General features: G+C 48.2%; 66 protein-coding genes, 10 tRNA genes and 1 other RNA gene (1 of these 77 running past the window's edge). 23 read left to right on the forward strand and 54 right to left on the reverse strand.

Annotated elements, in window-relative coordinates; translation table 11 throughout:
• Positions 1-59: 59 nt before the first annotated feature.
• From AAB417_01270 to AAB417_01290, 5 genes are all read right to left on the reverse strand, one after another.
• Positions 60-133, reverse strand: a tRNA-Gly gene (locus AAB417_01270).
• Positions 134-177: 44 nt separating this feature from the next.
• The gene (locus AAB417_01275; GenBank protein ID MEK7630647.1) at positions 178-552 is read right to left on the reverse strand and encodes a hypothetical protein; all 375 of its coding nucleotides are present in this window, start codon (positions 550-552) and stop codon (positions 178-180) included.
• Between the two features lie 146 nt (positions 553-698).
• A complete protein-coding gene (gene lepA / locus AAB417_01280) occupies positions 699-2,477 on the reverse strand; it encodes a translation elongation factor 4 (protein ID MEK7630648.1) in 1,779 nt (592 codons plus the stop codon).
• 12 nt (positions 2,478-2,489) lie between these two features.
• A complete protein-coding gene (locus tag AAB417_01285; GenBank protein MEK7630649.1) occupies positions 2,490-4,172 on the reverse strand; it encodes a lipid II flippase MurJ in 1,683 nt (560 codons plus the stop codon).
• Positions 4,173-4,176: 4 nt separating this feature from the next.
• Entirely contained in the window at positions 4,177-6,603 is a 2,427-nt protein-coding gene (locus AAB417_01290; GenBank protein ID MEK7630650.1) for a tetratricopeptide repeat protein, read from the reverse strand.
• Between the two features lie 100 nt (positions 6,604-6,703).
• Between AAB417_01290 and AAB417_01295 the strand changes: the two genes are divergently transcribed.
• Positions 6,704-6,925, forward strand: a complete 222-nt coding sequence (locus tag AAB417_01295; protein ID MEK7630651.1) for a MerR family DNA-binding transcriptional regulator — start codon at positions 6,704-6,706, stop codon at positions 6,923-6,925.
• 27 nt (positions 6,926-6,952) lie between these two features.
• On the opposite strand, the gene rnpB is transcribed toward AAB417_01295, so the two are convergent.
• From rnpB to AAB417_01315, 4 genes are all read right to left on the reverse strand, one after another.
• An RNA gene (rnpB, locus tag AAB417_01300) (RNase P RNA component class A) lies at positions 6,953-7,354 on the reverse strand.
• A gap of 36 nt (positions 7,355-7,390) precedes the next feature.
• Positions 7,391-7,912, reverse strand: coding sequence for a cob(I)yrinic acid a,c-diamide adenosyltransferase (locus AAB417_01305; protein ID MEK7630652.1), 522 nt, complete (start codon positions 7,910-7,912; stop codon positions 7,391-7,393).
• 6 nt (positions 7,913-7,918) lie between these two features.
• Positions 7,919-8,437, reverse strand: coding sequence for a hypothetical protein (locus AAB417_01310; GenBank protein MEK7630653.1), 519 nt, complete (start codon positions 8,435-8,437; stop codon positions 7,919-7,921).
• A 1-nt stretch (position 8,438) separates the two neighbouring features.
• Positions 8,439-9,350: a F510_1955 family glycosylhydrolase gene (locus AAB417_01315; GenBank protein ID MEK7630654.1), complete on the reverse strand. Its 912-nt coding sequence runs from the start codon at positions 9,348-9,350 to the stop codon at positions 8,439-8,441.
• A gap of 201 nt (positions 9,351-9,551) precedes the next feature.
• On the opposite strand from AAB417_01315, the gene pyrB reads away from it, so the two are divergent.
• Positions 9,552-10,475 (forward strand): aspartate carbamoyltransferase, encoded by a 924-nt coding sequence (pyrB, locus tag AAB417_01320; GenBank protein ID MEK7630655.1) that lies wholly within the window; start codon positions 9,552-9,554, stop codon positions 10,473-10,475.
• Between the two features lie 119 nt (positions 10,476-10,594).
• Here the strand turns inward: pyrB and AAB417_01325 are convergent, their stop codons facing one another.
• The 7 genes from AAB417_01325 to lepB form a co-directional block, all read right to left on the reverse strand.
• Entirely contained in the window at positions 10,595-13,345 is a 2,751-nt protein-coding gene (locus AAB417_01325) for a vitamin B12-dependent ribonucleotide reductase (protein MEK7630656.1), read from the reverse strand.
• Between the two features lie 187 nt (positions 13,346-13,532).
• Positions 13,533-14,645: a cell division protein FtsZ gene (ftsZ, locus tag AAB417_01330; GenBank protein ID MEK7630657.1), complete on the reverse strand. Its 1,113-nt coding sequence runs from the start codon at positions 14,643-14,645 to the stop codon at positions 13,533-13,535.
• Positions 14,646-14,744: 99 nt separating this feature from the next.
• Positions 14,745-15,971 carry a cell division protein FtsA gene (gene ftsA / locus AAB417_01335; GenBank protein MEK7630658.1) on the reverse strand — a complete coding sequence of 409 codons (1,227 nt, stop codon included), beginning with the start codon at positions 15,969-15,971 and terminating at the stop codon, positions 14,745-14,747.
• 9 nt (positions 15,972-15,980) lie between these two features.
• Complete coding sequence (locus AAB417_01340; protein MEK7630659.1) at positions 15,981-16,448, reverse strand: GatB/YqeY domain-containing protein; 468 nt, start codon at positions 16,446-16,448, stop codon at positions 15,981-15,983.
• Positions 16,449-16,453: 5 nt separating this feature from the next.
• Positions 16,454-16,669, reverse strand: a complete 216-nt coding sequence (locus AAB417_01345) for a hypothetical protein (protein ID MEK7630660.1) — start codon at positions 16,667-16,669, stop codon at positions 16,454-16,456.
• 21 nt (positions 16,670-16,690) lie between these two features.
• Positions 16,691-17,992, reverse strand: a complete 1,302-nt coding sequence (gene hisS, locus AAB417_01350) for a histidine--tRNA ligase (GenBank protein MEK7630661.1) — start codon at positions 17,990-17,992, stop codon at positions 16,691-16,693.
• 8 nt (positions 17,993-18,000) lie between these two features.
• Positions 18,001-18,549, reverse strand: a complete 549-nt coding sequence (gene lepB, locus AAB417_01355; GenBank protein MEK7630662.1) for a signal peptidase I — start codon at positions 18,547-18,549, stop codon at positions 18,001-18,003.
• Between the two features lie 79 nt (positions 18,550-18,628).
• Here lepB and pth point away from each other — a divergent pair, with 79 nt between their 5' ends.
• Genes pth through AAB417_01370 form a run of 3 tightly spaced genes read left to right on the forward strand, consistent with a single transcriptional unit; the run spans position 18,629 to position 21,350 of the window.
• Positions 18,629-19,165: an aminoacyl-tRNA hydrolase gene (gene pth / locus AAB417_01360; GenBank protein MEK7630663.1), complete on the forward strand. Its 537-nt coding sequence runs from the start codon at positions 18,629-18,631 to the stop codon at positions 19,163-19,165.
• 19 nt (positions 19,166-19,184) lie between these two features.
• Positions 19,185-21,128 (forward strand): DEAD/DEAH box helicase, encoded by a 1,944-nt coding sequence (locus tag AAB417_01365; GenBank protein ID MEK7630664.1) that lies wholly within the window; start codon positions 19,185-19,187, stop codon positions 21,126-21,128.
• Positions 21,129-21,146: 18 nt separating this feature from the next.
• On the forward strand, positions 21,147-21,350 hold the full coding sequence (locus AAB417_01370; GenBank protein ID MEK7630665.1) for a hypothetical protein: 204 nt from the start codon (positions 21,147-21,149) through the stop codon (positions 21,348-21,350).
• A gap of 41 nt (positions 21,351-21,391) precedes the next feature.
• Here the strand turns inward: AAB417_01370 and AAB417_01375 are convergent, their stop codons facing one another.
• Entirely contained in the window at positions 21,392-22,507 is a 1,116-nt protein-coding gene (locus AAB417_01375) for a S1 RNA-binding domain-containing protein (GenBank protein MEK7630666.1), read from the reverse strand.
• Between the two features lie 71 nt (positions 22,508-22,578).
• On the opposite strand from AAB417_01375, the gene AAB417_01380 reads away from it, so the two are divergent.
• The 11 genes from AAB417_01380 to AAB417_01430 are packed head-to-tail and all read left to right on the forward strand — an operon-like array spanning position 22,579 to position 31,092.
• Complete coding sequence (locus AAB417_01380; GenBank protein MEK7630667.1) at positions 22,579-23,157, forward strand: MBL fold metallo-hydrolase; 579 nt, start codon at positions 22,579-22,581, stop codon at positions 23,155-23,157.
• A gap of 1 nt (position 23,158) precedes the next feature.
• Complete coding sequence (locus AAB417_01385; GenBank protein ID MEK7630668.1) at positions 23,159-23,383, forward strand: hypothetical protein; 225 nt, start codon at positions 23,159-23,161, stop codon at positions 23,381-23,383.
• A 3-nt stretch (positions 23,384-23,386) separates the two neighbouring features.
• Complete coding sequence (gene gyrA / locus AAB417_01390) at positions 23,387-25,852, forward strand: DNA gyrase subunit A (GenBank protein ID MEK7630669.1); 2,466 nt, start codon at positions 23,387-23,389, stop codon at positions 25,850-25,852.
• Positions 25,853-25,856: 4 nt separating this feature from the next.
• Positions 25,857-26,396, forward strand: coding sequence for a methyltransferase domain-containing protein (locus AAB417_01395; protein ID MEK7630670.1), 540 nt, complete (start codon positions 25,857-25,859; stop codon positions 26,394-26,396).
• The gene (locus AAB417_01400; GenBank protein ID MEK7630671.1) at positions 26,393-27,685 is read left to right on the forward strand and encodes an extracellular solute-binding protein; all 1,293 of its coding nucleotides are present in this window, start codon (positions 26,393-26,395) and stop codon (positions 27,683-27,685) included. Before AAB417_01395 ends, AAB417_01400 begins: the two co-directional genes overlap by 4 nt.
• On the forward strand, positions 27,672-28,817 hold the full coding sequence (locus tag AAB417_01405; GenBank protein ID MEK7630672.1) for a transglycosylase SLT domain-containing protein: 1,146 nt from the start codon (positions 27,672-27,674) through the stop codon (positions 28,815-28,817). The genes AAB417_01400 and AAB417_01405 overlap by 14 nt, the downstream gene beginning before the upstream one ends.
• A gap of 4 nt (positions 28,818-28,821) precedes the next feature.
• On the forward strand, positions 28,822-29,727 hold the full coding sequence (locus tag AAB417_01410; GenBank protein MEK7630673.1) for a pilin: 906 nt from the start codon (positions 28,822-28,824) through the stop codon (positions 29,725-29,727).
• On the forward strand, positions 29,714-30,055 hold the full coding sequence (locus AAB417_01415; GenBank protein MEK7630674.1) for a pilin: 342 nt from the start codon (positions 29,714-29,716) through the stop codon (positions 30,053-30,055). Before AAB417_01410 ends, AAB417_01415 begins: the two co-directional genes overlap by 14 nt.
• Before the next feature lie 2 nt (positions 30,056-30,057).
• Positions 30,058-30,420, forward strand: a complete 363-nt coding sequence (locus tag AAB417_01420) for a TrbC/VirB2 family protein (protein MEK7630675.1) — start codon at positions 30,058-30,060, stop codon at positions 30,418-30,420.
• 59 nt (positions 30,421-30,479) lie between these two features.
• Positions 30,480-30,833 carry a hypothetical protein gene (locus tag AAB417_01425; GenBank protein ID MEK7630676.1) on the forward strand — a complete coding sequence of 118 codons (354 nt, stop codon included), beginning with the start codon at positions 30,480-30,482 and terminating at the stop codon, positions 30,831-30,833.
• A gap of 7 nt (positions 30,834-30,840) precedes the next feature.
• Positions 30,841-31,092 (forward strand): hypothetical protein, encoded by a 252-nt coding sequence (locus AAB417_01430; GenBank protein MEK7630677.1) that lies wholly within the window; start codon positions 30,841-30,843, stop codon positions 31,090-31,092.
• A 44-nt stretch (positions 31,093-31,136) separates the two neighbouring features.
• Here AAB417_01430 and AAB417_01435 read toward each other — a convergent pair whose 3' ends face one another.
• The 11 genes from AAB417_01435 to AAB417_01485 form a co-directional block, all read right to left on the reverse strand.
• Positions 31,137-32,384, reverse strand: coding sequence for a phospholipid carrier-dependent glycosyltransferase (locus AAB417_01435; GenBank protein MEK7630678.1), 1,248 nt, complete (start codon positions 32,382-32,384; stop codon positions 31,137-31,139).
• Between the two features lie 14 nt (positions 32,385-32,398).
• Positions 32,399-32,481 (reverse strand) — tRNA-Leu (locus tag AAB417_01440).
• Between the two features lie 10 nt (positions 32,482-32,491).
• Positions 32,492-32,563 (reverse strand) — tRNA-Gly (locus AAB417_01445).
• A 49-nt stretch (positions 32,564-32,612) separates the two neighbouring features.
• Positions 32,613-32,696 (reverse strand) — tRNA-Leu (locus AAB417_01450).
• A 10-nt stretch (positions 32,697-32,706) separates the two neighbouring features.
• Positions 32,707-32,781 (reverse strand) — tRNA-Cys (locus AAB417_01455).
• Between the two features lies 1 nt (position 32,782).
• Positions 32,783-33,067 carry a ribosome-binding factor A gene (locus AAB417_01460; protein MEK7630679.1) on the reverse strand — a complete coding sequence of 95 codons (285 nt, stop codon included), beginning with the start codon at positions 33,065-33,067 and terminating at the stop codon, positions 32,783-32,785.
• Positions 33,051-34,523 carry a translation initiation factor IF-2 gene (gene infB / locus AAB417_01465; protein ID MEK7630680.1) on the reverse strand — a complete coding sequence of 491 codons (1,473 nt, stop codon included), beginning with the start codon at positions 34,521-34,523 and terminating at the stop codon, positions 33,051-33,053. Before infB ends, AAB417_01460 begins: the two co-directional genes overlap by 17 nt.
• 30 nt (positions 34,524-34,553) lie before the next feature.
• Positions 34,554-35,000 carry a DUF4446 family protein gene (locus AAB417_01470; protein MEK7630681.1) on the reverse strand — a complete coding sequence of 149 codons (447 nt, stop codon included), beginning with the start codon at positions 34,998-35,000 and terminating at the stop codon, positions 34,554-34,556.
• Positions 35,001-35,007: 7 nt separating this feature from the next.
• Positions 35,008-35,715 carry a hypothetical protein gene (locus AAB417_01475; GenBank protein MEK7630682.1) on the reverse strand — a complete coding sequence of 236 codons (708 nt, stop codon included), beginning with the start codon at positions 35,713-35,715 and terminating at the stop codon, positions 35,008-35,010.
• 12 nt (positions 35,716-35,727) lie between these two features.
• Entirely contained in the window at positions 35,728-35,937 is a 210-nt protein-coding gene (locus AAB417_01480) for a PGPGW domain-containing protein (protein ID MEK7630683.1), read from the reverse strand.
• 42 nt (positions 35,938-35,979) lie between these two features.
• Positions 35,980-36,066, reverse strand: a tRNA-Ser gene (locus tag AAB417_01485).
• Between the two features lie 56 nt (positions 36,067-36,122).
• On the opposite strand from AAB417_01485, the gene AAB417_01490 reads away from it, so the two are divergent.
• Positions 36,123-36,677, forward strand: coding sequence for an rRNA adenine N-6-methyltransferase family protein (locus AAB417_01490; GenBank protein MEK7630684.1), 555 nt, complete (start codon positions 36,123-36,125; stop codon positions 36,675-36,677).
• 94 nt (positions 36,678-36,771) lie between these two features.
• Here AAB417_01490 and AAB417_01495 read toward each other — a convergent pair whose 3' ends face one another.
• The 9 genes from AAB417_01495 to AAB417_01535 all read right to left on the reverse strand — a co-directional run bounded on the left by AAB417_01495 (position 36,772) and on the right by AAB417_01535 (position 42,384).
• On the reverse strand, positions 36,772-37,137 hold the full coding sequence (locus tag AAB417_01495; protein ID MEK7630685.1) for a hypothetical protein: 366 nt from the start codon (positions 37,135-37,137) through the stop codon (positions 36,772-36,774).
• Positions 37,138-37,160: 23 nt separating this feature from the next.
• Positions 37,161-37,712: an RNA polymerase sigma factor gene (locus AAB417_01500; GenBank protein MEK7630686.1), complete on the reverse strand. Its 552-nt coding sequence runs from the start codon at positions 37,710-37,712 to the stop codon at positions 37,161-37,163.
• Between the two features lie 69 nt (positions 37,713-37,781).
• Positions 37,782-38,471, reverse strand: a complete 690-nt coding sequence (locus AAB417_01505; GenBank protein ID MEK7630687.1) for an ABC transporter ATP-binding protein — start codon at positions 38,469-38,471, stop codon at positions 37,782-37,784.
• 2 nt (positions 38,472-38,473) lie between these two features.
• Positions 38,474-39,742 (reverse strand): FtsX-like permease family protein, encoded by a 1,269-nt coding sequence (locus AAB417_01510; protein MEK7630688.1) that lies wholly within the window; start codon positions 39,740-39,742, stop codon positions 38,474-38,476.
• A 1-nt stretch (position 39,743) separates the two neighbouring features.
• Positions 39,744-41,297 carry an efflux RND transporter periplasmic adaptor subunit gene (locus AAB417_01515; protein ID MEK7630689.1) on the reverse strand — a complete coding sequence of 518 codons (1,554 nt, stop codon included), beginning with the start codon at positions 41,295-41,297 and terminating at the stop codon, positions 39,744-39,746.
• An 11-nt stretch (positions 41,298-41,308) separates the two neighbouring features.
• A complete protein-coding gene (locus tag AAB417_01520) occupies positions 41,309-41,722 on the reverse strand; it encodes a hypothetical protein (protein MEK7630690.1) in 414 nt (137 codons plus the stop codon).
• 44 nt (positions 41,723-41,766) lie between these two features.
• A tRNA-Ala gene (locus AAB417_01525) sits at positions 41,767-41,837 on the reverse strand.
• Positions 41,838-41,909: 72 nt separating this feature from the next.
• The gene (locus tag AAB417_01530) at positions 41,910-42,257 is read right to left on the reverse strand and encodes a hypothetical protein (GenBank protein MEK7630691.1); all 348 of its coding nucleotides are present in this window, start codon (positions 42,255-42,257) and stop codon (positions 41,910-41,912) included.
• Positions 42,258-42,312: 55 nt separating this feature from the next.
• A tRNA-Arg gene (locus AAB417_01535) sits at positions 42,313-42,384 on the reverse strand.
• A gap of 46 nt (positions 42,385-42,430) precedes the next feature.
• Between AAB417_01535 and AAB417_01540 the strand changes: the two genes are divergently transcribed.
• Positions 42,431-43,477, forward strand: coding sequence for a trypsin-like peptidase domain-containing protein (locus AAB417_01540; protein ID MEK7630692.1), 1,047 nt, complete (start codon positions 42,431-42,433; stop codon positions 43,475-43,477).
• Here the strand turns inward: AAB417_01540 and AAB417_01545 are convergent.
• The 3 genes from AAB417_01545 to AAB417_01555 are packed head-to-tail and all read right to left on the reverse strand — an operon-like array spanning position 43,452 to position 44,733.
• Positions 43,452-43,799, reverse strand: coding sequence for a hypothetical protein (locus AAB417_01545; protein MEK7630693.1), 348 nt, complete (start codon positions 43,797-43,799; stop codon positions 43,452-43,454). The genes AAB417_01540 and AAB417_01545 overlap by 26 nt on opposite strands.
• Before the next feature lie 4 nt (positions 43,800-43,803).
• Positions 43,804-44,496 carry a VIT1/CCC1 transporter family protein gene (locus AAB417_01550; protein MEK7630694.1) on the reverse strand — a complete coding sequence of 231 codons (693 nt, stop codon included), beginning with the start codon at positions 44,494-44,496 and terminating at the stop codon, positions 43,804-43,806.
• Positions 44,497-44,733, reverse strand: coding sequence for a glutaredoxin domain-containing protein (locus AAB417_01555; protein MEK7630695.1), 237 nt, complete (start codon positions 44,731-44,733; stop codon positions 44,497-44,499).
• 64 nt (positions 44,734-44,797) lie between these two features.
• Here AAB417_01555 and nth point away from each other — a divergent pair, with 64 nt between their 5' ends.
• Positions 44,798-45,481, forward strand: coding sequence for an endonuclease III (nth, locus tag AAB417_01560; GenBank protein MEK7630696.1), 684 nt, complete (start codon positions 44,798-44,800; stop codon positions 45,479-45,481).
• Between the two features lie 59 nt (positions 45,482-45,540).
• Here nth and AAB417_01565 read toward each other — a convergent pair whose 3' ends face one another.
• From AAB417_01565 to AAB417_01595, 7 genes are all read right to left on the reverse strand, one after another.
• Positions 45,541-46,089 carry a hypothetical protein gene (locus AAB417_01565; protein ID MEK7630697.1) on the reverse strand — a complete coding sequence of 183 codons (549 nt, stop codon included), beginning with the start codon at positions 46,087-46,089 and terminating at the stop codon, positions 45,541-45,543.
• 15 nt (positions 46,090-46,104) lie between these two features.
• Entirely contained in the window at positions 46,105-46,497 is a 393-nt protein-coding gene (locus AAB417_01570) for a hypothetical protein (GenBank protein ID MEK7630698.1), read from the reverse strand.
• Positions 46,484-46,744 carry a hypothetical protein gene (locus tag AAB417_01575; protein ID MEK7630699.1) on the reverse strand — a complete coding sequence of 87 codons (261 nt, stop codon included), beginning with the start codon at positions 46,742-46,744 and terminating at the stop codon, positions 46,484-46,486. The genes AAB417_01570 and AAB417_01575 overlap by 14 nt, the downstream gene beginning before the upstream one ends.
• A gap of 71 nt (positions 46,745-46,815) precedes the next feature.
• The gene (locus AAB417_01580; GenBank protein MEK7630700.1) at positions 46,816-47,145 is read right to left on the reverse strand and encodes a hypothetical protein; all 330 of its coding nucleotides are present in this window, start codon (positions 47,143-47,145) and stop codon (positions 46,816-46,818) included.
• Between the two features lie 42 nt (positions 47,146-47,187).
• The gene (locus AAB417_01585) at positions 47,188-47,733 is read right to left on the reverse strand and encodes a hypothetical protein (protein ID MEK7630701.1); all 546 of its coding nucleotides are present in this window, start codon (positions 47,731-47,733) and stop codon (positions 47,188-47,190) included.
• A gap of 208 nt (positions 47,734-47,941) precedes the next feature.
• Positions 47,942-48,247 carry an MscL family protein gene (locus AAB417_01590; protein MEK7630702.1) on the reverse strand — a complete coding sequence of 102 codons (306 nt, stop codon included), beginning with the start codon at positions 48,245-48,247 and terminating at the stop codon, positions 47,942-47,944.
• Positions 48,248-48,260: 13 nt separating this feature from the next.
• A complete protein-coding gene (locus AAB417_01595) occupies positions 48,261-48,488 on the reverse strand; it encodes a hypothetical protein (GenBank protein MEK7630703.1) in 228 nt (75 codons plus the stop codon).
• Positions 48,489-48,640: 152 nt separating this feature from the next.
• Between AAB417_01595 and AAB417_01600 the strand changes: the two genes are divergently transcribed.
• The 3 genes from AAB417_01600 (at position 48,641) to AAB417_01610 (ending at position 50,756) form a co-directional block, all read left to right on the forward strand.
• Positions 48,641-49,171, forward strand: a complete 531-nt coding sequence (locus AAB417_01600) for a hypothetical protein (protein ID MEK7630704.1) — start codon at positions 48,641-48,643, stop codon at positions 49,169-49,171.
• A gap of 219 nt (positions 49,172-49,390) precedes the next feature.
• Complete coding sequence (locus tag AAB417_01605; protein ID MEK7630705.1) at positions 49,391-50,236, forward strand: DUF3800 domain-containing protein; 846 nt, start codon at positions 49,391-49,393, stop codon at positions 50,234-50,236.
• 172 nt (positions 50,237-50,408) lie between these two features.
• Positions 50,409-50,756, forward strand: coding sequence for a hypothetical protein (locus AAB417_01610; GenBank protein MEK7630706.1), 348 nt, complete (start codon positions 50,409-50,411; stop codon positions 50,754-50,756).
• A gap of 263 nt (positions 50,757-51,019) precedes the next feature.
• Here AAB417_01610 and AAB417_01615 read toward each other — a convergent pair.
• The 5 genes from AAB417_01615 to AAB417_01635 all read right to left on the reverse strand — a co-directional run bounded on the left by AAB417_01615 (position 51,020) and on the right by AAB417_01635 (position 53,024).
• Positions 51,020-51,091: transfer RNA gene (locus tag AAB417_01615), tRNA-His, on the reverse strand.
• 23 nt (positions 51,092-51,114) lie between these two features.
• Positions 51,115-51,198 (reverse strand) — tRNA-Leu (locus AAB417_01620).
• Positions 51,199-51,204: 6 nt separating this feature from the next.
• Entirely contained in the window at positions 51,205-51,864 is a 660-nt protein-coding gene (locus AAB417_01625) for a hypothetical protein (protein MEK7630707.1), read from the reverse strand.
• A 73-nt stretch (positions 51,865-51,937) separates the two neighbouring features.
• Positions 51,938-52,306: a 50S ribosomal protein L19 gene (gene rplS / locus AAB417_01630; protein MEK7630708.1), complete on the reverse strand. Its 369-nt coding sequence runs from the start codon at positions 52,304-52,306 to the stop codon at positions 51,938-51,940.
• 19 nt (positions 52,307-52,325) lie between these two features.
• Complete coding sequence (locus AAB417_01635; GenBank protein ID MEK7630709.1) at positions 52,326-53,024, reverse strand: RluA family pseudouridine synthase; 699 nt, start codon at positions 53,022-53,024, stop codon at positions 52,326-52,328.
• 119 nt (positions 53,025-53,143) lie between these two features.
• Here AAB417_01635 and AAB417_01640 point away from each other — a divergent pair, with 119 nt between their 5' ends.
• Positions 53,144-53,818 carry a hypothetical protein gene (locus AAB417_01640; GenBank protein ID MEK7630710.1) on the forward strand — a complete coding sequence of 225 codons (675 nt, stop codon included), beginning with the start codon at positions 53,144-53,146 and terminating at the stop codon, positions 53,816-53,818.
• Positions 53,819-53,866: 48 nt separating this feature from the next.
• Here AAB417_01640 and AAB417_01645 read toward each other — a convergent pair whose 3' ends face one another.
• Together AAB417_01645 and AAB417_01650 are read right to left on the reverse strand one after the other, a co-directional pair.
• A complete protein-coding gene (locus AAB417_01645) occupies positions 53,867-54,280 on the reverse strand; it encodes an HIT family protein (GenBank protein MEK7630711.1) in 414 nt (137 codons plus the stop codon).
• 4 nt (positions 54,281-54,284) lie between these two features.
• On the reverse strand, positions 54,285-54,476 hold the 3' portion of the coding sequence (locus tag AAB417_01650; protein MEK7630712.1) for an ATP-dependent Clp protease ATP-binding subunit. The gene runs 2,226 nt beyond the window's last position; the window shows 192 of its 2,418 coding nt (coding positions 2,227-2,418); the start codon falls outside the window, past its right edge; it ends in the stop codon at positions 54,285-54,287.

The raw sequence follows: 54,476 nt of genomic DNA on the forward strand, positions 1-54,476 counted from the left end.
TCGAACCGGGGACCTTCACTTTACGAAAGTGCTGCTCTACCAGCTGAGCTAAGGTGGCGTGGTGCGGACAGGGAGAATCGAACTCCCATCTATTGCTTGGGAAGCAATCATTTTGCCACTAAACTATGTCCGCGTCGAGGCCTTTTTCTTTACTTCACTAGTCTGTCAAAAACTATCTCAGAGGGCAATACCGACCCAGCCAAGTACATTTTTCCACCATGGGCGGTCAGCGTTGTCAGATGTTACTTCTTTTTTCTTTTCGTCTTCAACAATAATCACTACTGCTTCATCGGGTTTTTGTAGATTAAGCCGACCTCGCGCCTCCATCTCCAAACCTTCACCTGACTTGAGTTTGGTAATGCGCGTCTCGAGCTCGCGGATTTCTTGTTCGCGCTTACCGATCGCGTCATCAACCGCGCCTGTCTCGCGAAATGCTGTGCGCGCCTGAAAGAAAACAAATGCTGTGCGTGTTACTGCGGTGACGGCAAAAATGAACGCCAAGACAAGACCGATTCGCCAAAACCACACGACCTGTTTTCTTTTTCCTTGCATACGGCGCATACCCTTGTATACTATCGTGTAATGCAAAGAAAGCGAAAACAAAAAATGGTAAGAGCTGTTTGGACTGCGGTAGCCGTCTTTGTGGCACTGAGCATGATCCTCTTTCTCATACCACCCAGCGTGTTCCTCTAGGTTCGCTACATTTTGAGCAGTTTGAGATAGACCTCGGGTTCAATCGATACGCGCCCCTCCGCCTGAAGGCGCTTTTTGCCTTCTTTTTGTTTTTTCCAAAGCTTCATTTTACGCGACCGATCGCCACCGTACAGATATCCGGTGACATCTTTGCGCATCGCACTAATGGATGCTGACGCCACAGTACGCCCCTCAATCTCACCTTGCACTTTGACCACAAAAAGTTCTTGCGGGAGGGCTGCCTTTACCTTATCGACAATGCGCCGCGCCTCACGCTCACCTGCATCCGTACGCACCACGCGCGAGAGTGCCTCTACCCTATCACCGGAAACTATGATATCAATACGCACCAAGTCCGCCGGCCGCCAGCCATCTTCTTCGTAATGAAATGATGCGTATCCCTTGGTAGAAGATTTGAGTGAATCAAAAAACCCATTGATCATCTGGCGCAACGGCAAACGCGCATCGAGCGTCAGGCGTCCGGTAGAACCCACCTTCATATCACCTATGGCACCTTCAAATGATTCGGTTGTGCGAACGACATCCTGCAAATATTGGGGTGGCGTAATGATCTCAAGTTTCATCCAAAGTTCTTCTACTTTTTCGCACTCGTGATGTTTTGGAAAAAGTGCGGCATTGGCAATCTGCTCCTGCATGCCTTTGCGCCAGATGCGATAGGTCACTGATGGATGGGTGACCACAAAATCAAGATCAAACTCACGGCGCAATCGCTCAGCAGTCACCTCAAGGTGCAGGGTCCCCAAAAATCCACACTCATACCCGCGGCCGAGCACCATGCTTGCCCGCTCTTCGAACGCCAACGATGAGTCATTGAGCTTAAGCTTTGAGAGTGCGTCACCGAGTGTAAAAAAATCTCCTTGATCGGTTGGGAAAAAACTTGCCCAGACTACCGGGCGCGGTTCCAAATACCCGGGTAAGGGCTCTGCGCCGTGCACTTTTTGTCTCTGTTCGATAATCGTATCACCCACGCGCACCTCGCCCGGCTCTTTGATACCGGTCACCACATACCCTACCTCACCCGCCGCCAACTTATCTTTTGCTTTCATGGTGGGCGTAAAATATCCCACCTCTTTTGCTACAAATTGTTTGCCACGCGCAAAGAGATACAGAGAATCGCCCGTCTTGAGCTCACCGTCCATCACACGAACTGACGCGATAATACCTTTGTGACTTTCAAAAAAAGAATCGAACACTAGCGCACGAAGATATGTTTTTTTGCTCTCTGGTGGCGGTACGCGCTTGATAATACCCGCGATGAGCTCGGGCACACCAACACCATCTTTGGCAGACACTTTAAAAACTTCTTCGGGCGCGAATCCACCAAGTTCGCATAGTTCCGCGATCACCGCATCAGGATTTGCATGCGGCAAATCAATCTTATTGACCACCGGTACAAAAGTGAGGCCGAGTTTTTTTGCTACAAAAAAATGCGAGAGCGTTTGCGCCTCGATACCTTGGGTGGCATCCACCAACAACAGCGCACCCTCACAACACAAAAGCGCGCGCGATACTTCATACGAGAAATCGACATGGCCGGGAGTATCGATGAGATTGACGATGTACCCGCCTGTCTCCATCCGTACCGGTTGCATTTTAATAGTAATCCCGCGCTCGCGCTCAAGATCCATCGAATCGAGCACTTGTTCTTTCATCTTGCGTTTTTCTACCGTACCCGTGTATTCCAAAAAACGATCGGCAAGGGTCGACTTGCCGTGATCAATATGAGCGATAATCGAAAAATTGCGTATATGACCGAGGTCCATAGGTACCCCGCATTATAGGTGCTCTGTCTCGGGTTGCAAGACCTCACGACGCGAGAAGCGTGTGACGAGCGCCGCTTTGATCTCTTGGTATTCGGGCATCTCCATACGCTCTGCGAGCATGATACCGACTGTGATTGATACTACGCCCGCCAAAAAGGCGTGCGCAAAAACTGCAAGCGTCGTCTCAAGTGGGAAGGTGTCGGCAAAAAATGAAAGCGTTACATAGCCCGCGAGCGCCATCGCGATACCGAGACCTGTAATGCGCTTTACCGCTACACCGAGCACGCGACGCGTCGTTTTGCCATCGAGCCGAAAGATACTACGCATCAGGAGCACCGCGTTTACCAATGATCCGAGTGTATATGCCAAGGGAAGTGCTAAAAACTCGATATCGGCAGTCGCCACATCTTCTATCCGAATATGCAAGATCCATGCAAAAAATTGTTTTGCGACCATACTTTCTTCCATCACAAACACGCCACTGAGTGCCGCTGCAACCGTCACGACAAAGGAGGCGACATTATATTTGAGTGGCTCACGAATACGCCCGAGCGCGTAGTACGCACGCACCGCAAGCGTCACGACACTCTGTGTGACAATAGCAAATGAAAACAAAAACAAACTGGCAATCGTCAGATGCGTATCGAGCCATGCGAACGCTCCCGTACCCAACACCAACCGTACAATGTGCGCGCGAAATACAATAAAAAGCATAGTGGCAGGTACTGTCCAAAATAAAATATGCCGCAATGCGTTGGTAAACTGCCGAAAGAAAAGATCTTTTTCATCTTTAAGTACGAGCTCTGCCATGGTCGGAAATGCCGCAATACTATACGAAAGCCCAATGATCGTAAGCGGTAAAGCAAAAAGATTATGCGAGAGATTGAAAATAGCGATAGCTCCTGCACCGAGAGTAGACGCGATGGCCGTTAGCACAAGCTGGGATACTTGATTAAGTGAGAGCGCACATGCACGCGGAAACGAGTAGGAGACAATATCGAACGGGCGCGCCTCAAGACTAATGCGAGGGCGGGGAAACGCGTGTATCAAAAGAAGCGCGGGGATTTGCACTACCATATGGAGCGCCGCTCCAAGCACCACGCCATAGGCAAGCCCCGCAATCCCCCATTCGGGCAAAAATACTACAACACCCATAATGATGCCTGCGTTATAAAATATGGGAGCTACTGCGTACGCAAAAAATCGTTTTGATGACTGAATAACACCCGATATCAAACTTGAGAGACCGAGAAACAATGGAGAGAATAGCATGATACGAGAAAGCATGACGGTGGTCGCCACTTCACCCGCGGAGAATCCTGGCACCATCCAAGGAATAATCCATTGCATACACAGGTAGGCAATACCGATAGCCACCAACATGGCTACCAGAAAAATAGTCACTAAAGAATCGAAAAATGCCTGTGCCTTTTTTGGAGACTCTTCCTCGCGCGCGATAAAAAGCGGGATAAACGCGGTAGATGCGATAAAAAAAAGCGAAAGTGAGAAAAGAATATCCGGTATACGAAATGCAGCGTAGTAGATATCGAGGGAACGCGAAGCGCCAAACTCGGCTGCCAAAAAACGATCGCGCAACAGCCCCAAAACACCGTTTACAATATTTGTTAAAGCAAGCAGGAGTGCTGTTTGATGCACTCCTGCTAACTCGGTTTTAAAGAAACGAGAAGGTGTCACTCCTCTATCGTATCTGTTTTTCCTCAGGAAGTGGAGTGCCCTTTCGTTTTTCTGGTGGCGGATCGCCTAAAACATCTGCGGCCTTCCGGCCCGCGCGAAGTGCTTCAACGATACGCACCACCTCCTCATTGCCAGGATTAAGCTCAGCAATAGCTTCAAATTCTTTGAGCGCACCGTCAGCGTTACCGTTACGATCATAGATAAGCCCCAAGAAATAACGAGCGTTTGAATAGTTTGGAGCAAGCTTAATCACTTCGCGAAATATCGGTTCGGCCGCGACAAAGTTTTCTTTCTGATAGTACAGGAATCCGAGCTGAAAGAGTGCGCCTACATTTTTAGGTGCAAGTGTTACTGCCGCCTCTCCACGACTGATCGCCTCATCGAGCTGACCTCGATCAAGATACAGACGCGAGAGGGTAAAGTGCGCTTGCGCGTAATCCTGCTTAAGGTTGGTCGCGTCACTCAAATATTTTATTGCTTTGTCTTGGTACTCGCCAGCGATTTTACGCGAGGTAGACCCGCCGCCACGCAAGATAGTGACATCCGAAATGGCAAGATAGGTTCGCGCGAGATCTACATAGATAGATGGATCGTTGGGACTCAAGTTGAGAGCTGTCTCGTAATTTTCTATTGCCAACTTCGAGATGCTTTCTTCGACAGGAATAGCGAGCTCGTAGATTTGCCCCAACATCCGGTAATTGAGTGCATCTTTTTTGCCATAATCGCGCGCGAGCTCAGCCATCACGCGACCTTCATTGTACGCTACACGAAATTCTTCAAACTGTTTTTCGCGCTCAGCACCCTGTTGATTGAGAACGCGCGTCATCTTTACATATTGAAGCTGTGCCGCTGTCCTGTAGTACCGATCTTGATACTGATCGAGTTCAATCGCAGCTCTTACAGAATCAAGCGCGGTATTGGCCGCGCCCTCACGGTTAAACACATCAACACCGCGCGCAAAGGCGACTGAACCTAGATACCGCACCGTTTGAAAGTACACGCCAGCGACACTTGATACCAATACAAAGATAAGAATAAGCGAGAAAATAAATCCTCGTTCTTTTGTCTCAAAAAGGTTAACAGTTCCCGTCGCGATGACTCCAGCGTCTCTGAGTGATGCGTAAAACAACCCGAGAAACACAAAAGTAAGAAGTACAAGTGCGCCAGAGAGTGGATGCAAAAACCACATAATTGCCAAGTAGAGGGACGCGGCAAAGGTCGCGCGTACATAGACGCTCTCAGGCCCCGTCATGCGTGCGAGCGCGCGTATGCCATTGGCAAAGAAAAATCCAAGTAACACCGAGAAGGTAATCGTGCCGAGGATACCGCCTTCGAGTACGAGTTGGAGAAACGAACTAAAACCTGAATTAAATCGCGTCTGCCAAAATATCGTCGTGTTAACCGCAGGATCCTTGAAACGGTCCCACAGAAAACCAAAGGTGTTTGGTCCGGTACCAAGTATGGGTGATTCGGCAAGACCCTTTTTGGTTATCTCTACCGTATTACCAAACGCTGGTATAACCTCTTGTGTTTTACCAAAGTTATCAGCGCCACTAAACGCAGTGGCAAGGGTGTTGGTTAATAGAACAAAGAGTACCGAGAAAATGAGGAGCATAAGTGCGGCACCAAAAAGTGACGAGCGTTGCTCACGGTGAGAGAGAGAAAGAGCTACAAATAAAAGTGCTACGACACCTAAGACAATCCAAGCAGTCGGGAAGTTTGCGAAAAACATCCCGAGAACCGCGAATGCAAGCGCGGCATACGATGCCCAAAAGCGAAGCCCTACGAATGGTAGAAAGAGCGCCACGCTCAAACCAAAAAATGTTGCGAGCGCATTCCATGAGCCGAACAAATTAAACGAACGAGGTTGGGCAAACTCCCACGAGAAAAAATCGACGCCACTAACGCTCTGAACAAGAAAAAAGAATGCTTGGATCACAACCGCGACAGCAAAAAGCGAGAGCGCGCGATGTACCTGACGAATATCGCGAAGTGCCAAGGGTGCTACAAAGAGTGCGATAACCGCAACAACTATTTGTGTCCACCCAAGCGGCTCGCTACCAAATCCCCAAAGAGACTGGATAGGACTTGTGGAAAACAACGCAGCCGCCGTCCATACCGCTATAAACACGATCGCCGCTGAGAAAAACCGTGCGCGCGGAAAACGGATAACCCCCTCTTGCAACATACCTCCTATAAGAAGCATAAGCGACACTGAGAGTGTTATACCTGCGAGAAATGTCTTGTTGAGCTCGACAGGATTACTTGTGCTCGGTAAAAACCAAATAGGAAATAAAAGAAGGAAGGCATAAAAAACCCACCTTCCGGCCTTCGATAGAGCTGACTCTTCCACGCTTGCGCTGTCATTACCTGCGTCAATACCACCCGATACAATATCGTCTTCGTAGATATCCATTGATTTACTGTTCATATGACCTATACTAATCATAAGATAATGCGATAGGCAAGCTGTGGATATAAATGGGGGGAAGGATCAAGCCATCTCAAACCTTCATCAAGATTATTCAAGTATGGATCAACGCTACTACACTATTAAACAAGCTGCCTCACTTTTAGGCGTGAGCGCCCTTACTCTTCGCAACTGGGACAAAAATGGTAAACTTATCGCCTACCGCCATCCTATGAACAATTATCGTGTATATAAAAAAGACGACCTTGATAGTGTTATAAAAAGCATCGAAACCAACCCACGAAAATCTCGCAAACTTCATATAAGCATTGAGGAAGAATAAAAAAACAACCCCGCAACTGCGGGATTGTTTTTAGATACGCCCGTAAGCCGGGTTCTGTTTTATGTAATCATCTATCTGGGCTCGTGGTTACCCGACGAGCTCGAGCCTCCGACAAAATGCTTTCGCATAGTACGGGAGTTGCACCGGGCAAGTGTTTTCCTCCGTGCGTGATTGCTCACGCACGCTGTGGTCTCTTACACCACTCTTTTCACCCTTACCTCCTTCAACATTTTGAGCATTACCTCAAGCTGATGACGATCGGCGGTTTGGTCTCTGTGGCACTATCTCGTATCTCGGCTCACCATTACTAGTGAGACGGAATGGATGGTCGTTAGCCATTGCCACTTTATCAAAGAAAAAATCTTTGAAATGGTGCCCGGACTTTCCTCTCATGCACTTGCGTACACAAGCGATTACTCAGCGTATCTATGTGGTATTATAGCAGATTTCCAGAAAAAATCAAGCTCAATATTCAATCCCCCTCCTCGCTTTTTTGCCATCGTGAAATGGATGCTTTACATCGTGTACTTCTGATACTAAATCCGCGCGATCGATACATATTTGTCTTGCTCCCCTACCGGTAAATATTAGATCTATTTTTTTCTCTACCACTATATCTACCAATTTCATCGCGTCATCATTTGTAATTAAATTTAAATCGAGCGCGTTATTGATCTCGTCTGCGATCACGATATGCCACGCGCCTGACTCGGTCTCGCGCACGAGTTCTGCGAGCGCGTCGCGTGCCGCCTGCTCATGTTCTTCTCTTGGTAGCTTATCATTTAAAATACCTACAAATCCTTTGCCTCGTTTTCGTAATTCAAATTCTGGTGCTAATCGTTTGAAAGACTCATCTTCACCTGATGGCCACGGCCCTTTGATAAACTGGATCATCAACACACGCTTGCCATCACCTATCGCGCGCAATGCCTGACCAAGCGCCGCCGTAGTCTTACCTTTGCCGTCACCTGTAAAGATATAAAACATACCTCATTAATTTTTTACCGCACATGCCTTACATCCTTCATTTAACCGTGATGAAGCGAAGTAAAGCGAAATAAATAACAACAAGAAAGAAGCTGCCACAATATACCAACGATAGGTGATGATCGTAAGAACTGCACTAAACCCCAGAAAACCGAAGAGCGCCACAAGACACATACCACAGGTAGCAGATGCGAAGAGAGAAGAAAAGACACCTGACAGCAAGCCTGCCCCACTCAATGCCGCGCTACCCATTGTCTGTCGAACTGTCTCAAATTTTTGAAGAAATATATTGATCTGAATAGTTAGGGTAAGAGCGCCAAAGAAACCTAATACCGCCAATAAGCCGTAATCCCCGAATCTAAAGAGCTCCGCCTGGAACCCAATATTATTTCCTGGGATAGCGACGACGGGTATGGAAAACATACCTGCAAAAAGAAGCGCCCAAAGAATGGCAAATGCAAGGGCAAGCCTCCCCGAAGAAAGGGTGGCATGAGCCGCCGAGTAAATCGTAGATATGAACCCCATACTAGTGAATTTTAACCCAGCCCTCTCCCCCATTTACACTTTTATAAATCGAGTTCTTATGTGTAATGCTGTAAACAGTATTTTGATCATGCGGGCTATACACAATATACAATACCGTCTCGCCTTCAAAATCTTCTGGAACATTTGACCATGTTTCCCCACCATCACTGCTACCAGCAAGACCTCCCTGCTTTTCAGCATACGCAAGCATTTTATTAGGCTCTCTTGGATTAATCGCCATGACAGCCACCTGTCCACCCCGCAAATCATCTGAAAGATCGCTCCATGTCACGCCCTTATCTTTACTGACTAGCACTCCGGGTCCGTTTGGTGTTGATGCGTATATGATATTTTCATCTTTTGGATGAGCGGCAAGTTGCACTGCCAGAATATCTTTATTCACAATTTTCCACGCTATCCCTCCATCATCACTTCGCTGAAGAGTACCTTGGTACCATCCATACATGATACTCGGATTTGCAGGACTAACCGCCATCGCATGAAAATCTACCGGACCATTTACCCCATCGGAAATTTTCTTCCATGTAAACCCTTTGTCCTCGGATCTTTGAAAACCAATATTGCCGCCTCCTACCGGATGACCGCTAGATAAAAAGATATTAGATTCTGTTGGATGTACGGAGAAACCCATATAGTCATCTTTACTTGAGCCAACTCGATAGAGTTCTTTTTCGTCTTTGAGTAAGAGTAAGCCGTGATGAGTAGCAATATATAACTTTGACCGGTCTTCTCTATCCAGCGCAAGACCATGACCGTGTGTGATCGAACTCACAGGAATCAACTCCGATTTTTGCTGTTCCGACTCTCTGCTACCGCCGTAATATATAATAGCTCCGCCGACTAGCAGAAGTAGAAAGATGCCGATTTTGTTATTTTTAATAATGATATTCATAGTACAATAATGACTTATTAATAAAAAGACCCACCGTGGTGGGCTTCTCCAATGTTTGTTTAATGCTTAAATATCAAGGCGTTGCCTTGATAGAACTCCTACCATCACTGATGATGGTATACGATATAACCCATTTGTATCAGTTTACAAAAGTATCGCAACTCTGCTTTACTAACCCGAGACAACTAGTGGAGGTGCACCTTGGCAATACTAAAACATGTCTATAAATCCCAGCAGTTCACGCGCGAACTTCTCGAGGAGCTCTTCTTGCAAGCAGAACTCTTTGAACGGGTCTCAGCGCTCGGCAACATCAACCACTTCCCGAACAAAACGATGGCAGCTCTCTTCTATGAGCCCTCAACCCGCACGCGCCTCTCATTTGAGGCGGCGATGATCCGCCTTGGCGGCAAGGTTATTGGCACGGAAAGCGCACGCAAGTTCTCCTCAGCCCTCAAAGGTGAGAGTTTGGAGGATACCATCCGTGTCGTTGAAAACTATGCGGATGTCATCGTGCTCCGACACGATAAAGAGGGTGGGGCTGAGCGCGCGGCAAAGGTCAGTAAAGTGCCTGTCATCAATGCAGGCGATGGCTCTGGTCAACATCCCACACAAGCACTCCTCGATCTGTACACCGTCCGGCGAGAGCTTGGCGGTATCGATGGTGTCACCGCAGCACTCGTCGGAGATCTGGCGAAGGGTCGCGCAGTACGATCACTAGCGTATCTCCTCTCAAAGTACGCGGTCGCCAAGATCTATTTCGTAGCACCACCAAGCGCGCAGATCGCTCCTGACATCCTCGCCCATCTTGGCGAGCACGGCATCGCGTACGAGCTCACCGATGACCTTGGAGCAATTGTGCCGCTGGTAGATATCATCTACCAGACACGCATCCAAAAAGAGCGCTATACTGACGCAGACGAGCTCGCGAGAGTCCAGCGAGGCTGCTACATCATCACGAGTGCAACCCTCGCTGCTATGCGACCGAATGCGATCATACTCCACCCGCTCCCGCGCAACGATGAGATCGCCACCGAGGTAGACAGTGACCCGCGTGCCGCGTACTTTCGCCAAGCACGCAACGGGCTCTTTGTCCGCATGGCGCTCTTGAGCATGGTGCTCTCGTAGTCCTCATTCCCTACCGCAATCATGCGTGTAGGGATTTTTTATTTCCCTAGAACACAAAACCCCCTCGCCGAAGCGTGGGGGTTTTGTGCCCTTATCTCAAAATTGAAAAATACTTTCACTCATCCACAGGAACCTACATTCGCTCCGCATGACCGGCAGGTATAACAAGAACCCGTTCTGACCATAATCGCGCCACAACGGCATGCAGGAGCATCAAGGTAGGAGGAAACAGTCATCTTTTCTACGCGTACGATTTCGGTATTTTGTACGGTCACTTCGGTATGTGGAGAGTCGGTGGTGGTCTCTGTGGCGGGCGCCATCGATTCGGCGTAAATGCCGAGGCCATGCTGATCGTCAGAACTCAAAAATTTAAGTGCTAAAAACTTTGCAAGATAATCAAGGATTGATTTGGCAACAGGTATATCGGGATTTTCAGTAAAGCCGGCTGGCTCAAATCGCGCGTGGACAAACTTGCGTACGATTGTTTCTACCGGCACACCATATTGGAGTGATACCGACATCAACACGCCGATCGAATCGAGGAGACCTGAGATGGTGCTGCCTTCCTTTGCCATACGGATAAATACTTCGCCGAGCGTACCGTCAGGATACATTCCATAATGTAAATATCCTTCGTGACCCATGACAGAAAACTTGTGACGAGCCGCGACAACATCGGCAGGCAGTGGCCTGCGCGTAAGGCGTTCTGTCGCTACCTGATCTTCGTTCGATCCTTTGGTGCGGCCCGTGTTGAGTGGTTGCGCGCCCTTGGATCCATCACGATACACGGCGACTGCTTTGAGTCCAAGCTTCCAGCTATCCATATAGACACTCATGATGTCCTCAACTGTCGCTGATGATGGAAGGTTTACGGTTTTTGAAATTGCCCCTGAGATAAATGGCTGCGCTGCCGCCATCATACGAATGTGACCCATATAATGAATCGAGCGGACACCACCTGGTGCATTGGTCGCGCAGTCAAATACTGCCAAATGCTCATCTTTGATATGTGGGGCGCCTTCAATACGGTCGTTTTCTTCTACGAAGTGTACGATCATCTCTACCTCCTCGGCGCTATAACCAAGGTTTGAAAGCGCGTGCGGAAGCGTACGATTTGCGATCTTGAGAAAACCGCCGCCAACCATCTTCTTATATTTAATAAGCGAGAAATCAGGTTCTACGCCCGTCGTATCGCAATCCATCATAAAGGCGATCGTACCGGTAGGAGCCAAAACAGAAGCCTGGGAGTTGCGAATACCGTGCTTCTCGGTGCGTTCTACTGCCTTGTCCCACGCCTCGTAGGCGCTTTCCAAAAGGTCTTTTTGTACATAGCTCGCGTCAATATGATCTATTTCATTGCGATGCATACGAAGTACTTTCTGCATGGGCTTTTTGTTCGTCTGGTAACCCGCAAATGCCCCTACACGCTCAGCTACATAGGTAGAAGTCAGATATGCCTCCCCCGTCATGAGCGCGGTGATGGCACCGGCCCATGCGCGCCCTTCATATGAGTCGTAAGGCAATCCTTTGTACATCAACATCGCGCCTAAGTTTGCATAACCCAAACCAAGCTCGCGAAAATCTTTTGCATTCTTGGTAATTTTTTCGGTAGGATACGCGGAACCCGCGACGACGATATCCATCGCAGTTGCCATGGTGCGTACTGCTGCGCGAAACGCGGTCACATCAAATGATCCATCGTCTTTAGTAAACTTCATCAAATTCAATGACGCAAGATTGCACGCGGAATCATCGAGGTGCATATATTCGGAGCATGGGTTTGATGCGTTAATGCGACCTGTCACCGACGCAGTGTGCCAACGGTTGATCGTCGTATCATACTGAATGCCGGGATCGGCACAATGCCACGAAGCCTCCGCTACCAATTGCATCAAGTCACGAGCACGAACCGTCTCAAGTGTATGGCCCGTCATAACTGCTTTGAGATCCCACTCGCCGTCTTCTATGACGCGTTGCATAAAGTCATCAGTCACGCGTACGGAATTATTTGCGTTTTGAAAAAAGATATTGTTGTACACATCGCCGTCGATCGCATCACTGTAGCCCATTGAGATGAGTGCTTTTGCTTTTTCTTCTTCTTTCCATTTGCAGGTGATAAACTCGCGAATATCGGGATGATCGATTTTCATTACTACCATCTTTGCCGCCCGACGCGTCTTGCCACCTGACTTAATCGTACCCGCGATCGCATCGGCTCCTTTCATAAAAGAAACGGGGCCTGATGATTTGCCACGATTACGAATATATTCACGCGATGAACGGAGAGATGAGACATCGAGACCTGCGCCTGATCCACCCGAAAAAATAAACATTTCGTTTTTATACCACTCGGCGATTGACTCCTTATTGTCTTCCACAGACAAAATAAAGCACGCGGAGCACTGTGGCTTCTCCTCTACTCCGAGATTAAACCAAACGGGCGAGTTAAACGCCGCATATTGATTAACCAAAATCGCTTTGAGCTCTTCGGAAAAGATTTGCTCTTCTTCTTTGTCTTTAAAATACGAGTACTGGACGCCCCAACGCGTCAAAGTATCTGCAACACGATTGATAAGTTGCTTGACCGACGACTCACGACCCTTTTTGCCGATGTGACCAGAGAAATATTTCTCCGCGACAATGTCAGTTGCAGTCTGTGACCAAAAAGAAGGGACTTCGACATCAGTTTGTTCAAAAATAACATTACCCTTAGAGTCACTGATGAGGGCGCGACGCTTTTCCCATGTAATTTCATCGTATGGATGAACATTTGCATGAGAAAAAAACCGCTCAATACCCAAGGTGCGACCTTTGACTGCTGATTGTTTTTTTTCTGTTGTCTTGGTAATGGCCGAAGGTGTGGTAGACATGTAAAATAATTTCTTTGGATAAGGTATATGTAGTGTATGCCTCCCCGACACCCGACTGGAAGTGGATAACTCAACTTTTTTTCGAAATAGTGCGGCCCATTTATGGTATTGTTGCGGGCACCCATTTTTGGGATATAAAAAACGCCCCGCGGATGCGGGGCGTTTGTTTTTGGAGACCTTTTGGTGACTATTTTTTGGTTCGGCGCAAAAATGCGGGGATCGCGTCCCACTCGTCTGATGGCTCCTCTTCGGTGGTCGGCTTGATAGCTCGTGGTGCAAGCATTTCTTCTTTTCGCGGAAGTGCCGAGAATAAATTTGGACTTTTTGGAATGACAGATGCATACCCATCACCAAAACCAGTAGCAACGACGGTAATTTTGAGCTCGCCTTTGCGCAAGCGATCATCTTTGACCGCGCCAAAAATAACTTTTGCGTCTTTTGCGATACTTTCGGTGATAATCTTCGCCGCTTCGTTCACTTCCCACATCGTAAGATCGTCACCACCAGCAACCGAGAACAAAACACCATGTGCTCCTTCTATAGAGAGGTCAAGGAGTGGCGAATTGATAGCTTGCTTTGCCGCTTGGATCGCTCTATCATCCCCCGTCGCCTTGCCGATACCCATAAGTGCCGACCCTGCGTTCTTCATAATCGCGCGGATATCGGAAAAATCAACATTGATGATGCCGGGAAGGGTTATCAAATCAGAAATACCCTGAACTGCTTGACGCAACACTTCATCACATTTTGAAAACGCATCGAGAAACGAAGTTTTTTTCTCGATCATGCTCAAAATACGATCGTTGGGGATGACAATCATCGCATCAACGACTTCGCGAAGTCTTTGTAATCCTTCATCAGCGATGCGATTGCGTTCTGATCCTTCAAATGCAAATGGTCGCGTGACAACCGCGACGGTGAGCGCACCCTCGGCGCGTGCGATCTCGGCTACGATAGGTGCGGCACCCGTGCCGGTACCTCCACCAAATCCGCCTGCGATAAAAACCATATCGACGCCGCGCACAAGTTCAGTGATTTCATTTTTATTTTCTTCGGCCGCGAGCCTGCCAAGTGATGGATCCATACCGGCACCCAAACCACGCGTGGCATTTTTGCCAATGTGAATTTTTCGGGGAGCGAGCGATTGATGCAAATCTTGCGCGTCAGTGTTGATAGCGACAAAATCAACGCCCGGCACTTTTGAACGAATCATGTGATCGATGGCGTTTCCGCCCGAACCGCCCATACCAAAAACTTTGATCCGTGCGAATGTTTCAGCTTCTGGATTGATGCGTGGCATGGCTTCACTCTAGCGTTGTAAAACGATAAGCGTCAAGGAAAAATGCCCCTCGAGCATTCTCTAGAACACGAGGTTTACAATATCGTCAAATGGCGTTCTTTATGGAATGAGAGATCGGAGGATTTTTTTGACGCGTTGGGAAAATGATGACGAAAAAAGTTCGGACATGCGGCCTGCGGGTGGGTGCTGTTCGGCCGCATATCGCGCGAGACCCGTGGCGGTCACCCATTCGGGACCAGAGATAAGCTCCTTGTGCTCGCCAAGCCCTAGAGCTCCCTGCGCCAACTCTACAGGCAGGCGTAGCTCATCGCGGGCGGCAGCTTGAATATCAAAAAGCTTTGAACCACCACCAGCAAGAATCACGCCTCCGGGCAAAAGCTCTGCTCGGTCAATGCGCTTTAAATGCTTTGCTACGAGCTCAAAAATATCACCGAGACGCGCCGAGACTATTTCTTTGAGTTTGCGCTGAGAAAAGCTTTCTTCAAAGTTTTTGGGAAAGTCGGAAAGACGGATTTCCTTTTTGCCCAGCTCAAGAAATGAAGAGAGGTTTCGTTTGACACGCTCGGCAGATGCCTGGTCAATCTGAAATCCGAGGCCAATATCAAAGGTAATATGACTTGATCCTACCGGGAGCATCTCGAGTGAAACCAGCATACCCTCCTCAAAAACGGCGATACCTGATGTCTGTGCGCCAATATCGATCAGTACGCACCCAGCCTCTTTTTGCTTGCGTGAGAGCGCGTGGAACGAAGCAGCGTAGGGAGAGGCAAGAATATCATCGGCGACAATGCCCGCAAGCTCAAGAGCACGGTAGAGATTTCTCATATGTAAAGAAAACGCGGCGACAAAAAAAGCTTCGACCTCGAGCTTGGCGCCGGAAAGACCTACGACTTCGCGCAAGCGTGTATCGCGATCAACATTATAAAAAAGCGGAAATTGATGCAGTACCTCACGGTTACCGAGACGCGGGAGAGCACCTTCGGCATTTTCAATGACACGCGCGATGTCTTCTTGGGTTACCTCACCGTCCGCACGCGAAATAGATACCGCACCTCTTGATGCGACACCTACGATGCGCGGCTCGCCGAGTGACACGACCGCGTGACCCACTTCGATACCATATTGTTTTTTGAGCTCGTGCGCAGCTTTGATAATACCGCGCGCCACGATATCTGAAGACGCAACAGCGCCCTTACGCATACCGTCGAGTGCTTGCTCGGAAACTCCAGCTACCGAAAAGGTGCCGGTATCATTTTTCTGAAGTGCTACAAAACGAACGCTTGCTGATCCGATGTCAAGACCGACGAAATAATGAGGTCGCGCCATGAGTGCGTACTACTGCACTGCCTGCGCACTAAGCGCATCCTTGGCAAGCTTAGTAATACGATCACCGGAAGCGCGTCCTTTGAGTGACGGCATAATGATTTTCATAAGAGCACCTGTATCTTTTGCTGTCGGAGACCCGAGCTGGCGAACACCGTCTTGAATGACACGAATTATTTCTTCATCAGAAATTTCCTGCGGTAAATATATATCGAGCATAGCAAGCTCTTCTTTTTCTGATTCGGCAAGTTCCGGTCGCCCCGCCTTTTCATATTCGGCAATCGCGTCTTTACGCTTTTTTGCCTCACGCCTGATAACTGCTATGACATCTTCGTCACCCAATCCGATATCTTTTTTGCGTTCTTCGATTTCTTTATTTTTAATTGCGGCAAAAACCATTCGCAGAGTGCTTGTGCGTTTCTGCTCACCCGCCTGCATGGCGCTCTTGAGATCTACTTGCAGTTTCTCTCTAAGATCCATCAAGCTTATACGTCTTTACCTAATTTACGAAGTCGATCGTACTCTTTGCGTTTCGTAACACGACGCAGGGCATCTTTTTTCTTTTTAGTCTTTGACTTCGGGCGCGACCTAACATTGAGTGATCGGGCTTTGAGTAAGATCTTTGACTGCTGCACCTTTTTGCTAAAACGGCGCAAGAGTGAGCCGGTAGTTTCTTTTTCGCGTTTTAATACGGTAACCATAATATGTTTCTAGTAGTAATCTTAAGAAAATTCTTTTAATCGTGCCTTTATTGTACCAATAAATTTCTCTGTGGGAAGGGTCTCCTGCACTCCTGTCTCCATATTGCGTAGTGCGACCGTTCCGTCGAGCGCCTCTTTCTGCCCCACAATCAGCGCAATCGGTATCTGGAGCTTTGATACAATCGCGAGTTGTGCGCGCAGACTGTCTTTGGCAAGTGTCTGCATCACCGGCACTCCAATCTTTCGCAATTCCTCAAGGAGCACCAGACTTTTCTTTTTTGCCGCCGGCCCCAATTGGATAAGGAATATTTTCGGATGCGTCTCGGGGCGTGCCTTGATACCTTTTTTGCGAAGCAGGTCGGCTACACGCTCGACACCCAACGCCCCACCGACCGCGGGGGTTTTTCGCGCCCCCATGAGTTCGGCGAGATCATCGTAGCGTCCGCCCCCGCCAATCGCCTGCGGCGAGATGCCTTCGCCTAAATCTGTCGGCACAATCTCAAAGACCGTACGACCATAGTAATCAAACCCGCGCACCAAGTGACTATCAAGCGCGTACGGAATACTACACTCATCAAGATACTCAAGTACTTCGGCAAAATGTTTTTTGCAAAACTCGCACACATAATCGAGCATCTGTGGTGCATGCTTTGATATCTGAGCGCAAATCTCTTCTTTGCAATCAAGAAGGCGTAGAGGATTTTCCTTGATGCGACGCTTGCAGTCTTTACATAAACGCTCTTGGTGCTTGCGGTAGTAGTTGATAAGTTCTTTGCGAAACGCGGGACGACATACTTTGTCACCAATCGTATTGATGTTGACCATGATTTCTTTGAGTCCGAGTGTTTGGAGGGCTGAGACAAGAATGCGGATGACAAGCGCGTCATTGATCGCGTCATCGTCCCCGATGACCTCAACTCCCGCCTGATGAAACTCTCGATAGCGACCCGCTTGCGGATTTTCATGACGAAAGAATGACCCACCGTAAAAAACTTTTACCGGCTGAGGCATGCTACCCATGCCGTGTTCAAAATACGCGCGCATAATAGGCGCGGTGCCTTCAGGACGAAGCGTGAGACGGTCACCGCCCTTGGTACGAAGACTGTACATTTGTTTTTCGACGACATCAGACTCGGCGCCGAGTGGGCGTTCAAAAAGCTCGGTCTTTTCGAGGTGGGGGGTCGCAATCGGTGAAAAACCATAATAGTCGCCTACGCGCTTTACTTCTTTGATAATGCGCTCGAGGTAGGCGTAGTCATCCCCCGTAAGGTCGTGCATACCTTTGACGCTTGCGATCAATTCTTTTTTTATTGGTTTTGGCATAGTATTTTCTAGAGAAAATTGAATTTATTGATTGGCCAGAGACGCAAAAATGTTCTGCCTACTATATATTGGGTTTCGAGTGGCCCCCATACGCGTGAATCAGAGCTATCGGGTCGATTGTCACCAAGGACAAAATATTCATCGGGTCCGAGTGTCACCGTCTTATCTGGTAAGGTAAAAACCGCAGAACCAATGTACGACTCATCAATCGGCGCCAGCTCACCTTCGGGACTTGCCAGATACACATACCCATCCCTGATAGTAATGGTTTCTTGTGGCAAACCTATGACGCGCTTGATGAAAAAGGTCTTTGGATCATTAGGATAGCGAAAGATAATCACCTCTCCTCTCGCAAGATCGCTGAAACGAAGCGAGATCTCATCGACAATCAGGTATTCGCCGTCATGATAGGTCGGCTCCATAGAAGCGCCTCGCACAATAAAGGGTTGAGCGACGAAAATCCGTATAGGGATGACTACCGCAAGCGATATCAAAAGAACACGGACGATTTCTCGTACCTCATGTCTTAGTGTGCGTGATGTTTCTTCAGAAGGCATAAAGGACAACAAAAGTGATGCTAGTATACATCAAAAAATCCCTTCTGGCAAATGGGGCTTTCTATGGTAGACTCTCAACATGAAAGTCATCGTAGGGCTTGGCAATCCGGGCAAAGAGTACGACGGCACGCGCCACAATGTCGGGCGTGAGTTTGCTATGACTATCGCCAAAAAATATGGCTTTGAGCCGTTTATTGAAAACGCGAAATACGCGGGGCTCACCAGCAAGGGTGAGATCGAGGGCGAGAAAACGCTCATCGTGCTACCGAACACCTTTATGAATAAATCAGGTAAGGCGCTCACTGAAGCTGGGGTAAAACCCAAAGATCTCATCGTCATCCATGACGATACCGACATCATACTGGGCTCGGTCAAAGCATCATTTGGTAAGCGCTCGGCAGGACATCGTGGCGTCGACTCAGTGATGCGTGCCGTAAAATCACGCGACTTCTGGCGTATCCGCGTGGGCGTTCAAAAGAAAAAGCGCGTAGACGCCATGCAGTTGGTACTCAAAAAATGGGCGCCCGCCGAAAAGCTCATACTCAAAAAAGTAGAAAAACGCGTAGTAGAGCTTATTGCTCAAGACCTACAGATAACGACCATCTCGGTCTTCTAATCATCCCCAACTCACAGATATGACTAGCGAGCTTTTTATCGCCTCTCGCATTCCTGAATTTGCCGAAAAAGATGAGGCATGGTTCAGGCGCAATCGCCGAACTATTGAAAAGGGTCGCCATCTCAATACCTTTTGGGAACACAATTCACTCGTCATCACAAACGCATGGCACAGGGGTCTGCGTACGCTCACCGAACGACTCATCGAGCTCGGCTATGAAATAAACTCGTGGCCCGAGCGCCGAGGCGAATTTGCTATCAGAGGCGGCGCGCTCATTGTCTCCCCTATCGGTACCGATGGCATCTGGCATATCGATTTTTTTGGCAATCAGATTGATGACATTCGTAAACTTCCACCATCAGCTCGAGGCGAATCACTCGAGCGAAAGATTAAAGATCGTAGTTTGCTCGAATATTTGCGTAGCGGTGATTTTGTCGTACACGAGCACCACGGCATTGGTCTGTGGCGCGGTATTACCACCGAAGGTGGTAAAAAATATTTTCATATCGAATACCGCGGGCCGCGGGGCGGCGATGCGGACACCTTGATGGTACCCGTCACCGAGGCCTCTCGCATATCGCCGTATATCGGCTTTCGTGCACCAAAAGTTTCGCGTCTTGGCACGCCTATCTGGAAGAAAACTCTCCGGCAAACCAAAGATGACGCGATCGCGTTCGCCAAAAAACTTTTGGCGGTACACGCCATGCGCAACACCGCCTCGCGCGCGCCCTATACTCCCTCACCTGAGATTGAAGAAAAGCTCGAGGCATCATTTCCATATGAAGAAACACAAGCACAAAAGCGCGCGCTGGCGCGCATCTGGCAAGATCTATCATCAAAAATGCCGATGGACCGTATCATCATCGGTGATGTGGGTTTTGGTAAGACCGAGTTGGCTCTCCGCGCATCTGTTCGCGTGGCGGCAAACAGTAAACAGGTAGCGATACTTGCACCCACTACTATTCTTGCCGCGCAACACTACGAGACATGGAAAAAGCGCCTTTCAGGCCTTCCCATCAAAGTAGCGCGCCTCTCGCGCCTAGAGGATGCGGGCACTATAAAAAAGGCGCTTGCGGGCATTCGTGACGGATCAGTCGATATCGCTATCGGCACACATCGGATTCTTTCAAAAGATATCGCATTTAAAAATTTGGGGCTTTTGATAGTCGATGAAGAACAACGCTTTGGAGTTGGTGCAAAAGAAAAACTCAAAGAACTTAAGGCCGAAGTTGATGTGCTCACGCTATCTGCTACACCACTACCGCGCACACTCTCGCTCTCGCTCGCGCGCGTACGCGCCATGACGGCGCTTGATGAAGGCCCTGTAGGTAAAATCGCGCCAGAAACTTTGATGCTCCCCTATCAGGCGGAACTCATGGCCAAAGCGCTTGAACTTGAACTGCAACGCAAAGGACAAGTATATGTAGTTGAATCACGCATACACCGCATACCCAAAACACTTGAGCTCATACGCAAACTCGTGCCCAAATCAAAAGTCGGATACTTGCATGGCCGGATGCGCGAAAAAGAATTGGTAGAGACGATGGAAAGTTTTCGCAAAGGAGATATCGAGATACTTGTCTCGACCACTATCATAGAAAACGGTATTGATCTGCATACGGTAAATACATTGATCGTGACTGACGCGGTTATGTATGGACTCGCTGACCTCCATCAGCTTCGCGGGCGCATCGGTAGAGGCACCCTACAGTCATATGCATACTTTTTCTATAATCCTGCGCACCTCACGCCCAAGGCTGAACGACGACTCGATGTACTCCAAGACACACAATTTTTGGGCGCGGGGTCAGTCATCGCCGAGAAAGATTTGGAAATGCGCGGCGCAGGAAATATCTTAGGACGCGAGCAATCAGGCATCGCCGCCCGCGTGGGGCTCAATCTCTACTCGCAATTTTTAGCAGAGGCGGTTGAACAACTCCGCACCAATGACAGTCACTCGTAAAAATACTATACTGACAGCATGTTAGCAAAAGCTTTCTATATAGTACTCGCGCTCGTCTGCTTTGCGGTGTTTGGCGGATCGGTGTACGCGATACAGCTCGCGCAAGATCAAGCGGTTCACCCCGTCTTTTTGTATCTGGCAATCGCCGGTATTATCGGCGGGCTCGGCGGTGGCATCGCACTGCTCACGCAAGCAACTCGCGCTGGTGGTAACCGTTGGTAAAAACAAAAAATCCCCGTATGGGGATTTTTTGTTTTTATGGTTTATTCTGCTTTTTTCTCTGCGCCGTCTTTACCGAGAAACGCGAGTGAGAGCTTGTGGCTTTCTGGTTGGTAGACCACGATTTGAAACGGGTACCCCTTACCTATCTCTACGAGATCGCGCATCTTTTGTGCTGATTCAAATTCGGATACATGTGAGAGGCCTGAGATACCGCCTTGCTTGGGAAGTTTTACAAACGCGCCGTACTTATTGAGCTTCGTGACAACGCCCTCTACAATATCGCCCTTCTCAAGTTTGAGTTCTTTCCATGGATCAGGCTTGAGCGCTTTGATTGAAAGCGAAACTTTATCAGCATCAACGCCGATTATTTTTACCTTCACTTTATCACCGACCTTATACAAATCGTTAGGATTTTCGACAAGAGACCAATCAATCTCCGAAATATGTACGAGACCTTCTAGTCCTTCTTCGAGTTTTACGAATACGCCGAATTCAACGATACCGGAAACTTCACCTTCGTATTCAGTGCCTACCTCATAATTTGCGAGGCGCTCCTTCATGCCATCGGGTTCGAGTGTTTTTTCCGAAAAAATAAGTTTTTCTTCGCGAGGATCCGCGGTAATAAGGTGAAGTTGAAACTCTTCGCCGACAAGTTTTTGGAGTTCTTCGAAAATTTTCATCTTGTCGCCACCTTCAACGCGCGGGTAATGTTTTTGGGATAGTTGTGAGAGCGGCAAAAATCCTTTGGTGCCCGCCCACTCAAATACCAAACCGCCACGGTTTGCCTCAAGCGCTTTGAGCGCCAAAAGACGCTTTTCAGACACACATGCCGCAGCTTCTTTCCAAAACTTCTCGCGACCGGCTTCCTTTATAGAAAGCTCGATGTATCCTTGCTCGTTCTCAAAATCAACGATTTTAGAGACAATGATATCGCCCTCTTTTTTGTTGCGAAGCATGTCACGACCTTCCTGAAACTCACGGCCATAGATGATGCCAGTACCAAATCCGAGGTCGATAAAGATAACCGAGCCTTGAGCGCGTAAAATAGTACCTTCAACGACATCCCCCACACGCGGGATACGCCATTCAGAACTTATGCGTGAAAACGCCCCCTTATCAGAGGCGATGCCTTCCGTACTTTCAGTGTCTTGAGTCATGAAGAGCAGTATACGGAAAACCAAAAATCTTTGCAAGAGAAGGCCTTTGGGCTATACTAGGAATACTTTTTATGGTTGTGAGCTATTATGGGCTCTCCTGCCTCAAGCTTCAGTCAGGAGATGCGGTCATCGTTGCCGATCCGTTCGGTAAAGGAGCCCAATTCCCCGCCCCTCGCTTCGAGGCACGGGTGGTCTTTTTTACTGATCCGGAGGCAAAGAAAGATATTTCTATCGCGGGTGAGCCGCGTGTCTTCGGGATCCCTGGTGAATATGAAGCGGGCGATATTTCATTTGTAGGGTTTGGATCTACGGGTGTTACTCCATTTCTCGTCGAGTGGGAAGGCATCCGGTCGCTCTTTTTGGGCACCCTGAGTGATGTCGAGACAGCTGATATGATCATTGATTTTGCTGGTACCGTTGACATCTTATACCTCGTACCATCAGGTACGCCGTCGGCTCTCCAAAAGATCGTATCAAATATCGATCCGCGCATCGTCGTACCATTGATGGGTGACGGGGTGAAAAAGAGCGCGTTTGATAATTTTGTTAAAGAACTTGGCGAGAAACCTGAGAAGATGGATAAGCTTACCATAAAGAAAAAAGGTCTCCCCGCCGAAGGTCAGCGTGTCGTTATCCTCGAGCGTGCATAATATGGCACTCATTGACCACATTGAACGCATCCAACAATCTCAACCCAGTACGCGGCGTATGATTTTGGTTATATCAGTAACTCTTATCATGGCTGCCATCATCGGTATTTGGGTAGCGCAGCTTAAATATGAACTGCGCGAAGACACACAGGCGCCTTCGCTCGCGGATAGTTTCGGATCAGTCTGGAAAAAGATTAAAGACCAAAAGCCCGATTTTTCTAAATAATATATGAAACGCAAAGAACCTACCGAAGAACCCAAAAAAATAAGCTACGCCCTCCACACTCAAGATATCACGCACGAGATGCGCAACGCGTATATCGACTATGCGATGAGTGTCATTGTCGCGCGCGCGCTACCTGATGTGCGCGACGGACTCAAACCGGTACACCGCCGTATTCTCTATACGATGAAGGAGATGGGCCTCCGTTCATCGGCAAAATATGTAAAATCGGCACGCGTGGTTGGTGATGTACTTGGTAAATATCATCCGCACGGCGACACCGCGGTCTATGACGCGATGGTACGCATGGCGCAGTACTTTAGCATGCGCTACATGTTGATTACCGGTCAGGGAAACTTTGGCTCCGTTGATGGTGACTCGCCCGCGGCTATGCGTTATACGGAGGCAAAAATGTCACGCATCGCCGATGAACTTTTAGCTGATATTGATAAGGAAACGGTTGATTTTACACCAACCTATGATGGTTCGCGCGAAGAACCTACGGTACTGCCCTCACGCGTACCCAATCTACTGCTCAATGGTTCGTTTGGTATCGCAGTTGGTATGGCGACGAGTATTCCTACGCATAACCTCACCGAGCTTATCGATGCATCACTCACCCTTATCGATAACCCAAAAGCAACTATTGAAGATCTCCTGGTTCATGTCAAAGGCCCTGACTTTCCTACGGGCGGCATGATTTTTAACAAGGCGGATATTCACCAAGCGTACGCCACCGGTAGAGGTGGCGTCGTCATGCGTGGTGAGGCAGATATCGTCGAGCGCGGCAAAGGGTATAGTATCGCTATCTCATCGCTCCCCTTTCAAGTAAACAAAGCTGAACTCGTTGAAAAAATAGCCGACCTTGTGCGCGATAAAAAAATTGAAGGCATCAGAGATATCCGTGACGAATCAGACAAAGATGGCCTCTCGGTGGTTATTGATTTAAAAAATGACGCCTACCCGCAAAAAGTACTCAATACACTCTACAAGCATACGGATCTCGAAAAGATTTTTCATTTCAATATGCTCGCACTGGTCGGTGGGATCCAACCACAAACGCTCTCACTCAAAACCTATCTCGAAGAATTTTTAAAAGCGCGCCTTGAGGTAGTCGAGCGTCGAACGCGCCATGATCTGCGCATCGCCGAAGAACGCGCGCATATTTTAGAAGGTCTCAAAATAGCACTTGATCATATCGATCAGATAATCGCTACCATCAAGCGCTCGAAAGATAAGGATGACGCGCACAAAAACTTGATGCAGAAATTTAAGCTCTCCGATCGCCAATCAACCGCAATCCTTGAAATGCGCTTGCAAGCACTCGCCGCGCTCGAACGCCAAAAGATTGAAGATGAATACGCTCAAACAAAAGCTCTTATACGCGAGCTCAAAGCAATTCTCGAAGACCCAAAGCGCATTCGCAAGGTCATCAAAGATGAATTGGTAGAGATTAAAACAAAATACGGCGACAAGCGCAAAACCAAAGTTATCGATGGTCCCGTGGGCACCCTCAATATCGAAGACTTGATACCCGAAGAAGAGCAGGTCGTTGTGATGACACAGACGGGATACCTCAAGCGTGTCCGACCACAGGAATTTCGCGCACAAAAACGCGGCGGCAAAGGTCTTGTGGGCGCCGAATGGAGAGAAGAAGATGTCGTCTCACAATTTGTCTCAGCCGGCACTCATGACTCGATCTTATTTTTCACAAGCTCGGGCAAAACCTACGAGATAAAGGCCTATGACATCCCTGAGGGTTCGCGCACCTCAAAAGGCAAGCCGGCGGTCAACTTCTTATCACTCTCGCCGGGCGAAGATATAACCTCAATTCTTGCTATCCCTAAGAAGCGGAAGGGAAACCTTACTTCTTCATTGGTGATGGCTACCAAACAAGGTATGATGAAGAAAACAAACTTCGATGATTTTGTCGATGTACGCCGTTCGGGCATCCTCGCTATGAAACTCAAAAAAGGTGATGTGCTCGGATGGGTGCGTATCGTCGAGAAGGGTGATGATATCATGCTCCTTAGTAAAAAAGGTCTTGCGATACGGTTTGCCGAAACAAAAACGCGCGTGATGGGCAGACAAGCACAAGGCATTCGCGGCATGCGGCTTAAGTCGACCGATGAACTTGTTGGCTGTGAGATCATACCGAAAGACGGCAAAAACCTAGAGGTTCTGGTCGCGAGTACCAATGGCTTTGGTAAAAAAACCAAAGTGAGTGAATTTAAAACACAGGCAAGAGGCGGATCAGGTATCAAAGCAATGAATGTTACTGACAAGACAGGTCCCTTGGTCGCCGCTCGTCTCCCCGAACCGGCAGCTGAAGAATTTATCGCAATCTCTGAGAAAGGTAAGGCTCTCCGTTCATCCTTACAACAGATGCCATCACTCAGGCGCGCCGCGCAAGGCGTGCGCATTATGAAGCTCGAGGCAGGCGACAAACTGCGCTCAGTAGCAATCCTCTAATTTGATGCAAAACTTTAGCGGCCCCAAAGAACTTATCGACCATCTTGATATCTATGGCCCTCAGACGGTCGTTGATTTTGGCGCGGGCGCGGGACTGTTAGCGCTCCCGCTTGCAAAAAAATTATCACCCGAAAACGGCAAACTCTATGCGATCGATATCCAAGAAGGACCCCTCGAAGTACTGCGTAATGCAGCGCGCAAAGCACACCTCTATCATGTTGAGACCTTACGCGGCAATCTTGAGAAAGCCGGCGGCAGTAAACTGAAAGACAGTATCGCGGACTGGGTCTTTGTGGCAAATGTTCTTTTCCAGGCGCCCGATAAAAAAACGATCCTTGAAGAAGCGTTTCGTATACTTAAAGACCACGGTACACTGGTAGTAGTTGAGTGGCATCCGGAAACAGTACATATGGTTGGGCCAAAGCGCGAAACGCGAATCCCCAAATCAACCTTGTTTGATATCGTACGCGCTAGTGGCTTTGCCTCACTGCGCGAATTTACTCTCGGTGAACATCACCATGGGCTCATCGCCAAAAAAACATGAAAAACAAAGTACAAATCATTGCCATCATCGTCTCGATTATTGTCATAATTGCTTCGCTCATTGTATTTTCTAGTACGGGAGAACCCCGACCCGTAGGTTTTGGTGATGTCAAAGAAGTTATCATTTGGGGCGTTGACGACCCAATGCTCTTTGAAGAAGCGGTAGAAGACTACACAGATCAATTTCATAAAAAAGTAACCTACATCGAAAAAGATCCGCGCACCTTTGATCGCGATCTGCTCGAGGCAATCGCCGCAGGTGAAAGTCCGCAGGCGATTATCACCTCAACCGATTGGATAGCAAAAAACCGCGACAAGATAGCCCCACCCAAACAATCAATTGTACGCGCAGAAGATGTGGAGATGGCATTTGCCGACCTTGCGACCATAGCGCTCGTTGAGCACAAAAAAGTTGAGAACAAACCTGATGAAAAAACCGTATGGGGACTCCCCTTATGGATTGACCCTTTGGTGCTTTTTTGGAATAAAGATCTTTTTAATCAATCACTTGTCGCCGTCTCACCCGCTACCTGGCATGACTTTCTAAGTACCTCAAATAAAATAAAAGAACTTGGTGCAGGAGGTACCATACTTCGCTCAGGTGCGTCATTGGGACGCGCACGCAATATACCACTCCACAAAGAGATACTCGCATTGTTACTTCTCCAACAGGGCGCTTCCCTTGAAGAAGCACTCTTTGCGGATACCACCAACCAAGGTCCGATATCATTGAGTGTACTACGCTTTTATACCGATTACGGCAAACCAGGTACGGCTGCCTACACTTGGCACGGTGTACTTGCCGAGCCTCGTGAGCTTTTTATCGAAGGCAAGCTTGGCATGATGCTTGATCACTATTCGTACAAAAAAGAACTGGAGGATAAAAATCCTCATCGTGCGTTTGATATTTCACCCGTACCACAAACGCAAGGTGGCAAACTGGCCTATGTCGCCGATGTGCGTGCAATCACCATACCCAAAGGAGCATCGGAGCAAGATGCCGCGTGGGCTTTCGCGCGCTTTCTTGTCAGTGAACCGGAACTCAAAAAAATCATTTCTCGAGGTGTCGTTGTCGCGGCGCGGCGTGACCTCATCGCCGTTGACTCACTGCCAGAGATTCTCAAAAGATCAGTTCTCAATGCAAAATCATCGTTTGAACAGTATCCAAAAGAAAACGCGCCCATCATCAAAGAGATGATCGAGAGTATTGCTAACGGGCGGCTTTTACCGTCAGAAGCAGTGAGTGAAGCGCGATTAAAACGCAAGCGTCTCATCGATGAAAAAAAGTAGCGCGATTTTCACCCTCACCCTCCTTCTCCTCGCGCTTCCCCTCCTTACCTTTGCCGCAGCACCAGAAGGTGGATTGGTACCAGTAGGATGTCAGACGGGTTGTCCGTGTTCGTTCTGTGATCTGTATGATCTTGCTGACAATATCATAGGGTTTTTGCTCTACATCATTGCCGTACCTGTTGCGGCAGGTGCTTTCTTGTATGGTGGAGTACTCATGCTGACATCGGGAGGCAATCCGAGTCAGATTACCAAAGGAAGAGGGGTGATGACCAATGCGGTTATTGGTATGGCATTGGCGTTCTTTGCATGGGCGATATTCAATACTATTCTTTCGACTATTGGGTTTGGTATTAAAAAAGCAAGTTGGTATGACATACCAAAGTGTGACCCTGGTGGTGGGACTGCGAGTTGTAATGTTGATTTGGGAAAAGAGGTGACAGTGGATCCAGTGGGGCCGGTACTTGCAGGTAGAAATTTTACCGGAAATATCGATGATGGGTGCTTTCGTGATGGCGTTAATATCTGCGGAGCCGATGGGTCCGATCTCCTCAATGGTAACGAAGGACTCCACCAAGAGGCGAAATCTGCTTCTATGGCTGATCTCGCGCGCTATGAAAGCGTCATCAATGCATTGGCCGCACAGTATGGCGTTGATCCTGATCGTATTCGTGCCATTATTGCCGCTGAATCGTCAGGCAACGAAAATGCGACACACCAAGACCGCGACGGCAAATCATCCTACGGACTCATGCAAGTCCGTATGGATACTGCGTGCCAGATAGACCCGCCACTTTGCAGTCTGTCGCCTGCCGAAGCGCGAGAGCGTTTGAGTGCGCCGTCATATAATCTTGAAATGGGTATCGCATACTATAAACAAATGCTCAATAAATATGGCGGCGATGAGACGCTTGCATCTGCCGCTTACAATGGTGGTCCAGGAGCAAATAACAATAGTACAAATTGCCCCGGGCAACTGCGCTGGCAATGCGAATGGGATGATGATCCGGCCGTCTCCGGCACCTGCAATAGTAGCGTGTCAACTGCTGGTTGCAAAAGAAACACGGGCTATCAAGTTACTCGCGATTACACGGGAAAGCTGAATGATCTTGAAAACCAATACCGTGGAAATTAATCGCATGAGATATCAATACTTCAGTATTGCCACCCTCACCCTCCTTCTCCTCGCGCTTCCCCTCCTTACCTTTGCCGCAGCACCAGAAGGTGGATTGGTACCAGTAGGATGTCAGACGGGTTGTCCGTGTTCGTTCTGTGATCTGTATGATCTTGCTGACAATATCATAGGGTTTTTGCTCTACATCATTGCCGTACCTGTTGCGGCAGGTGCTTTCTTGTATGGTGGAGTACTCATGCTGACATCGGGAGGCAATCCGAGTCAGATTACCAAAGGAAGAGGGGTGATGACCAATGCGGTTATTGGTATGGCATTGGCGTTCTTTGCATGGGCGATATTCAATACTATTCTTTCGACTATTGGGTTTGGTATTAAAAAAGCAAGTTGGTATGACATACCAAAGTGTGACCCTGGTGGTGGGACTGCGAGTTGTAATGTTGATTTGGGAAAAGAGGTGGTGCCCGAGCCGCCAGGGCCGACCGTCCCACCTCCTAGTGGAGGGCCGCCTCCACCCTTAGGCGAAGGTCTCTCGCATCAGGAAGCACGAGATATGTTACGCGCGGCAGGTATTGATATCTCCTCGTCAGGAAACTGCGAAGAAGATAGGCCCGGATGCACCTATCTGGGAGGACTATCGCAAGAAACTATCAACCGCATCATACAAGTTGATATAGGATGCAATGGCTGTGTTACAATTACGGGAGGAACCGAGCCGGGCCATGCCTCTCACGGTGCCGACCACCCAAACACCGTAGATCTCCGCTATAGTGAAGGAGCAGTCTCTTCATTGCGAGGCAATGGGCTACCTACAGATGCGAACTTTGGGCGCGGAGCTACCTGCGAACTTGGCGGCCGAAAAGTTACCTGCGGTAGCTTGCCCAGACCAGATCATATCCATGTTGAATTCTAAAACACTCACACCTCTCATAGCATTTTTGACACCGCTTTTCGCAAACGCGGAGAAGCTTACCTTGAACTACAAAGAACTCCTTGACCTCAAATGCACTACGATCCCGGCATGCCTCGAGCTTCTCTTTAAAGCAGCTGTTGATGTCGCCTTCCCTATTGCTGTCGTCTTTATCCTCTGGTCGGGGTTTCTCTTTGTCTCGGCAGGTGGTAACCCTGAGAAGATAAAAACAGCGCGTACAACGCTCCTTTGGGCGCTTATAGGTCTTACGGTCGTGATCGGTGCATGGACGCTTTCGGTCGCCTTTAAGGACTCATTCCTCGGCCTCTAATTATGATCTCTTTCCACAAGCTGTTTGGCAAAAAACCACTCTCGGCTATACTAATGGTAGCGGCTCTCTGCGTCATAGCGGGCACGGCATCTGCGGCGCTCGATAATATCTCAAAGTCCCCTACCAAATCTCAAGACTTCGCAGGAATCTTGCAAGGGATCGCCGATTTTGTAACCACATTCGGCACTCCGGTAGCAGCATTCTTTATAGTGCTCAGCGGTCTCATGTTTGTTGCCGCACGAGGCAACGCGCAGAAACTCGAGGAGGCACGCACGATGTTTCTATGGGTTTTGGTGGGTACGGCTATTATCGTGGGCGCAGGACCCATCGCCTCTATGATCATTGACTTTGCAAAAAAGCTCTAGTGAGATATTGCAAAGATCGTCGTCCGTTATTATCCATTATTCACAACAATAATTACTTTATGAGTAAAAAAATTTTCACACACGCTGCTGTCTTAGCGATCGCTCTTATGCCCTTGATTGTCGCGGCACAAGCACAAGGTGGTGACATCAAAGGATTTATCACTGGCACCCTCGGAGGTATCGTTGGCGCGCTTATCAACTTCTTGATCGCGGTCGCCACCCTCGTGTTCATCTTCGGTGTCATTAGATACATCGCGGCCGGCGGTGACGCTGAAAAGGTTAAAGAAGCCCGTAGCTATATCATCTTTGCAATCGTAGGCCTTGCGGCAATCCTTGGTATTTGGGGTATCGCGAGACTGCTCGCAACAGGTATTGGAGGTTCTGATACCAACATCCCAACGCTTACTATCTAATAACCGCATGCCGCCACTCGCAGATATCCAAGACATCGTTGGCACCGTTGTTGATAATATTATCAACCCACTATTCATACTGGCTTTCGGTCTAGCAACACTCCTCTTTATGTGGGGCGTGATCCAAGCCATGATGAGTCCTGATGATACGGAGGCACGCCAAAACGGCAAGCAGCATATTATCTGGGGAATTGTAGGGGCAGCAATCATGCTCGGAACTGGTGGGATCATCCGCCTCCTCATGAGCATTTGGAAGTAAGCTAAGGCATACAAAAACTCCGCAGCTGCGGGGTTTTTGTTTATCTATATACCGTAGGTATAGCGCGATGCCAAAAGAAATCCGGCGATCAAGAAAAGAGCAAAGAGGACACGAGCACTTTTATGTGTAGCGCGCGGCAGTATGATGCCTCGCAACTCTTCTAATGCCCACGGAGCGAGGAGCCAACCAAATGTCAGCGCCATAAAATAGTGATACATAAAAAATGGCCTACCGATAGCAAAAAACGGTACAAAACTTATCATATATCCTACAAGCGCGAAAAGTGCGGGGGCAGGCAGACGCCCCGAGACAAGCATAGTGCATGCAAAAACGACGCTGATAAACACCGTACCCCACCCGGCAAAGTTTGGACTAAGGGCTATGGCCCGCTCACCTCTACCCCACATACCCACCATCCCTTGCCCCAACGGCCACTCCCACGGCCGCGATGAGTGTGGATGCTCGTCTACCGTATAATTTGCCTGATACATAATCTCAGTGTAGCGGGGTAGAAAGGTTATCGTCTCGCCAATGCTCCATGGCGCCGGGTACGCGAGCGCGGGTACCGCGTCAAACGAAAATCGATCGGCAAGAAACCCACCTGAAAACTGCCCGAAGAATATAAAAAATACTGCGATATACACCGCCACCGCGCCAACGCCCAGCACCCCGATATCTTTGTATTTTTTGTGCCACAGAGAAGCGAGTATCACCGTACCCAAAAACGCCAGACCAATCCATTTGATAGAAAACGCGGCGCCAAAAAAAATACTAGCGAGTATGAGTTTGGCGAGGCCACCCCTACGCTCATACCAAAGATATGTCATGATACCCGCCATGCCAAAAGTCACGAGCATCATGTCAGGCAAAAGAGTGCGTGAGTACACAATGAGTGCGTTATCGAGCGCGATACCAAGCCCCGCGATAACTGCAAAAGATCTATCCGCCCATAAAAGCCGTGCTGATATAAATACCAACACAGCCAACAGCGAGCCAAAAATAATATTTACGAACCGTAGAGCGGCGAATGGAAAATCTCCAAACGGGACGCCCGTGCCACGAAATATCTTATAGTCAAAAGAAAAGTTGCGCGCGACGCTCGCCATAATAATATTTGGCAGCGGCGGGTGGAGTTCAAAGTACGGCCTATCGTAAATTATATTGGAGATATAGGTCGCGTAAATACCTTCGTCGAGCACCGTGCTGTCAGGATACCAAAAGAATGGCGCGCGCAACAAAAACGCTACGAAAAAAATAAGCGCGCCCAAAAGTACATCTCGATTTTTCATCATAATCGTTCTGACTGTGCCGCGGGTGGGATTCGAACCCACAAGCCCTTTCGGGCCAAGGATTTTAAGTCCTCTGCGTAAACCGTTCCGCCACCGCGGCAAGACACTTGTGCGGTCATGGGGAGTCGAACCCCAATCTCGTCCTTGGCAAGGACGCATAATAGCCACTATACGATGACCGCAAATATGTTTTCAATCATAGCGCGCAAACAGGTGAAACTCAAGAGTTTGTGCTGAGGGGGAGAGTTGAACTCCCACGGGATTTCTCCCACCAGCTCCTAAGGCTGGCGCGTCTGCCAATTTCGCCACCTCAGCAAGGAACGCCTGGAGGCGTGGGCGGGAATCGAACCCGCGTATAAGGGTTTTGCAGACCCTTGCCTTACCACTTGGCTACCACGCCGCTACCGCACACTAAATCGTATCGCGGGAGTATACTTGTTGTCGAGCTTTTGACGCACGAAATGTGTCGCTTCATTTTCCCGTGTTTTGAGCTCTTCGGCAACCCCATCGCGAGCCTCATCGGGAAAAACGCTAACCGAAATAGCGGCCCGCGAAGAAGTTTCATTGAGATCAACGAACTGCACTGAAACAAACACGCCGGGCGCAAACGAACATTCGCGCAAAAAGAATTCGGAAAGCGCTTCTTGCAAAAATGCGGTAAGCCTTTCTCTACGCCTCTCGTTCATAGTAAAACGCCAAGATGTCGCGTTCATCGATAGCGCGTGACGACTGCACCATCAAACCGCCCTCCTCGCCTGAACGCAGAGCTGTCGCGGCTATTTTATTTCTCTGCAGACTTATGATGCGCCCCTTCCCTACAACCTCACCCTGACGAATGATTTCGAACTGCGCGTCAGCCGGTACAATACCGTCTTTCGCGCGTCCACCAATAATACGGCCGGCGGGTAGGTTGGCAAAAACTTTGAGTACCAAAAGCTTGCCGTGATCTTCGCGCGTAATCTTTTTGGGCGCAAGTTTTTTGAGCTCTTCGCGTATCCAATCAACCGCCTCATAGATCACTTCAAATGATCTGATAGACACATGAAAGCGTTCGGCGATATCCAATATCGGCCCGCGCATACGCACATGAAAACCCACAACAAATGGGATCTTTGCCGCGGATACATTTTTGATTTCACTCTCAGTCACCTCGCCTACCCCGCCGTCAAAGAATTTTACCGGTAAATCCGCGGGCACGATCGTGCGAAGTTCTTCGGTGAGCGCCTCGTATGATCCGGCAACATCGGCTTTTACTAAAATACCAATATCGGCAGGTGCGTTATCGCGGGCGGCGGGTTTTGCAATTGCTGCGCGCGCCACCTCAAGATCATCCTTTGAAGAAAAGCTGATCGCCTCTGATCCAATCTCAGGCACCCTATCAAACCCAACAATGCGCGCGGGGCTCGACGGTCCTGCGCTCTCGATTGGTTTACCAAAACCGTCTTCCAAAATACGCACGGGAGCTGACGCACTACCTGCCAGCACAAAATCTCCTTTTCTTATCTGACCATCGCGCACGATAATCACGGCGGCGGGTCCCCGACGCGGATCGAGATGTGATTCGATCACAATACCTCGAAGCGGCAGTGATGTGTCGCCATGCAATTCTTCAAGATCGGTGAGCAAAAAAATAGTCTCAAGCAATTCATCGATGCCCTTGCCTTCTTTTGCCGATACCGGCACACAAGGCACGCTCCCTCCCCACCCTTCTACCAACACATCGATCTCTGCAAGACTTGCTTTTGCGCGATCAATATCCGCAGTTGCCTTATCAATTTTATTGAGTGCTACGATAAAAGGAATGTTGGCCTTTTTGACTGCCTCGAGCGCCTCTTTGGTTTGCGGTTTTACACCATCGTCAGCTGCCACCACCAACACCGCGACATCAGCAACACGCGCCCCGCGTACGCGCATTTTAGAAAATATTTCGTGACCTGGAGTGTCGAGAAATGTCACGCGTTTGTCATGCCATAGAATCTCTGAGGCGCCCAAATGCTGTGTGATCCCTCCTGATTCTTTACCTACGATATTTGTCTTGCGAATATAGTCGAGGAGCGTTGTCTTGCCATGATCAATGTGCCCCAAAATAACCACAATGGGGTGGCGCGATGTCGATACCTTGTTGTCGGTTATGTGTGACATAAAGTTGTCTGCGAGTGTAGTTCATATCCTCTAAGCACCCTGAATTGCGCGTGCCAGTGCGTCAGTCTCCTCCCCTGAGAGTTGGTAGTGAGATACTCCTTCCTTAATGGGTTTGGCATACACAAGTGGTTGGCCACGCGTATACAAGCTTGAGAACACCACGCCATTGTTTTTGCCGTCGAGGAGTGCGATGACAAAACTTTGATCGCCTCCCGTATCAGAAAACGGGTTAAACCTAACCATGGAAACTTTCTGTATACTGCCCAAAAAATCTTGCGCGAGTGTGCTGTGCGCGTCACCAAGCTGACGCAGTACCCCTTCTGTCTCCTCAATGCGGCCTGCATGCTCTACCACGAGCGCCTCGAGCGTTTTGGGATCGCCTTCCCCAAAGATTTTCTGAAACTTTTTTTCGAGGTAAAAAAGTCGCGCTATACACGCGACAAGCATCACACCCAAAACTGCAAGCGCTATCTGCATACTGGCTCTAAATTACCAGTTCGTCGGGCTCCTGTAAAGCGATTATAGCAAAATAAGCAAGAATCGCCGAGATAAGTGTGATCAAGCGAGATACGGTCACATACCAGTCAGTAACAACGCCCGTCTCATCAAGAAACCCCGTAATACCAAGCAAGACAAATGAGCTATTTGCTAAAAGTGCGAAGCGCCGAGCCAAAGGATCAACTTCATGCGCACGAAACGCTTTGAAAAGGCCATATATCGATGCGGCAAAGAGTGGGATAAAGAGCATAGTAAAAATAAAGGTAGTCGTATCGCTGGTGATAATCTGACTCGCGAAAAAACTATCGGGACGAATATCAATTGGAAAGAGAACGAGTGACACCAAAAACGCCGTATACCCAAGCCCGTAGAGAACATGAATGAGCGTCGCCGAAAGGTTGGGAAACAATGCTTGACGAAAGTACTGCGCGACAACTACTAGCGAAAACCCGACAAAAAACTGCATGATATAAATGATAACCGTGGCGAGATCTTTGCGTTCGATGTAGCCAAAAAAATCAGCGCCAGCGAGCAAGTACCATACGACTCCCATCATGTACCAAAAGAGTGCGTAGGAAAGAAACTCTTTTCGCTCATGGCGTGGATTGATACGATAGCGCGCAAGAAATACCATAACACTAAACGAACCGATAGCGATCGATACGAGCACACTAAACAAAATACCGACGAGCATACGATTAGTATATCACGCCTCCGGCGGTTTTTGATCTGTGGGCGACTTTGGTTTTCTTCCAAGCCATTCCATAACTCTGTCTTTTGCCGCAAGTCGAATACCCAAGAGCTCGAGTCCCACAAACGCGAGCCACGCGCCGGGAGTAAGCGGTGTCACGAGAGCTAAAAGCCCAATGATGATGAGTACAACGCCGAGCACCTTTTTGCTAGTCTGTTTGACCATAGTTTTTACTATACTACCTCTCGTACGAGAAACAATACTTTGCGGAGGAGGTGAGATTCGAACTCACGATACGGTTTCCCGTATACCGCTTTTCGAGAGCGGCGCTTTCAACCACTCAGCCACTCCTCCATACATCCTCCCTTTTCATTATCAGCGAACACGGGTATCATAGAGGGAACACTGTTATGAATCAAGTACGCTTTCTCAAAAGTTTCTTCAAAGACCGCAATATCGCCGCCGTTGCCGAAACATCCCAGCCAACTATCCGTAAAATCCTCAGTAGAATAGATTTCAGCAAAGATTTGACGGTCGTTGAATACGGGCCTGGCACTGGTGTCTGTTCTTTTGCTGTCCTCAAAAAACTCTCGCCCAATTCACGATTTATCGGCATCGAGGCAAATGCTGATTTTGCCCGCCACCTGCGCGCTCATAAAGATCCTCGCCTTACTATCGTAGAGGGCGATGCGCGCGACATAAAAACCATACTCAAGAGCCTGGGCCTTTCGGGCGCGGATATCGTCCTCTCGAGTATTCCCTTTACCTTTTTTCCCCCAGCCACACGCAGAGAGCTTGTAGCGAGCACCGCGTCGGTCATCAACCCAGGAGGTTCGTTTATCGTCTACCAGTACTCTCCCCTCATGAAAGGATACCTACAAGAAGTCTTCCCTGAGGTACACCTCGCCTTCTCACCTATCAATATCCCAAGTGTCTTTATCATGGAGGCTCGGAAGACGGCGTAGTGGGCTGATCAGACTCAACACAAAAAACCGCCTTCCGGCGGTTTTTTGATTATATGTTATCAGATGAATAATTTGAGATTGACCTTTCTCTATACTAACTAACGCGTCTGACCCCCAAAAAGTTACTACGCATCTGACGGGTAACACGCATCGCATCGCGCACTACAAGCCAACCTGCAGCTGCCGCACCTACCGCAAAGAGTTTGATCATATATTCAGTTTGTATCATCATATCAGCCCAATACCACAAGGTATTCGCCAACGGTCTGCCAGTCGAACGCTCCATGGCGTTACGGAAAAACTCGCCAAATGACATATAGCTTTGTACAGCGGTTATGACAAACACGAGGGTTGCTACCTCAAGCGCCAAAATGGGTAGGACACGGCGCGCAAACCAAATACCATACACACGACCCATAGTGCGCCGCATGATGCGGCGTGCGTGAAGATCCGTTGTCATATGATGTGAGTGGTCCATAGTAGTTATGCCGATACGGCAAATTCTTTCATCATCCGCTTTGCTCGGAACAGGCGCATCTTAAGTGTTGAGAGCGATACATTCTCTTCGCGCGCGATATCAGCGTATGATTTGTCTTCTATATAGTAAGCCTCGACGACACGGCGTAAATCTACCGGCAACTGATCAAGTATTTTTTCTGCTGTCATTTTTTGGTCAAGTACACTCGAAAGTATTTCTTCTACTCCAAGATTTTCGTAGTGCTCGGGCTCCAACAGCGTAAATCGTTCGCGTTCACGCTTGAGCTTGCGGTAGTGAGAGATTGCCTTGTTGATCACGACACGATACGCCCAACTTTTAAAGCTGGCCCCTTCCTGTTTTTTAAACTTTGTCGCGTTACGATAGATGTCGCAAAACGCCTCTTGCACGATATCTTCGGCTTCTTGCGGATTGCGTACAACACCGTATGCGACCCGCAAAAAAGGCCGCTGATATTTCTCGACAAGCAAAGAAAACTGTTCTGGATCATCGAGTGACGCGGTGAGTATGTCTTCGTCGTATTGTACTGTTTCGTTCATGAAAATATGCTTATTCCTCTATAGTATAGAACGACCTGCCCAAAAAGAAAGTCACTCAGCTTAAAACCCTTATGGTAAGTCCTTTTTTCGCTCATCGGACACGATTGTGCCATCGACCAAGGTTATAATGCGTCCAGCGAACGCCGCGTACTCGGGTTCGTGGGTCACCATGATAATCGTCTGATTACTCTTTGTATGAAGATCACGAAACGCCTCCATCACGCGTATACCGTTGGCAGAGTCGAGGTTTGCCGTCGGCTCATCAGCAAAAAGAATCTGTGGCTCGTGTGCGATAGCGCGCGCGATACTCACCCGCTGCTGTTGACCGCCTGAGAGCTGACTTGGCACATTGTGTTTTTTATCGACCATACCGATGCGTTCGAGCGCAAGCGACGCTTTTACATACGACTCTTGCATCGTGTGCCCCTGCATAATAATAGGCAACGCAACATTTTCGAGAGCAGTCAGTTCGGGCAAGAGCGCGTAGTCTTGAAATACATATCCGAGTTTGCCGAGGCGTATATCGGTTTTTTCTTGCATTGAAAGCTCGCCTGTACGAATACCATCAAGAGTGACCTCGCCTGAAGTCGGCTCATCAAGAAGTGAGAGTTGATACAAGAGCGTCGATTTACCCGAACCCGAGGGTCCGATGATCGCTACAAACTCGCCCGCCTTGACTTCAAAGGTAAGACTCTTGAGTACGACAAGCTCAAGTTCTCCCGATCCATATGTTTTTACCAGTTTTTCTATTTTGATCATGGTTACCTACCTAAAATAGAATCAAGCGTGTTTCTGCGCACAATGATTTTTGCGGGAATATAACCCGCGATCAGTGTCACCGCAAGTAAAATGGCGATGCGGATAGCGGCGCCCTCTGCTGTCGCTACTAAAATGCCGTCTGAAAAAGGAAAATCAATTGGATAAATATCAAAATAGGGTTTCAAAATACCAAAAGTGAGAATGACACCGATAGCTGATCCTACCACCCCATAAAAGAGCGCTTGGAAGATATAGGAAAACTGAATCGCCTGTGGACTAATACCGATGCCCTTCATGATGCCGATAAATTTTCGTTTGGTGACCGCATTGATAAAGATCACGATAAAAACCGTGATAGACGCTACGATAAGCGCGACTGACGAGAGCGCGTTTCCCAAGATACGAAAGGTCGTCTCGATATCGCGCAAAAACGAAGGGATCGCCTCATCGGTCGTCTGGATGCGCGCGGCATGTCCCTCCATAAATACTTTTGTCTCTGCTACCAATGTAGTGGCGTACTCATAATCGGTTTTAACGGCGATCGCCTGTACTTGCTCTTTGTTTACCGGCAAGAGTTTTTTAAGCTCGCGATCCGTGATAAAAGCGCGCGTTGAAATCTCATCTACTTTACTCTTTACAATGCCTTTGATGATAAACTCTTTGCTCACGACTCCACCGCCTTCACGCGAAAAACTCACACGCACACGATTCCCAATATCAACATCTTCAAGAAGTGACAGACCAGGGATGTTTGCGTCGGCAAATGACGAATATTTTTTGATCATATTGGCGCCGAGCAATACCTGTCCTTCATCGCCCTCTTCGAGAGGTTCGCCGTATTTCAGAAATCGCGAGAAACCCGTGATAACCTCCTCTCTGTCAGGATCGATGCCAGTGAGCGTGATACCGATGCGATTGGGCTTTTCATTTTTCCCGGGCAGGTCGGTAAGCGAACCCAGCATCTGTACGCCCACTGAATAGCGTGGGGAGATCGCGCTCACCTTCGGATGACTTTCGAGAAACGCGATAAGCGCGGGAGAGTTCTCAATATAATCACGCCCATCAGCTGATGTAATAAGCACTTCGCCCGAGTACGCTTCGCGAAATTGCTTAAATGAACCTGAAATCAGACCTACTAACAACCCTGAGACAACCACGAGGTTGAGAAAGGTTAAAACCATAATAAAAGTGATGAGTATGGTAGTCCCCTTGCCCGAGCGCTTGAGCTGTCTCGAGGCAAGAAAGAAACCCACACGCATCGAAAGAAACATATTATTGTGAGATGATCGTATCGCCTTCGGAAAGACCGCCGGCAACTTCAGAAAAACTATCAGAACCACGAAGGCCGAGGGAAACTTCTACTTCTGTAGCATTGTCGGGTTTTGAGCCAACCTTAACAAAGCGTTTTCCGTCGCGCGATGTAACAAATCTCTGTGGAATTGCTAGCACCCCGGCGTTGCGCTTGCTTTCGATCTCAATACTCGCTGTCATACCTGATCTGATGCGATCATCTTTTTGCGCAAATTGTAATTCGATTTTATAAGTAGAAACACTGTCGATGATAGTTTCGGCAGGATCGATGCGCACCACGCGCGCCTCAAACGGATTTTCACTACCGTAGGCATCGAGCACCACACGCGCAGACTGCCCGAGCGAAACCTTCGCGATATCAGCCTCGGGAATACTCGCCTCAATCTCAAAGTCAGAAGCGCTGATGAGTGAAATAAGGCTCGTGCCCGCGCTCACAAATTCGCCCGCGTCAGCATCTTGTCTTGCAACAACACCCGAGATAGGTGCGATGATAACGGTTTTAGCAAGTTGCGCGCGGATATTGTCAGCGGCCGCTTTGGCACGCTCTACCTCTGCCTCACCACTCAATAGTTCTTCAGCAGTACTGCCAGCTTTCTTTACTAAAAGTTCGCGTTCGGAAACCACTAACGCGGTTTCGGCGGATCGCAATTTTTCTTCTGCTGTCGATAGATTTGAAATCGCCGCGTTCACATTCGTACGCGCGGTAACAATATCAACCTTAAATCCGTCGAGTGTCACCTGAGAAAGACTGCTACTGGAAGATAAACTATTTATGAACCGAGCCGCATTGCTCAATACCCCACTTATCACACCGAGACTATCTTTAACAAATTGGATAAACGAAGAATCGTTCGCGTCAAGAGTTTGTGTACGCCAATCTGCTAGCACAAGACCAGCTGCGTACCGACCCAATTCAAGATCGATTTGTAATTGTAAATTTGCGTTAGTATACGCGAGTTTGGGATCGGCACTGTGTGGATTGGAAAAAAGCTGATCTATACGGCCACTCACCGCATCGTCTGCCTTGGTATACGCATCGGCAAGAACATTATGAAGATTAATACGGGCGTTTGCTACTAACGCCTTTGCGCTTGCTACTTTTGATTCATACAGTGCAATATCTTCCGTGCGCGTACCGCGTTTGAGTTCGGAAAGTTTTGCCTCACTTGATTTTACATTTGCTTCCGCTTCACGAACTTGAGCGGCAAGATCGCCTGCAGAGAGTGTGGCAAGGCGCTTACCTACTACTACTTTGTCCCCCACTGCTACATATGAGGCGGCGACGCGGCCACCCACTCCAAAGCCAAGATCAACAGTACTTGCCGGCTTTACCTGTCCTGATACATTTACTTTTTGAACAACATCTCGCTTTGTTACAACAAAAGTCTCGGCACCACCGTTGCCGTTACCTCGAAAAACAAAAAAGATGATAAGCACCAACAGTATGGCGCCGCCTATAATCCACTTGGTTCTGCGTGGGAGTTGTTTAAGGAATTGTTTAAATCGTGCAATCATTGTTCTTTATGCTAACGCATATTGTCTTTTTTCAAAAGACCTGACAAGCGAAAACTGATATACGCCAAAAGGGCAAGTTGCACAATGGGCGTGAGGCCGACATCAAGACACGGGAGTGTCGGCATCCATGATGAATAATTCCAGCGCAGGGTTGCGAGTGCAAAAAGTTCAAGTCCTATCGCAAATGAGAGAAGACCGCCGATAGTCACATCGAGGCGACCTCGAAATGGCTTGACCCAAAGATAAAGCGCTCCGGCAACCAAAGTGACGAACGCATCAAAAAAAGCTGCTTTCACTAATATAAGCTCGGTGATAGTACCGCCCTGATAGTGTATATAGAGATACGAGTGCACATTTTCCCATATAAGGTTAAGGAGAAATGCGACGATGAAGACAATGGCGAGTTGTTTTGTACGAGAATGCATTGAGTCTACTTATACCATTTTTTATATAAATAGTCAATCTGTTGTGGACCTATGGAGAATCGAACTCCAACCTCATCCATGCCATGGATGCGTTCTGCCACTGAACTATAGGCCCAATCCATTTTCCTTATATATGTAAATCACTCTACACAAAAACTGCGGATAAAAAAAGGCGGCCGAGCGTATGCTAGGCCGCGATCCGTGCGGAGATAGAAGCGATGAACTTCTGCTCGAGTATGAGAGCTGCCCGTTCGAGTTCTTCTTGTATGCGCTCGTATCCGAGCGAGGTACAAAGAAGCTTGAAATTAAACCCGAGACGAAAGTAGCGTGTCGCCGCCGGATTTGGACTCTCGACGAGCGTGTCCTTTGTCGCCAAAGACCGGTAGATGAGTGTCGCCACCTCGAGACACAAAAGTGGCAAGAGATGAGCTCTCTTGGCCTCTTGCTCGCGCGCCTCCATGAACTCGAGTGCGTCGGCGATCGCCTTATCAGCAATCTTCTGAAGATGCTCTTCAGGTACTGGGAAAAATTTCATGTACTCCTCCTCTGCGTACATTCGTAGCACGAAAAATTGCTCTTCTCAATAATAGTGTCCCCGGCAGGAATCGAACCTACATCCACTCCTTAGGACGGAGTTGTTCTGTCCATTGAACTACGGAGACTGTTTGTTGCTTCTTTATAGCACGCTCTTTTGATATAGTGAAAGCAATGACCCATGAAGATGAAGTGGTACGCGCGGTAGAAAAAATTTTACCATCCGTCGTATCGATCACTATTTCCAAGCATGTAGATTTTGTAAATCGCATGCTGCCACTCGATGGTATTGCTGCCGATCTTCCTAAAGACGCTGACGGCAATATCCGCCTTGGTGGTGGTTCGGGCTTTATTATTTCCAATGATGGCTTGGTACTCACTAACAAGCATGTAATTATGGATCCTGACGCGCAGTACGCGATCTTTGATCAAAGTGGCGCGCGCAGTGATGTGCAAATTCTTGCGCGTGATCCTATCCATGATATTGCTATCCTCAAAATGACGCCTCCGGCAAATTTTGCTACAGCATCACTCGGTAAATCGCAAAATCTTCGCTTGGGCCAGACAGTTATCGCCATCGGCAATGCACTTGGTGAGTTTCAAAGCTCGGTATCAACTGGTGTCGTATCTGGGCTCTCTCGGCTCATTACAGCCGTCAGCGATATGTCAGGGCATCATGAGCGCCTTCGTGGTCTCATCCAGACTGATGCTGCCATCAACCCTGGTAATTCGGGCGGCCCACTCATCAATCTTCATGGTGAAGTCATCGGCATCAACGCTGCCGTCATCTTTGGCGCGCAAAATATCGGCTTTGCGATTCCTATCGAAAAGGCGGCGCGTGATCTAGGTGATATACAAAAATACGGACGCATCCGTAGACCATTCTTGGGTGTGCGGTATCTGCTTGCTAATACAGCTTTGCAAAAACAATTTGGCCTTCCGGTAAACTACGGTGCTTTTGTGGTGCGTGAGATGATCCCGGGTGATCACGCTATCATCCCCGGCAGTCCTGCAGACATTGCGGGGGTTAAAGAGGGTGATATCATCCTTGCCTGCAACGGTAAATCAATCAATGAGAAAACTTCGCTCGAAGATATGCTCGAAAATACCAACCCCGGTGACACGCTCACCTTCTCGGTTTTACGCGGTACTGAAAAACTCACTATTCCGATAGAGCTCAAAGAACGCGCTCAGGTCAAACCCGAGAGTCTCGGAAAATAATCTCGCGCAACACTACACCGCGCGTTTGAGGCACGATACATATCGTGCCTTCTTTTATTTGTATATCACACTTGTCACTATCCCCCACTAGTTCGTATTTGCCGCTATCATTGAATGCCAAGTACCCTGCAACCGGCTCGCCTGCGTACTCGATCTCATCGGCGCGCACAATCCATGACCCGTGGAGATAGGGGGTATGTATTTCTTTTTTGGCGTCAGTATCGATATAAGTGGCCACGCTATCGCGCGCGAAACCCTTGGGGTTTCCTATAAACCCGTAGCGATACCCAAGATGTAATCTCTCCCCCTTTGTATCATCCATAGATCTAAAGTATACCGGCGACTCCATGCAACATCACGCCAACGCCGTACGCGATGCTAGCCGCAAATCCTCCGATGAGGAACATCTCGAGGCCCGAGAGAAAAAATGATCGTTTGGTGATGAGTGCGCGCAATGCGCCAAGTATAAATAAAACTACTCCGGTCGATATAATCGAATACAAAAAGATGTGCGTAATACTTGAAAATACCAAAAACGGCAAGACGGGTAGTAGCCCGGCGACTACAAAAGCAATAAAGGTGAGTAAAGACCTTGCAAGGATAGGCCCACGCTCATGATTTGATACTCCAAACTCCTCATGCATCAGGAGATCGACAAAAAACGCTTTATTTTTGAGCATCAAGTGAGAAAGTGACCGAGCATCGCCATCGGCATATCCTTCTTCGCGCAAAAGCTTCGTCATCTCCTCGCGTTCAGTATCAGGGTCTTGAGTAACTTCAATATTCTCATCACGATATTCCCTCTCTACTACATCGCGCTCAGATTTTGACCCGAGATAATTTGACGCTGCCATCGAAAAACCATCGGCAAGCACATTGGCAACGCCGAGTATGATAATGGTTGTACGCGGATCAGTAATGTTGGCGCCCGCTACCCCCGCGATAATAGCGAAGGTGGTGATAACGCCGTCATTGGCACCATACACAATGTCTTTGATATAGCGCCCGCCAGCTTTCATTTATTTGATACCTAATATTTCCCGAAGCCTGCGTTCGTCAAACCCGACGATGAGCGTACCATCAACCTCGATGACTGGCACCCCCATCTGCCCAGTACGCTTTATCATCTCATCGCGCTTGATTACATCAGTCATCACATTGTATTCACTATAGGGAATATTATGCTTTTGAAACATGTCTTTTGCCTTACGGCAGTAGACGCAGGAAGGCGTCGTATAGATTCCAACTTTCTTCATATGCGCCCAGTATACACGACCTGCTCGTTCTGCAAAAACGGTACGCGCATGCTACGATACCCGCATGCATCGCTTTCAAAACTACACCAAACCGTGGATAAAAAAAGAAACACCCTTTGAGAAAGAAGTACGAGTAAAGGAGATTTTCCGCCGACTCAAGAAAGAGTATCCAAGGGCCACTATCGCGCTCACCTACAAGACAAACTTTGAACTTATGGTAGCCGTCATCCTATCGGCCCAGTGCACCGACAAAAAAGTAAACGAGATCACGCCAGCACTTTTCAAAAAATATCCGTCCGTACGCGCATTTGCGCGAGCAAATATCATAGAGCTTGAAGATCTTATTCATTCGTCGGGCTTTTACCACAACAAAGCAAAAAGCATTATCGGTGCTGCCAAAAAAATCGAGAGTGATTTTGAAGGCAAGGTACCTCGCACCATGAAAGAGATTCTCACCATACCCGGCATCGCGCGTAAAAGTGCCAATGTGATTTTGGGCAACGCATACGGTGTTGTCGATGGCATCGCCGTCGATACTCATGTGGGGCGTATCTCTCAGCGTTGGGCACTCACTGAATCTGAGAACCCCGTAAAAATCGAGCAAGACCTTATGGAGCTCTTACCAAAAAAAGAATGGTTTGGGGCTACTTATCGGATCATTGATCACGGGCGCGCTATCTGTAAAGCCCAACGACCCCAATGCGCACGCTGCCCACTCAAAGATATCTGCCCATCTTCTGTTGTATAAAAAAGACCCTGCCGCATAGTGCTGCGGCAGGGTTCGAGTTAGCCCCTTTTATGGGGATGCTAGAAGTAACATTTTCTCCGCGTACCGTACTCGACAACCTCCACTCGGATCATTTCCTTGACCCCAAATTTCCGTGCAGGCGCAAGTCTCGGCATCCAAACATCAACACGGTGTTTGTACCGTTCGTTCATGCAGTCTTCGACTACGAAGATTTCGGGACCGAAAAGATCTGGTAAGCGAAGTTGTGTACCGAGCGGAAACTTGTTTGACGCGACGATACCCCATCGTACACGCTGGCCCGTTGCGGTAATAAACGGTGTACTATCGGTCTCACGCGCGCGTGATGTATACGCGCTGACCTCTAGGTTATGCACGCGCACAGGTGTACGCGCGTCAAAATCACGATCCCTTTGTCGGGAATCTGGTTCGTATGCAACTCTCCTCGAAGACGATGTGTGCCAGGAGATGTTCTCCATCGATGATGCGGGATATCCAACGAGCGATGTGATCGGCTGGATCTGATGGGGAATTTCTTCTAGCTGCGAGAGTTGGTACGCTTCTACGGTAGACGCTCCAAGAAAGAGCGTCAGCAGCAGAATTGCTACCATATATGTTTCCTCCTTTCAGGAACTCTGATGAGAGTATAGCACAGTTTTTTCTTGTGTCAAGATATCGGGCTGCCACAGATCTTGGACAAAGCAACGCACACCCTGCGTCTCAATATTTCTCACCTCTTCTATCGGTAAGTCAGGCGCAAAAAATAACGGCACAAGTCGTATAGCTTCATCATCAAAGCTCATGCCGTCAGGCAAATAAAATGAGAGAAAATATCGATCCCCCTGATCGGTAATGTTGCGCGTAAAACAAAGCTTGATACCTGACAAAAATTCCGCGCGGTGTCGAGGCGCAGGCGCGTCAGCACATGCGTCAATAGGATGTTCATCGGCACTACTACGCAAACGCTCGGCGAGCGCCAACACTTCTTCGGACTGTTCAAAGATACTAGGGGTTTTCATCAAGATATTTATTTGATTCTTGCGCTTTTTTCTCCAAATCATCGGCGACGCCCGATGCTTTCTTTTTTGCATCGATTCCTGACTCGATGAGTGCTCTGTCAGGCACACTGCTACCTGTATCACCTATTGTTTTTGGATTTTCTGCGTCATGAGGTTTCGCACTACCACCTGGCCGCATAAAATATATCATCATCACGATAGCGATGACGATAAGCAACCCAAGCAACATCGAACCTTTTTGGTTCATGTGACTATTGTAATGAAAAGCTAAAAAGAAAAAAGAGGGGTCGCTCTGCAACCTCTCTCCTCGTGAGCATTCTACTCTACTCGTGCTTCTTCATAGCGACTCAACCAATCAGCAAGACGCTGTTCGTCGGCATCATCGAGCGGACCCTTCAAGAGCCTGCGCAACACCGTGCGCATCTCTTGCGCCTGAGCATCATCAAGCCCTAACACTTCTTCGCCGTTTACCATCAAACGGCGTAAGGGATCGTCGAGCTCGAGACTTTCCTCAAACCCAAGATCATTTTCGTGTACCCCTCGCCGCTCATGCAACGCCGCGATGCGATCTTCTACCTCACGCACATCCTGGCGATGTTGCCGCATCTTCGCATCCTCCGCGCTGTGAAATTCCGGATTTGTTTCCATGGGAACTAATTTAACCTAATAGTATGCCTCATAAATAAAATATCAACTGCGTCTTCTATCGAGCGCCATGCCAAGCCCGAGTGCCATCCCCGTCTGCCAGCAGACATACAGCGTAAAAAACTGTTTTTGATACCATAGCTCTGATGCGGGATCGCCCAAAAACCAAGTAAGCCCGAGAGCTGTACCAAATACGACAAGTATTCCAAGCTCTTTTAATTCGAGTCCAAAAAGTAAAATACTAAATGACGCGAGCATGGCAAGCGCACCCGCCCCGCCGGCTATCAAAAACTCGCCATACCTCGGCGCTACATTGGTACCCTCGATCAAAAGCTGTACAGTTTTGACGGCGATAAAGTAACTCGCGGTAGACCCTACGATCCAGAGCGGCAAACGAAAGAGTAGTGTCGCCTCTCTGTCGCGACGCATCAAAATACCTATGGCAATAAAAATACCAAACATGATACCTGCCGTGTACCACGGCGCATCGCTCCATTGGTAGTAATGTTGGAGCGTATCGGTCGCAACTGCCGAGAGAAATCCTGATACCGCACCGAGCGCGCCAAACATAAGTGTGTTAGTAACCTTCATATATAGATAGTTTAATGCCCTCCTAGAGCCAAACAATGCACAAATAGAAAACCCCTCACCTTTCGGTTCGGGGTTCGCTACTATGGGTGTTCTCTGGTTTAATCTCGCCATCATCAGCATATATCTGACAAGTGGGCGGAACTCATAGGTACTTCTCTAGTGTATCAAACCGCTACCGGCGAGTCAAGGGCTCTGGGGATACCGCCCATCAGTCTTTTTTATCGAGCTTATCAAGACCAATCCACTTGACCCCAAAATACACAACAAGCGCTATGACCGTAAAGTCAATAAGCGTGCTGACAAAGTTGCCAACTCCAAATGATACAGGACCTATAGCGAGCTTCGCGTCCTTGAGATTTCCTGCCGCCCCCAATGCGAGACCGATGATGGGGTTTACGAGGTCGTTAACCACCGAGCTTACCACCCTTGATACAGCACCGCCCAAGATAAAACCGACAGCAAGTCCTACTACGCCCTGCTTGCGGACAAAATCGAGAAACCCCCGAAGATGCATGGTTAACAATTATTTAGAAAGGACTGGCGTCTCTCAAAATCTGCTGAGGTGATGGTGTGTTTTCAGCTCCGTTCTCGAGTAGAAGATTATTGATATAGTAAAGCGCGAGCATCCAGATAACAGTTGCGGTGATGACGCCTACCACAAAACCACTCAATGCGGACGCGACAACCTGTCCTAACTTGAAAGCGTATTTTTGTTTGTCATCGGAGACAAACGCCTTTCTTAAAGATGTGTACATAGAATGTATAAAAATAAATAATAAAAAGCTTTAAAAGCAACCTAAAGCCAGTATACCAAGAAATCTCCCCAGCAAAGAGTCACGACAGTGGATAGAAAAAATGAACGCAATGTTAGTATACGGCAATCTTGTACACTTAAAGACCCTATGGTATGAGTAGTTTGGGATTTGACAACAGGAGGTCACATGAAGCCGTTCGGACAATCATGATTGCCGTACTGCTTTGCCTCGCCACCTCGTGCAACGTGCCATCGCTCGACGGCACCGTATCCATCGCTCAACTTACGGGGAGTGAGGCGGATGCGCTCGAAGGCCTTCTCACCGCAATCTACAAACAAGAACTTGGCCGCGGCGTCATCGCATTCTACTCAACTACCTACTACCACATGCCGGAGGAAGATGGCTCCCCCACCATATCCGGAAACGGTGAACTCGATCCTCCCATCACAGTACTCTCTGCAGCGTGTAGTGAAATCGTCACATTTCGAGACGACACCCTCAAGCCTCGCCTCAAGGCAGCAGCTCTTTCAAAAGGGGTCCGCTGGACGCAGGACGGAAAAACGCAAGAGCTCGAGATCGTCGATGCATTCGTCGTGATCGACGAACATGGCGCGGGAGGTACGATGTATGACCGCAATATGATGATCAGCATCGTCCCCGTGCGCCTCAAGGTAACGCGCTGAACAAAACAGCAACACCACTCTTTTTCGTTAAAGGGTGGCTTTTTATTTCAAAATCTTTTTATTGGGTCGCCTATTGGACGAGTTCAGAACTTTGGATTGGGCTCAAATAGAGAATGGCCTTCGCACATTTCAACCTTATACCCTCAGCAGAACTTGAACCTACAATCAAAGTTTAAGCGACTTTAAATATTCGCTCATGGTGTTATGATACCGATCAGTATGTTTAACCTCTATATTGATGAATCCGGTAAACACGATCTTAAAACGATAGACCCACGCGCCCCCCACTTTTCTTTGGCTGGCATCCTAATCCACGATAACGGCAAATCAGATCTGAAAAACAAGGCCAACCAAATTAAATTTAAATATTGGGGAGATGTAAACATTGTTTTCCATGCTAATGACATTAGACAACAAACTGGGGATTTCGCCATATTCAAGGAAAAAAAATCGAAACTTACTATTGATGATTTTTATAGAGACCTATCAACCTTTTTGAATTACACCTTCAAAATCGGGCTGGTTTCAATAAATAAATCAACCTACTTGGCTCATAACCCAGTGGTAGCTCATGCGGTTTTACAGCTCCCGAGCGCTCATCCAGGAAGTAATTGGGAGAAACAAGTTAGGGGAACAGGAAATAATCTTTTAAAAAAAGTTTCGACTGAACTTCTCACAATGTATCTGGATTACTTAAATCGAAAAAAGGCAAATGGCGAAGTCATTATGGAGTCTTCAAATGAAGTTCAAGATACACTAATATACTCGGCCTACAACAGACTTCTAACGAGCGGCTTTCCTCCATTTGGGATGGATGCGACTACAGTGAGAAAGCACTTTACTGGTATCTCATTCGTAACAAAGCAGAACCATGACATAGAGTCACAAGTAGCAGATATAGCCGCTCATTATCTCTCTTTAGAATCCAGACTAAATGACGGGGTTATTTCCTCTTACCATCAAAAATACGACCAAGATATTATTAAAATTTTAAAATCAAAAACTTTTTCTTATAGAAAAGTAGCCAACGGAATACCCGAAAATAGCTACTTTAAAATGTACTAAAATGCAAAATCCCTCTTACGAGGGATTTTGTGAGAGAGTGAGCTCAAAGGCTCGTTCCCATACTGCCTATACTTTACACCGATCAGTGACAGGAAACAACCCCAATTCACTTTAGGGCTGTGTGTTAATCACAGCTATTGAGAATGGCTGAAATGTAAACTAAAGTAAAGAAATGGATGAGAAATTGAAGAAGGGAAAGCCAAAAATCAATGAGAAAGCGGCTAGTTTTGTGGCCGAATTACTCACTACGCGCGGGTTTAAAAAAAGGGTTAATTTAATTCGCAAAAAATTATCCATCCGTTCTCAGAGCATTGATATTACTGAGTTTGATCAACTGGTGATTCGCGATAAATCTCCCCGCATACCGGCAACTATAAAAAATCGTAAGTTATACCTTTCGGAGATCAATGAATTACTAAAAACTTACGGCCTAAGTTCTGAATGGTTTAGCTTCTTTAGCGATTATGTCCTCTTTGGATTTATTGGAGAATTACTAAGGATGAATATGACAAGAAGTTGAAAGAGTACAAAGAAAGGCAGTATGAAGTCGGACAAGAATTAGAGGAACATACGAAGGCAGACGAAAACTATCATATTACCGCTTCTACTGTGTTTTCATTGGCTAATCGGGCTCTTGAGATATTCGAGAGTTCTGAACCACAAGAAAAACGACAGTTACTGGGATTTCTACTTCAGAACTGCCAGCTATCTGGCAAAAACCTTTTGTTTGACGTACGATCCCCCTTCGACACTATCCTCAAAACCGCACATCACTCCTCAATGGGTGGCTAGAGGGAATCGAACCCTCATCTCCGCTTCCACAGAGCGGCGCTCTAACCGCTGAGCTATAGCCACCATGATTACCTCTCAAATCCTTGTGCGCGAGGGGAGACTCGAACTCCCACGGGATTGCTCCCACACGCCCCTCAAGCGTGCGTGTCTACCAGTTCCACCACCCGCGCATGTATTTATAACGTGACTCCGATTATAGCCAATGCCTTCTCGATTTTCAACCTCTTTCTTTTCAGACAAATAACTTCTTTTGAATGATACATTCTACGTAATAATACGAGCGATTCTTGCTTTGCATACTTTAACTGATAAACACCTCCACCTCCACGATTAATATGACCTTTTAACTTGAGAACATTATATAACTTGCCCTGTAACCACATAGTATGCTTTTTACTAGCCGAAGCAAAAACTGTATAAAACATAAAACTCGAACGCCATCGCGGATCATAATAGGAATAAAAAGTGCCATCTCCATCAAAACCTCCCCTCAAGAAATCAAAGAAATATTTATCGGGCATAAAAACTTCAGAGATTGTTTTTGATTTGTTTGGAGAAAGCCCGTGATCTACAAGAAACCTATAAAACTGGACATCGCCGAACTGTACAAAATAATATTTTTTTATCTTACTTGAGCCACTACCTTTCTTAGAAATTTTATTTGTAAGTCCTAAACATTTTTTAAAATTGATTACTAAAACTAGATCTTTAGAAGTAAAACTCATATGTCTTTCATCTTTTGATAAATTACCATCTGTAACAAGTAGACCAATCGCATAGGCAAACTCTGGCGACCATTTAATTTTTACTCTCCCCTTCGGTTTTACTCCTGCCATAACCTTATTGTACCTCAAGCTTATAGCGTATGCCAATCATAAAAAATAAAATCGCCAAACAAAAAGGAGGATATTACTCCTCCTTTTTGGCTTCTACCTTTTTCTCTTCTTTTGGCATCTCAAAGCGTACCTGGCGCATCTTCTTGCGCGTATCGCGCGCAGCCTTGTCGCGGATGTAGTAAAGTTTTGCACGGCGCACGCGGGTTGCGCGGCGTACGATCTCTACTTTTTCAATATTTGGAGAATGCACAGGGAAAATACGCTCAACACCCACACCGGCTGACACTTTGCGTACCGTAAAGGTACCCTCGATGCCCTTGCCGTGTTTTTGAGCGATGATAAGACCCTCGAATGTCTGGAGTCGAGACTTGTCCCCTTCTTTGATCTTCTGTACCACGCGAATAGTATCGCCTGGCTTCATGTCTACCTGTGCTGGCTTCATAGAATCCCTTTATATCACACTATTTTATGGCGCGCAACACTTTGAGCGCACCCTCAAGGTCTGTGGGCAATGACGAGATAAGCTCGAGTTTTTTACCTGATGGCGCCTCAAATGTAAGTGAATGGGCATGCAAAAACTGACGCCCGAGACCTGTAGGACACATATAGCGCTTGCCACCATAAAGCTTGTCACATGCCACCGGATACCCAATGTGTGCGAGGTGCGAGCGGATTTGGTGAGTACGCCCCGTCTTAGGGGAAGCCTCGACCAATGTATATTCGGGTAGGCGTTCGAGTACACGGTAGTGCGTGACGGCTTCGCGTGATCTCCCCTGCCCGCCGCCCACCACACGCTTTTGAAAATTTTTGGTCGAACGCGCAATCGGCTCGTCGATAATGCCATTGTCATTTTGCATCACACCGATCACAAGCGTCTGATATTTTTTCTGGATACCGCTAGTTTGGAAAAGATTTTTTATATACAAAAAAGTCTTTTGATTTTTAGCGACCAACAACACACCCGACGTATCTTTGTCGAGCCGATGCACGATGCCAGGACGCTCAGAGTCTCCTACCTCTTTTACCTCGGGTCTATTTACTAAGAGCCAATCGACGACCGTACCACTCGTATGTGTCGCATCATGATGTACGACAATACCCGCGGGTTTCGCTAGCGCGAGCATATCATCATCTTCATATATAATTTCTAAAGCTTGCATACTTATATGTTAGCTAACAATGATCGCTTCATAATTATTGACAATTGAAAAATATATGCTATTCTCTCTAAGGATTTCGGAGGGCAGTCTTCCGAAAAAGTGCATGAAGGAGAGAAGATATGCGAAGATTCTTGACATTGGTATGCGCGCTTGCGTTCATCGCAGCAGCACGCACCCCGGCCACTGCTACGGTGGTGGTGGTGGATAACCAGGTAGTCGCCACCGAGGCGACACCAGAGGCGGCCATCGATGCTGCAAACGAGGCCTCCGAGGAGAAGTTCGCGGGCTTCGGCTTCGCGCCCGCCCTCATCGGATCGTTCGACATCGGGTCGCATGAGCGCGTCGATACCGCGGAGATCGTGGGAGATCCCAAGGTCGTACGCGTCACGAAGGACAACAACGTGAACGTCGGGTTCGGCCTCGAGAGCCACTACATGTTCCTACCGCCAGCCCGCTTCCTGGGCATTCCTCAGCTCATGGAAGGCAAGTGGGGCGTTGGACCCTATGTGAGTGTGACTCTCGGGTCCAACGACATCATCGACACCGTGGGAGCGGGATTCGTACTCGGACTTCGACGGGATGCCTTCTTCGATGTCGCGACCGATGCCGCGCGTACCAACGGCGACAGCTTCAACATCGGAGTCGGTATCGCGATCGACCCCGATGCAAAAGTTCTTGGAGCCGGCTTCAACTCCAACCAGCCGCCGCCCGCAGGTGAAGATCAAGTCCGCTTCCGCACCACCAGCCAAGTAGGCTGTCAAGTATTCTTCTCTTACCAGTTCAACGTTCTCTGAACCAGCCGGGGAACCGGCAAGCTCTACACCATTAAGGTGTAGAGCATTTTATTTTGTAGACCTTATCTTCTCAGCTATTACTTTTATATCTTCCGTTGGAATATTTGAGACTACCGACTGCACCGAATGGCCGCCATCGCCCGCCCAGCGTGGCATGATATGAAAATGCATATGATCAACCTCTTGGCCTGATACACGCCCGTGATTCATGCCGAGAGTGAACGCATCGGGCCCCAGCGCGCGCTTGACCATGCCAACCACTTTTTGCACTCCTTCAAAAAAAGGGCCAACTTGTTCGCGCGGCAAATCAAGCAAAGTTTCTGCGTGTGTTTTAGGGATCACCATCGTATGCCCTGGTGTGCGCGGATGAATATCAAGAAACGCAAAGACCATATCATCTTCGTATACCTTGTCAGCAGGAATATCACCTTTGACGATTTTGCAAAAAAGACAGATATCCATATATCTATAATGCAGCAATATCCTCGCTTGTAAACCGAAATGTATCGCCGCGTTTGAGCTTGCCTTCCAAAATCTTTTTGGCGATTACTTGCTCTACCTTATCAGCGACCGCACGGCGCATGGGGCGCGCGCCAAAGGTTGGATCGTACCCAATCTCGACCACACGGGCCGCGAGTTCGAGCGTGGGTTCAAAAAT

The sequence above is a fragment of the Patescibacteria group bacterium genome (genome assembly GCA_038064855.1).
Lineage (GTDB): Bacteria > Patescibacteriota > Minisyncoccia > Ryanbacterales > GWA2-47-10b > SICQ01.

Excerpts from the sequence above, each read along its gene's own strand:
- AAB417_01370 (MEK7630665.1), top strand. The coding sequence starts at position 21,147 with ATGTTAGCAAAAGCTTTCTATATAGTACTCGCGCTCGTCTGCTTTGCG.
- AAB417_01555 (MEK7630695.1), bottom strand. The coding sequence starts at position 44,733 with ATGAAGAAAGTTGGAATCTATACGACGCCTTCCTGCGTCTACTGCCGT.
- AAB417_01495 (MEK7630685.1), bottom strand. The coding sequence starts at position 37,137 with ATGACAACGGATCTTCACGCACGCCGCATCATGCGGCGCACTATGGGT.
- AAB417_01585 (MEK7630701.1), bottom strand. The coding sequence starts at position 47,733 with ATGAAGGTTACTAACACACTTATGTTTGGCGCGCTCGGTGCGGTATCA.
- AAB417_01475 (MEK7630682.1), bottom strand. The coding sequence starts at position 35,715 with ATGCTCGTCGGTATTTTGTTTAGTGTGCTCGTATCGATCGCTATCGGT.
- AAB417_01490 (MEK7630684.1), top strand. The coding sequence starts at position 36,123 with ATGAATCAAGTACGCTTTCTCAAAAGTTTCTTCAAAGACCGCAATATC.
- AAB417_01315 (MEK7630654.1), bottom strand. The coding sequence starts at position 9,350 with ATGAATATCATTATTAAAAATAACAAAATCGGCATCTTTCTACTTCTG.
- AAB417_01575 (MEK7630699.1), bottom strand. The coding sequence starts at position 46,744 with ATGAACCAAAAAGGTTCGATGTTGCTTGGGTTGCTTATCGTCATCGCT.
- AAB417_01595 (MEK7630703.1), bottom strand. The coding sequence starts at position 48,488 with ATGTACACATCTTTAAGAAAGGCGTTTGTCTCCGATGACAAACAAAAA.
- AAB417_01305 (MEK7630652.1), bottom strand. The coding sequence starts at position 7,912 with ATGTTTTATATCTTTACAGGTGACGGCAAAGGTAAGACTACGGCGGCG.
- AAB417_01430 (MEK7630677.1), top strand. The coding sequence starts at position 30,841 with ATGCCGCCACTCGCAGATATCCAAGACATCGTTGGCACCGTTGTTGAT.
- AAB417_01500 (MEK7630686.1), bottom strand. The coding sequence starts at position 37,712 with ATGAACGAAACAGTACAATACGACGAAGACATACTCACCGCGTCACTC.
- AAB417_01540 (MEK7630692.1), top strand. The coding sequence starts at position 42,431 with ATGACCCATGAAGATGAAGTGGTACGCGCGGTAGAAAAAATTTTACCA.
- AAB417_01405 (MEK7630672.1), top strand. The coding sequence starts at position 27,672 with ATGAAAAAAAGTAGCGCGATTTTCACCCTCACCCTCCTTCTCCTCGCG.
- AAB417_01550 (MEK7630694.1), bottom strand. The coding sequence starts at position 44,496 with ATGAAAGCTGGCGGGCGCTATATCAAAGACATTGTGTATGGTGCCAAT.
- AAB417_01435 (MEK7630678.1), bottom strand. The coding sequence starts at position 32,384 with ATGATGAAAAATCGAGATGTACTTTTGGGCGCGCTTATTTTTTTCGTA.
- infB (MEK7630680.1), bottom strand. The coding sequence starts at position 34,523 with ATGTCACACATAACCGACAACAAGGTATCGACATCGCGCCACCCCATT.
- AAB417_01480 (MEK7630683.1), bottom strand. The coding sequence starts at position 35,937 with ATGGTCAAACAGACTAGCAAAAAGGTGCTCGGCGTTGTACTCATCATC.
- AAB417_01545 (MEK7630693.1), bottom strand. The coding sequence starts at position 43,799 with ATGGATGATACAAAGGGGGAGAGATTACATCTTGGGTATCGCTACGGG.
- lepA (MEK7630648.1), bottom strand. The coding sequence starts at position 2,477 with ATGGACCTCGGTCATATACGCAATTTTTCGATTATCGCTCATATTGAT.
- AAB417_01395 (MEK7630670.1), top strand. The coding sequence starts at position 25,857 with ATGCAAAACTTTAGCGGCCCCAAAGAACTTATCGACCATCTTGATATC.
- AAB417_01460 (MEK7630679.1), bottom strand. The coding sequence starts at position 33,067 with ATGAACGAGAGGCGTAGAGAAAGGCTTACCGCATTTTTGCAAGAAGCG.
- hisS (MEK7630661.1), bottom strand. The coding sequence starts at position 17,992 with ATGCCAAAACCAATAAAAAAAGAATTGATCGCAAGCGTCAAAGGTATG.
- AAB417_01325 (MEK7630656.1), bottom strand. The coding sequence starts at position 13,345 with ATGTCTACCACACCTTCGGCCATTACCAAGACAACAGAAAAAAAACAA.
- nth (MEK7630696.1), top strand. The coding sequence starts at position 44,798 with ATGCATCGCTTTCAAAACTACACCAAACCGTGGATAAAAAAAGAAACA.
- AAB417_01310 (MEK7630653.1), bottom strand. The coding sequence starts at position 8,437 with ATGGGGTTCATATCTACGATTTACTCGGCGGCTCATGCCACCCTTTCT.
- gyrA (MEK7630669.1), top strand. The coding sequence starts at position 23,387 with ATGAAACGCAAAGAACCTACCGAAGAACCCAAAAAAATAAGCTACGCC.
- AAB417_01340 (MEK7630659.1), bottom strand. The coding sequence starts at position 16,448 with ATGGATCTTAGAGAGAAACTGCAAGTAGATCTCAAGAGCGCCATGCAG.
- AAB417_01635 (MEK7630709.1), bottom strand. The coding sequence starts at position 53,024 with ATGCAAGCTTTAGAAATTATATATGAAGATGATGATATGCTCGCGCTA.
- AAB417_01365 (MEK7630664.1), top strand. The coding sequence starts at position 19,185 with ATGACTAGCGAGCTTTTTATCGCCTCTCGCATTCCTGAATTTGCCGAA.
- AAB417_01625 (MEK7630707.1), bottom strand. The coding sequence starts at position 51,864 with ATGGCAGGAGTAAAACCGAAGGGGAGAGTAAAAATTAAATGGTCGCCA.
- lepB (MEK7630662.1), bottom strand. The coding sequence starts at position 18,549 with ATGCCTTCTGAAGAAACATCACGCACACTAAGACATGAGGTACGAGAA.
- AAB417_01290 (MEK7630650.1), bottom strand. The coding sequence starts at position 6,603 with ATGAACAGTAAATCAATGGATATCTACGAAGACGATATTGTATCGGGT.
- AAB417_01510 (MEK7630688.1), bottom strand. The coding sequence starts at position 39,742 with ATGTTTCTTTCGATGCGTGTGGGTTTCTTTCTTGCCTCGAGACAGCTC.
- AAB417_01580 (MEK7630700.1), bottom strand. The coding sequence starts at position 47,145 with ATGGAAACAAATCCGGAATTTCACAGCGCGGAGGATGCGAAGATGCGG.
- AAB417_01345 (MEK7630660.1), bottom strand. The coding sequence starts at position 16,669 with ATGGTTACCGTATTAAAACGCGAAAAAGAAACTACCGGCTCACTCTTG.
- AAB417_01410 (MEK7630673.1), top strand. The coding sequence starts at position 28,822 with ATGAGATATCAATACTTCAGTATTGCCACCCTCACCCTCCTTCTCCTC.
- AAB417_01590 (MEK7630702.1), bottom strand. The coding sequence starts at position 48,247 with ATGCATCTTCGGGGGTTTCTCGATTTTGTCCGCAAGCAGGGCGTAGTA.
- pth (MEK7630663.1), top strand. The coding sequence starts at position 18,629 with ATGAAAGTCATCGTAGGGCTTGGCAATCCGGGCAAAGAGTACGACGGC.
- AAB417_01380 (MEK7630667.1), top strand. The coding sequence starts at position 22,579 with ATGGTTGTGAGCTATTATGGGCTCTCCTGCCTCAAGCTTCAGTCAGGA.
- AAB417_01640 (MEK7630710.1), top strand. The coding sequence starts at position 53,144 with ATGCGAAGATTCTTGACATTGGTATGCGCGCTTGCGTTCATCGCAGCA.
- AAB417_01610 (MEK7630706.1), top strand. The coding sequence starts at position 50,409 with ATGGATGAGAAATTGAAGAAGGGAAAGCCAAAAATCAATGAGAAAGCG.
- ftsA (MEK7630658.1), bottom strand. The coding sequence starts at position 15,971 with ATGGCGCGACCTCATTATTTCGTCGGTCTTGACATCGGATCAGCAAGC.
- AAB417_01385 (MEK7630668.1), top strand. The coding sequence starts at position 23,159 with ATGGCACTCATTGACCACATTGAACGCATCCAACAATCTCAACCCAGT.
- AAB417_01515 (MEK7630689.1), bottom strand. The coding sequence starts at position 41,297 with ATGATTGCACGATTTAAACAATTCCTTAAACAACTCCCACGCAGAACC.
- AAB417_01605 (MEK7630705.1), top strand. The coding sequence starts at position 49,391 with ATGTTTAACCTCTATATTGATGAATCCGGTAAACACGATCTTAAAACG.
- AAB417_01375 (MEK7630666.1), bottom strand. The coding sequence starts at position 22,507 with ATGACTCAAGACACTGAAAGTACGGAAGGCATCGCCTCTGATAAGGGG.
- AAB417_01645 (MEK7630711.1), bottom strand. The coding sequence starts at position 54,280 with ATGGATATCTGTCTTTTTTGCAAAATCGTCAAAGGTGATATTCCTGCT.
- AAB417_01425 (MEK7630676.1), top strand. The coding sequence starts at position 30,480 with ATGAGTAAAAAAATTTTCACACACGCTGCTGTCTTAGCGATCGCTCTT.
- ftsZ (MEK7630657.1), bottom strand. The coding sequence starts at position 14,645 with ATGCCACGCATCAATCCAGAAGCTGAAACATTCGCACGGATCAAAGTT.
- AAB417_01420 (MEK7630675.1), top strand. The coding sequence starts at position 30,058 with ATGATCTCTTTCCACAAGCTGTTTGGCAAAAAACCACTCTCGGCTATA.
- AAB417_01570 (MEK7630698.1), bottom strand. The coding sequence starts at position 46,497 with ATGAAAACCCCTAGTATCTTTGAACAGTCCGAAGAAGTGTTGGCGCTC.
- AAB417_01295 (MEK7630651.1), top strand. The coding sequence starts at position 6,704 with ATGGATCAACGCTACTACACTATTAAACAAGCTGCCTCACTTTTAGGC.
- rplS (MEK7630708.1), bottom strand. The coding sequence starts at position 52,306 with ATGAAGCCAGCACAGGTAGACATGAAGCCAGGCGATACTATTCGCGTG.
- AAB417_01400 (MEK7630671.1), top strand. The coding sequence starts at position 26,393 with ATGAAAAACAAAGTACAAATCATTGCCATCATCGTCTCGATTATTGTC.
- AAB417_01520 (MEK7630690.1), bottom strand. The coding sequence starts at position 41,722 with ATGCATTCTCGTACAAAACAACTCGCCATTGTCTTCATCGTCGCATTT.
- AAB417_01415 (MEK7630674.1), top strand. The coding sequence starts at position 29,714 with ATGTTGAATTCTAAAACACTCACACCTCTCATAGCATTTTTGACACCG.
- AAB417_01565 (MEK7630697.1), bottom strand. The coding sequence starts at position 46,089 with ATGGTAGCAATTCTGCTGCTGACGCTCTTTCTTGGAGCGTCTACCGTA.
- AAB417_01600 (MEK7630704.1), top strand. The coding sequence starts at position 48,641 with ATGAGTAGTTTGGGATTTGACAACAGGAGGTCACATGAAGCCGTTCGG.
- AAB417_01275 (MEK7630647.1), bottom strand. The coding sequence starts at position 552 with ATGCAAGGAAAAAGAAAACAGGTCGTGTGGTTTTGGCGAATCGGTCTT.
- AAB417_01530 (MEK7630691.1), bottom strand. The coding sequence starts at position 42,257 with ATGAAATTTTTCCCAGTACCTGAAGAGCATCTTCAGAAGATTGCTGAT.
- AAB417_01470 (MEK7630681.1), bottom strand. The coding sequence starts at position 35,000 with ATGCAGATAGCGCTTGCAGTTTTGGGTGTGATGCTTGTCGCGTGTATA.
- AAB417_01505 (MEK7630687.1), bottom strand. The coding sequence starts at position 38,471 with ATGATCAAAATAGAAAAACTGGTAAAAACATATGGATCGGGAGAACTT.